The sequence below is a fragment of the Halorubrum sp. B52 genome (assembly GCF_059752555.1).
This window is the reverse complement of record NZ_MWTG01000009.1, coordinates 776,504-831,073: the sequence shown is the minus strand read 5'-3', so window position 1 is coordinate 831,073 and position 54,570 is coordinate 776,504. Positions and strand designations below refer to the sequence as shown.

At 71.1% G+C, this 54,570-nt stretch carries 60 protein-coding genes (2 of these 60 only partly in view); 33 read left to right on the top strand and 27 right to left on the bottom strand.

Annotated elements, in window-relative coordinates; translation table 11 throughout:
• Positions 1 to 852 carry the 3' end of a nitric-oxide reductase large subunit gene (locus B4V04_RS12745; protein WP_498232131.1) on the top strand. 1,440 nt of this gene lie to the left of the window's left edge, so 852 of the gene's 2,292 nt are visible here — the last part of the coding sequence; its start codon lies beyond the left edge, outside the window; its stop codon occupies positions 850 to 852.
• Positions 853 to 898: 46 nt separating this feature from the next.
• Here the strand turns inward: B4V04_RS12745 and B4V04_RS12740 are convergent, their stop codons facing one another.
• Complete coding sequence (locus B4V04_RS12740) at positions 899 to 1,348, bottom strand: DUF7124 domain-containing protein (RefSeq protein ID WP_498232130.1); 450 nt, start codon at positions 1,346 to 1,348, stop codon at positions 899 to 901.
• 83 nt (positions 1,349 to 1,431) lie between these two features.
• Here B4V04_RS12740 and B4V04_RS12735 point away from each other — a divergent pair, with 83 nt between their 5' ends.
• On the top strand, positions 1,432 to 2,259 hold the full coding sequence (locus B4V04_RS12735) for a BtpA/SgcQ family protein (protein WP_498232129.1): 828 nt from the start codon (positions 1,432 to 1,434) through the stop codon (positions 2,257 to 2,259).
• Positions 2,260 to 2,272: 13 nt separating this feature from the next.
• Here B4V04_RS12735 and B4V04_RS12730 read toward each other — a convergent pair whose 3' ends face one another.
• The 5 genes from B4V04_RS12730 to B4V04_RS12710 are packed head-to-tail and all read right to left on the bottom strand — an operon-like array spanning position 2,273 to position 5,043.
• Positions 2,273 to 3,289, bottom strand: coding sequence for a carbohydrate kinase family protein (locus tag B4V04_RS12730; RefSeq protein ID WP_498232128.1), 1,017 nt, complete (start codon positions 3,287 to 3,289; stop codon positions 2,273 to 2,275).
• 27 nt (positions 3,290 to 3,316) lie between these two features.
• Positions 3,317 to 3,829 carry a nucleoside deaminase gene (locus B4V04_RS12725; RefSeq protein WP_498232127.1) on the bottom strand — a complete coding sequence of 171 codons (513 nt, stop codon included), beginning with the start codon at positions 3,827 to 3,829 and terminating at the stop codon, positions 3,317 to 3,319.
• Positions 3,830 to 3,853: 24 nt separating this feature from the next.
• A complete protein-coding gene (locus B4V04_RS12720) occupies positions 3,854 to 4,150 on the bottom strand; it encodes a hypothetical protein (protein WP_498232126.1) in 297 nt (98 codons plus the stop codon).
• 6 nt (positions 4,151 to 4,156) lie between these two features.
• Positions 4,157 to 4,861: a hypothetical protein gene (locus B4V04_RS12715; protein ID WP_498232125.1), complete on the bottom strand. Its 705-nt coding sequence runs from the start codon at positions 4,859 to 4,861 to the stop codon at positions 4,157 to 4,159.
• 2 nt (positions 4,862 to 4,863) lie between these two features.
• Positions 4,864 to 5,043: a hypothetical protein gene (locus B4V04_RS12710; protein ID WP_498232124.1), complete on the bottom strand. Its 180-nt coding sequence runs from the start codon at positions 5,041 to 5,043 to the stop codon at positions 4,864 to 4,866.
• Positions 5,044 to 5,242: 199 nt separating this feature from the next.
• Between B4V04_RS12710 and B4V04_RS12705 the strand changes: the two genes are divergently transcribed.
• From B4V04_RS12705 to B4V04_RS12690, 4 genes are all read left to right on the top strand, one after another.
• Positions 5,243 to 6,187, top strand: coding sequence for a cell division protein CdpA domain-containing protein (locus B4V04_RS12705; RefSeq protein ID WP_498232123.1), 945 nt, complete (start codon positions 5,243 to 5,245; stop codon positions 6,185 to 6,187).
• Positions 6,188 to 6,697: 510 nt separating this feature from the next.
• Complete coding sequence (locus B4V04_RS12700; protein WP_498232122.1) at positions 6,698 to 7,564, top strand: CehA/McbA family metallohydrolase; 867 nt, start codon at positions 6,698 to 6,700, stop codon at positions 7,562 to 7,564.
• A 106-nt stretch (positions 7,565 to 7,670) separates the two neighbouring features.
• Entirely contained in the window at positions 7,671 to 8,933 is a 1,263-nt protein-coding gene (locus B4V04_RS12695; protein ID WP_498232121.1) for a molybdopterin molybdotransferase MoeA, read from the top strand.
• Positions 8,930 to 10,933: a molybdopterin biosynthesis protein gene (locus B4V04_RS12690; protein WP_498232120.1), complete on the top strand. Its 2,004-nt coding sequence runs from the start codon at positions 8,930 to 8,932 to the stop codon at positions 10,931 to 10,933. The genes B4V04_RS12695 and B4V04_RS12690 overlap by 4 nt, the downstream gene beginning before the upstream one ends.
• Here the strand turns inward: B4V04_RS12690 and B4V04_RS12685 are convergent.
• From B4V04_RS12685 to B4V04_RS12675, 3 genes are all read right to left on the bottom strand, one after another.
• Positions 10,903 to 11,364, bottom strand: a complete 462-nt coding sequence (locus B4V04_RS12685) for a PaaI family thioesterase (RefSeq protein ID WP_498232119.1) — start codon at positions 11,362 to 11,364, stop codon at positions 10,903 to 10,905. The genes B4V04_RS12690 and B4V04_RS12685 overlap by 31 nt on opposite strands.
• Before the next feature lie 258 nt (positions 11,365 to 11,622).
• On the bottom strand, positions 11,623 to 12,564 hold the full coding sequence (locus B4V04_RS12680; RefSeq protein ID WP_498232118.1) for a DUF8155 domain-containing protein: 942 nt from the start codon (positions 12,562 to 12,564) through the stop codon (positions 11,623 to 11,625).
• 82 nt (positions 12,565 to 12,646) lie between these two features.
• A complete protein-coding gene (locus B4V04_RS12675; RefSeq protein WP_498232117.1) occupies positions 12,647 to 14,326 on the bottom strand; it encodes a sensor histidine kinase in 1,680 nt (559 codons plus the stop codon).
• 138 nt (positions 14,327 to 14,464) lie between these two features.
• Here B4V04_RS12675 and B4V04_RS12670 point away from each other — a divergent pair, with 138 nt between their 5' ends.
• The 12 genes from B4V04_RS12670 to B4V04_RS12615 all read left to right on the top strand — a co-directional run bounded on the left by B4V04_RS12670 (position 14,465) and on the right by B4V04_RS12615 (position 26,528).
• Positions 14,465 to 15,280 (top strand): lipoate--protein ligase family protein, encoded by an 816-nt coding sequence (locus B4V04_RS12670; protein WP_498232116.1) that lies wholly within the window; start codon positions 14,465 to 14,467, stop codon positions 15,278 to 15,280.
• Positions 15,281 to 15,384: 104 nt separating this feature from the next.
• Positions 15,385 to 15,789, top strand: a complete 405-nt coding sequence (locus tag B4V04_RS12665; protein WP_498232115.1) for a 30S ribosomal protein S6e — start codon at positions 15,385 to 15,387, stop codon at positions 15,787 to 15,789.
• 13 nt (positions 15,790 to 15,802) lie between these two features.
• Positions 15,803 to 16,270 (top strand): DUF7112 family protein, encoded by a 468-nt coding sequence (locus B4V04_RS12660; RefSeq protein ID WP_498232114.1) that lies wholly within the window; start codon positions 15,803 to 15,805, stop codon positions 16,268 to 16,270.
• An 89-nt stretch (positions 16,271 to 16,359) separates the two neighbouring features.
• Positions 16,360 to 17,445, top strand: a complete 1,086-nt coding sequence (ahbB, locus tag B4V04_RS12655) for a siroheme decarboxylase subunit beta (protein ID WP_498232113.1) — start codon at positions 16,360 to 16,362, stop codon at positions 17,443 to 17,445.
• Between the two features lie 31 nt (positions 17,446 to 17,476).
• Complete coding sequence (locus B4V04_RS12650; RefSeq protein WP_498232461.1) at positions 17,477 to 18,154, top strand: precorrin-2 dehydrogenase/sirohydrochlorin ferrochelatase family protein; 678 nt, start codon at positions 17,477 to 17,479, stop codon at positions 18,152 to 18,154.
• Positions 18,151 to 19,491 carry a glutamyl-tRNA reductase gene (gene hemA, locus B4V04_RS12645; protein WP_498232112.1) on the top strand — a complete coding sequence of 447 codons (1,341 nt, stop codon included), beginning with the start codon at positions 18,151 to 18,153 and terminating at the stop codon, positions 19,489 to 19,491. Before B4V04_RS12650 ends, hemA begins: the two co-directional genes overlap by 4 nt.
• Before the next feature lie 251 nt (positions 19,492 to 19,742).
• Entirely contained in the window at positions 19,743 to 20,723 is a 981-nt protein-coding gene (locus tag B4V04_RS12640) for a plastocyanin/azurin family copper-binding protein (RefSeq protein WP_498232111.1), read from the top strand.
• Between the two features lie 126 nt (positions 20,724 to 20,849).
• On the top strand, positions 20,850 to 21,626 hold the full coding sequence (locus tag B4V04_RS12635) for a Nif3-like dinuclear metal center hexameric protein (protein ID WP_498232110.1): 777 nt from the start codon (positions 20,850 to 20,852) through the stop codon (positions 21,624 to 21,626).
• A gap of 77 nt (positions 21,627 to 21,703) precedes the next feature.
• Positions 21,704 to 23,209, top strand: coding sequence for a tRNA guanosine(15) transglycosylase TgtA (tgtA, locus tag B4V04_RS12630; RefSeq protein ID WP_498232109.1), 1,506 nt, complete (start codon positions 21,704 to 21,706; stop codon positions 23,207 to 23,209).
• Between the two features lie 190 nt (positions 23,210 to 23,399).
• Entirely contained in the window at positions 23,400 to 24,317 is a 918-nt protein-coding gene (locus tag B4V04_RS12625; RefSeq protein WP_498232108.1) for a DMT family transporter, read from the top strand.
• Between the two features lie 253 nt (positions 24,318 to 24,570).
• Positions 24,571 to 25,389: a hypothetical protein gene (locus B4V04_RS12620; protein WP_498232107.1), complete on the top strand. Its 819-nt coding sequence runs from the start codon at positions 24,571 to 24,573 to the stop codon at positions 25,387 to 25,389.
• A gap of 326 nt (positions 25,390 to 25,715) precedes the next feature.
• Entirely contained in the window at positions 25,716 to 26,528 is an 813-nt protein-coding gene (locus B4V04_RS12615; protein ID WP_498232106.1) for a twin-arginine translocation signal domain-containing protein, read from the top strand.
• Positions 26,529 to 26,720: 192 nt separating this feature from the next.
• On the opposite strand, the gene B4V04_RS12610 is transcribed toward B4V04_RS12615, so the two are convergent.
• Entirely contained in the window at positions 26,721 to 27,167 is a 447-nt protein-coding gene (locus B4V04_RS12610) for a pyridoxamine 5'-phosphate oxidase family protein (RefSeq protein WP_498232105.1), read from the bottom strand.
• Between the two features lie 80 nt (positions 27,168 to 27,247).
• Here B4V04_RS12610 and arcS point away from each other — a divergent pair, with 80 nt between their 5' ends.
• The 3 genes from arcS (at position 27,248) to B4V04_RS12595 (ending at position 30,086) form a co-directional block, all read left to right on the top strand.
• Positions 27,248 to 29,050 (top strand): archaeosine synthase subunit alpha, encoded by a 1,803-nt coding sequence (gene arcS, locus B4V04_RS12605; protein WP_498232104.1) that lies wholly within the window; start codon positions 27,248 to 27,250, stop codon positions 29,048 to 29,050.
• Between the two features lie 101 nt (positions 29,051 to 29,151).
• Positions 29,152 to 29,847, top strand: a complete 696-nt coding sequence (locus B4V04_RS12600) for a helix-turn-helix domain-containing protein (RefSeq protein ID WP_498232103.1) — start codon at positions 29,152 to 29,154, stop codon at positions 29,845 to 29,847.
• A gap of 74 nt (positions 29,848 to 29,921) precedes the next feature.
• Entirely contained in the window at positions 29,922 to 30,086 is a 165-nt protein-coding gene (locus B4V04_RS12595) for a DUF7838 family putative zinc beta-ribbon protein (protein ID WP_498232102.1), read from the top strand.
• Between the two features lie 148 nt (positions 30,087 to 30,234).
• Here the strand turns inward: B4V04_RS12595 and aceA are convergent, their stop codons facing one another.
• Together aceA and B4V04_RS12585 are read right to left on the bottom strand one after the other, a co-directional pair.
• Positions 30,235 to 31,320, bottom strand: a complete 1,086-nt coding sequence (gene aceA, locus B4V04_RS12590) for an isocitrate lyase (RefSeq protein WP_498232101.1) — start codon at positions 31,318 to 31,320, stop codon at positions 30,235 to 30,237.
• A 109-nt stretch (positions 31,321 to 31,429) separates the two neighbouring features.
• Positions 31,430 to 31,789, bottom strand: coding sequence for a hypothetical protein (locus B4V04_RS12585; RefSeq protein ID WP_498232460.1), 360 nt, complete (start codon positions 31,787 to 31,789; stop codon positions 31,430 to 31,432).
• Positions 31,790 to 32,066: 277 nt separating this feature from the next.
• Between B4V04_RS12585 and thiL the strand changes: the two genes are divergently transcribed.
• On the top strand, positions 32,067 to 32,960 hold the full coding sequence (thiL, locus tag B4V04_RS12580) for a thiamine-phosphate kinase (protein WP_498232100.1): 894 nt from the start codon (positions 32,067 to 32,069) through the stop codon (positions 32,958 to 32,960).
• Between the two features lie 77 nt (positions 32,961 to 33,037).
• Positions 33,038 to 33,595, top strand: a complete 558-nt coding sequence (locus B4V04_RS12575) for a sugar O-acetyltransferase (protein ID WP_498232099.1) — start codon at positions 33,038 to 33,040, stop codon at positions 33,593 to 33,595.
• An 18-nt stretch (positions 33,596 to 33,613) separates the two neighbouring features.
• On the opposite strand, the gene prs is transcribed toward B4V04_RS12575, so the two are convergent.
• Positions 33,614 to 34,468 (bottom strand): ribose-phosphate diphosphokinase, encoded by an 855-nt coding sequence (gene prs, locus B4V04_RS12570; RefSeq protein ID WP_498232098.1) that lies wholly within the window; start codon positions 34,466 to 34,468, stop codon positions 33,614 to 33,616.
• 165 nt (positions 34,469 to 34,633) lie between these two features.
• Here prs and B4V04_RS12565 point away from each other — a divergent pair, with 165 nt between their 5' ends.
• On the top strand, positions 34,634 to 35,284 hold the full coding sequence (locus B4V04_RS12565; RefSeq protein ID WP_498232097.1) for an HVO_0476 family zinc finger protein: 651 nt from the start codon (positions 34,634 to 34,636) through the stop codon (positions 35,282 to 35,284).
• A gap of 145 nt (positions 35,285 to 35,429) precedes the next feature.
• Here the strand turns inward: B4V04_RS12565 and fer are convergent, their stop codons facing one another.
• Positions 35,430 to 35,819 carry a ferredoxin Fer gene (gene fer, locus B4V04_RS12560; RefSeq protein WP_498232096.1) on the bottom strand — a complete coding sequence of 130 codons (390 nt, stop codon included), beginning with the start codon at positions 35,817 to 35,819 and terminating at the stop codon, positions 35,430 to 35,432.
• Between the two features lie 204 nt (positions 35,820 to 36,023).
• On the opposite strand from fer, the gene B4V04_RS12555 reads away from it, so the two are divergent.
• Positions 36,024 to 36,893, top strand: coding sequence for a CheF family chemotaxis protein (locus tag B4V04_RS12555; protein WP_498232095.1), 870 nt, complete (start codon positions 36,024 to 36,026; stop codon positions 36,891 to 36,893).
• Between the two features lie 52 nt (positions 36,894 to 36,945).
• On the top strand, positions 36,946 to 37,839 hold the full coding sequence (locus tag B4V04_RS12550) for a hypothetical protein (RefSeq protein ID WP_498232094.1): 894 nt from the start codon (positions 36,946 to 36,948) through the stop codon (positions 37,837 to 37,839).
• Positions 37,840 to 37,901: 62 nt separating this feature from the next.
• Here the strand turns inward: B4V04_RS12550 and B4V04_RS12545 are convergent, their stop codons facing one another.
• Both B4V04_RS12545 and psmA read right to left on the bottom strand, forming a co-directional pair.
• A complete protein-coding gene (locus tag B4V04_RS12545) occupies positions 37,902 to 38,783 on the bottom strand; it encodes an MOSC domain-containing protein (protein WP_498232093.1) in 882 nt (293 codons plus the stop codon).
• 54 nt (positions 38,784 to 38,837) lie between these two features.
• Positions 38,838 to 39,680 carry an archaeal proteasome endopeptidase complex subunit alpha gene (gene psmA, locus B4V04_RS12540; RefSeq protein ID WP_498232092.1) on the bottom strand — a complete coding sequence of 281 codons (843 nt, stop codon included), beginning with the start codon at positions 39,678 to 39,680 and terminating at the stop codon, positions 38,838 to 38,840.
• A 232-nt stretch (positions 39,681 to 39,912) separates the two neighbouring features.
• Here psmA and B4V04_RS12535 point away from each other — a divergent pair, with 232 nt between their 5' ends.
• From B4V04_RS12535 to B4V04_RS12525, 3 genes are read left to right on the top strand one after another with little or no spacing between them, the layout of a single operon-like run.
• A complete protein-coding gene (locus tag B4V04_RS12535; RefSeq protein ID WP_498232091.1) occupies positions 39,913 to 41,337 on the top strand; it encodes a hypothetical protein in 1,425 nt (474 codons plus the stop codon).
• On the top strand, positions 41,330 to 42,073 hold the full coding sequence (locus tag B4V04_RS12530) for an ABC transporter ATP-binding protein (RefSeq protein WP_498232090.1): 744 nt from the start codon (positions 41,330 to 41,332) through the stop codon (positions 42,071 to 42,073). The genes B4V04_RS12535 and B4V04_RS12530 overlap by 8 nt, the downstream gene beginning before the upstream one ends.
• Positions 42,070 to 43,245 (top strand): ABC transporter permease, encoded by a 1,176-nt coding sequence (locus B4V04_RS12525; protein WP_498232089.1) that lies wholly within the window; start codon positions 42,070 to 42,072, stop codon positions 43,243 to 43,245. The genes B4V04_RS12530 and B4V04_RS12525 overlap by 4 nt, the downstream gene beginning before the upstream one ends.
• A gap of 40 nt (positions 43,246 to 43,285) precedes the next feature.
• Here the strand turns inward: B4V04_RS12525 and B4V04_RS12520 are convergent, their stop codons facing one another.
• The 9 genes from B4V04_RS12520 to B4V04_RS12480 form a co-directional block, all read right to left on the bottom strand.
• A complete protein-coding gene (locus B4V04_RS12520; RefSeq protein WP_498232088.1) occupies positions 43,286 to 43,462 on the bottom strand; it encodes a DUF7501 family protein in 177 nt (58 codons plus the stop codon).
• A 135-nt stretch (positions 43,463 to 43,597) separates the two neighbouring features.
• Positions 43,598 to 44,173 carry a dihydrofolate reductase gene (locus B4V04_RS12515; RefSeq protein ID WP_498232087.1) on the bottom strand — a complete coding sequence of 192 codons (576 nt, stop codon included), beginning with the start codon at positions 44,171 to 44,173 and terminating at the stop codon, positions 43,598 to 43,600.
• Positions 44,173 to 45,201, bottom strand: a complete 1,029-nt coding sequence (gene thyA / locus B4V04_RS12510; protein WP_498232086.1) for a thymidylate synthase — start codon at positions 45,199 to 45,201, stop codon at positions 44,173 to 44,175. Before thyA ends, B4V04_RS12515 begins: the two co-directional genes overlap by 1 nt.
• 524 nt (positions 45,202 to 45,725) lie before the next feature.
• Entirely contained in the window at positions 45,726 to 46,124 is a 399-nt protein-coding gene (locus B4V04_RS12505) for a DUF7975 family protein (protein WP_498232085.1), read from the bottom strand.
• 68 nt (positions 46,125 to 46,192) lie between these two features.
• Positions 46,193 to 47,353, bottom strand: a complete 1,161-nt coding sequence (locus B4V04_RS12500; RefSeq protein WP_498232084.1) for a DUF7118 family protein — start codon at positions 47,351 to 47,353, stop codon at positions 46,193 to 46,195.
• Complete coding sequence (hisI, locus tag B4V04_RS12495) at positions 47,354 to 47,776, bottom strand: phosphoribosyl-AMP cyclohydrolase (protein ID WP_498232082.1); 423 nt, start codon at positions 47,774 to 47,776, stop codon at positions 47,354 to 47,356. It abuts the gene before it with no gap.
• Positions 47,777 to 47,888: 112 nt separating this feature from the next.
• Positions 47,889 to 48,257, bottom strand: coding sequence for a GNAT family N-acetyltransferase (locus B4V04_RS12490; RefSeq protein ID WP_498232459.1), 369 nt, complete (start codon positions 48,255 to 48,257; stop codon positions 47,889 to 47,891).
• Between the two features lie 107 nt (positions 48,258 to 48,364).
• Entirely contained in the window at positions 48,365 to 49,759 is a 1,395-nt protein-coding gene (locus tag B4V04_RS12485; RefSeq protein WP_498232080.1) for a DUF92 domain-containing protein, read from the bottom strand.
• A gap of 253 nt (positions 49,760 to 50,012) precedes the next feature.
• A complete protein-coding gene (locus B4V04_RS12480; RefSeq protein WP_498232078.1) occupies positions 50,013 to 50,792 on the bottom strand; it encodes an HAD-IIA family hydrolase in 780 nt (259 codons plus the stop codon).
• Positions 50,793 to 50,955: 163 nt separating this feature from the next.
• Here B4V04_RS12480 and B4V04_RS12475 point away from each other — a divergent pair, with 163 nt between their 5' ends.
• Positions 50,956 to 51,729 (top strand): GTP cyclohydrolase III, encoded by a 774-nt coding sequence (locus B4V04_RS12475; protein ID WP_498232076.1) that lies wholly within the window; start codon positions 50,956 to 50,958, stop codon positions 51,727 to 51,729.
• Positions 51,730 to 51,867: 138 nt separating this feature from the next.
• On the top strand, positions 51,868 to 52,104 hold the full coding sequence (locus B4V04_RS12470; RefSeq protein WP_498232074.1) for a hypothetical protein: 237 nt from the start codon (positions 51,868 to 51,870) through the stop codon (positions 52,102 to 52,104).
• Positions 52,105 to 52,227: 123 nt separating this feature from the next.
• On the opposite strand, the gene B4V04_RS12465 is transcribed toward B4V04_RS12470, so the two are convergent.
• Positions 52,228 to 52,434 (bottom strand): DUF8149 family protein, encoded by a 207-nt coding sequence (locus B4V04_RS12465; RefSeq protein WP_144797177.1) that lies wholly within the window; start codon positions 52,432 to 52,434, stop codon positions 52,228 to 52,230.
• A gap of 122 nt (positions 52,435 to 52,556) precedes the next feature.
• Here B4V04_RS12465 and B4V04_RS12460 point away from each other — a divergent pair, with 122 nt between their 5' ends.
• Positions 52,557 to 53,372, top strand: coding sequence for an SDR family NAD(P)-dependent oxidoreductase (locus B4V04_RS12460; protein ID WP_498232072.1), 816 nt, complete (start codon positions 52,557 to 52,559; stop codon positions 53,370 to 53,372).
• 39 nt (positions 53,373 to 53,411) lie between these two features.
• On the opposite strand, the gene B4V04_RS12455 is transcribed toward B4V04_RS12460, so the two are convergent.
• A complete protein-coding gene (locus tag B4V04_RS12455; protein ID WP_498232070.1) occupies positions 53,412 to 54,011 on the bottom strand; it encodes a PadR family transcriptional regulator in 600 nt (199 codons plus the stop codon).
• Positions 54,012 to 54,162: 151 nt separating this feature from the next.
• Here B4V04_RS12455 and B4V04_RS12450 point away from each other — a divergent pair, with 151 nt between their 5' ends.
• Positions 54,163 to 54,570, top strand: the beginning of a protein-coding gene (locus tag B4V04_RS12450) for a heme-binding protein (RefSeq protein ID WP_498232068.1). 1,230 nt of this gene lie beyond the right edge of the window; only the first 408 of its 1,638 coding nucleotides appear in the window; it begins with the start codon at positions 54,163 to 54,165; its stop codon lies beyond the right edge, outside the window.

Sequence of the window (54,570 nt, the reverse complement as noted above, 5' to 3'; positions counted from 1 at the left end):
CACATGTGGGTCGAGGGCGCCTTCGAGTTCTTCATCGTCGCCATCATCGGGCTCACCTTGGTGTCGATGAACCTCCTCACCCGACGCAGCGCCGAGAAGGCGGTCATGCTGCAGGCGCTGCTGGTGATGGGCACCGGCGTCATCGGCGTCTCCCACCACTACTGGTGGGTCGGTATGCCCGACTACTGGGTGCCGATCGGGAGCGTCTTCTCGACGCTGGAGCTGCTCCCGCTGATATTCATCCTCTACGAGGCGATCGGCCAGTACCGGGCGATGACCGAGAGCGGCGGGTTCCCCTACAAACTCCCGTTCATGTTCATCGTCGCGAGCGGGGTGTGGAACTTCGTCGGCGCCGGCGTGCTCGGCTTCTTCATCAACCTCCCGCTCGTCAACTACTACGAGCACGGCACCTACCTCACCGTCGGCCACGCCCACGCGGCGATGTTCGGCGCGTTCGGGTTCCTCGCGCTCGGGATGGTCGCGTACATGCTCCAGCTGTCGATCGACCCCGACCGCTGGGACGGCTCGTGGCTCCGCGCCTCGTTCTGGCTCTGGAACGTCGGGCTCGCGCTGATGGTGTTCGTCTCCGTACTCCCGGTCGGATTCCTCCAGCTCGACGTCGCGTTCACGGAGAGCTACGCCGCGGCTCGCAGCCTCGCGTTCTACGAGCGGCCGCTCGTCCAGGCGCTGTTCTGGGCGCGGCTCCCGGGCGACACGCTGCTCATCCTCGGCACCGTCGTCTACGCCGCCGACGTGATCCGGAAACGGTTCGTCCTCCGGCGCTCCGAGGACGACCCGACCGTCGACGACATGGCCGTCGCGGAGGGAATCGTCGGCGGCGACGACGACTGAGCGGGCGACCGCTTACCGCAGTCGGTCGCTTACCGCAGTCGGTCGCTCACCGAAGCCGGTCGTTCACCGCGCGCCGGATGCGGTCGATGAAGCCGGAGTCATCGATGGACCGGGGCTCGATGAGCTCCCAGTCGGCCCGCTCGGCCGCCTCGCGTATCGGGCGGTACTCGAAGCCGACGTGGGTCGCGAGGCGGCGGTCGGACGGAGAGGTGCCGACGAACACGTGCCGGGGCGTGGCGGCCTCGTCGTAGACGTCGCCGAGCGTCCCCCACTTGTCCCAGTTGCGGAGCCCGTAGTCGTTCTCGACGCCGTGCTCGCGGGCGAACCGCTCGACCGCGTCGGCGTCGTTGGCGACGATCCCGACGTACCGGCTCCACCGGCGGGCCTCCGCGAACGCCGCCGCGGGGTCGGCGAGCCGCCGCGCCGCGCCGAGCGAGAGGACGAGCGTCAGCTCGCCGCTCCGGGTCGCGGGGTCGTCGTCGACGTCGAGGCTCATGACCGTTCATCCGGCCCTACGACCGCGGCCGACTAAACCGTGTGGGGAGGCTTATCAGGTTCGCGGGCGTCGCGGGCGGTGACATGGAGTTCGAGGCCACCTTCGGCACGGACGCGCCGGTGATCGGCATGGTACACCTCCCGCCCCTCCCGGGCGCGCCGAAGGCGCCGGCGGACGGCGCCCGCGCGATGCGGGACGCGCTCGACCGCGCCGCGGCCGACGCCCGCGCGCTCGACCGCGGCGGCGTCGACGGGATCATGATCGAGAACTTCGGCGACGCCCCCTTCTACCCCGACGACGCGCCGAAACACGTCGTCGCGGCGGTCACGCGGGCCACGACCGCGGTCGCCGCCGAGACCGACCTCCCGCTCGGGGTCAACGTCCTCCGGAACGACGCCGAGGCGGCCCTCTCCGTCGCGGCCGCGGTCGGCGCGGACTACGTCCGGGTGAACGTCCACACCGGCGCCCGCGTCACGGACCAAGGGATCGTGCAGGGGCGGGCCCACGAGACGCTCCGGCTCCGGGAGGCGCTCGGCGTCGACGTCGGGATATTCGCCGACACCGACGTGAAGCATTCCGCGCCGCTGTCGGCGGAGGGACACACCGCGGAGTCGTTCGCCGACACCGCCGAGCGCGGGCTCGCCGACGCCGTCGTCGCCTCCGGACGGGGGACCGGAGAGGAGACCGACCCGGAGGCGCTGGCGGCGGTCGTCGCCGAGCGCGACGCGCACGGGCTCGACACGCCGGTCCTCGTCGGGAGCGGAGTCACCGCCGAGACGGTCGCCGACGCCCTCTCGGTCGCCGACGGCGTCATCGTCGGCACGGCGCTCAAGGAGGGCGGCGAGACGACCGCCCCGGTCGACCCGGACCGGGTCGCCAAACTCGTTGCGCGGACGGACGAGGCGCGGTAGTCGTCCCGCTCGGTCAATCCTCGTCCGAGAGGAACCGCTCGACCGCCTCGCGGGTCGGGAGCCCGCCCTGGGCGAACCGCTCGGTGCAGTTGATCGCGGCGACCGCGGCCGCGAATCGGACGCCGTCGGCGAGCGCGTCGGACCCCGCGGCCGCGGCACCGCCGCCGTCTCCCGCGACCCACCGGTCGATCAGCCCGGCGACGAAGGCGTCCCCGGCCCCCGTCGCGTCGACCACGTCGACGTCGAAGGCGTCGAACCGCCGCGAGTCCCCGTCGACGACGACGGTCATCCCGTCGGCGCCGTGCGTGAGGACGGCGCGGGGCCAGCCGGACTCGGTGGCGTCGCGATCCCCGTCGGTCGCGTCGGCGCGCGCCCGCTGCGCGGCCGAGGTCCGCCGGACTGCGGCCGCTTCGCCGCCGAAGTAGGCCGCAGCGGCGACGTCGCCGGCGACGAACAGGTCGGCGGCGTGCAGGAGGCGATGGACGGTCTCGGGCTCGGTGCCGCGGCCGACGAGCTCCTCGACCGGACCGGACAGGTCGAAGACGAGCGCGGGCGGGTCCGCGGTCGATCCGAGGAGGTCCAGCACGCCCCGCGAGACCGCGTCGGGCGTGTAGCCGGTGAGGAAGGCGACGTCGGCGGCGGCGATAGCCTCGCGATCGGCGGCCGCGAGCCGGAGCTCGCGGAAGCTCTCGCCCGTCGTGACAATCGCGCGCTCGCCGTCCGGCGCGCTGAGGACGAGGGAGCGGGTCGACGGGTCGTCGCCGACCCTCACGCGCGAGGCGTCCACGCCGGTCTCGGCGAGGTACTCGCGGGCGCGACGGCCGTACTCGTCGTCGCCGACGCGGCTGACGAGGCCGACGTCGCGGCCGAGGCGATCGAGCGCGACGGCGACGTTCGCGCCGACGCCGCCGAACGCGGACGTCACCTCGCTCGCGAACGCGCCGCCGTCCGGCTCGGGGAGGTTGCTGACGGCGTACCACTCGTCGATCGCCGCGGCGCCGACCGCGACGATCGAGGGAGTCTCGCTCATCGGGACGCCGGAGTTCGACCCCGCACGCTACGACTCACCCGCCGACCCGCCGCCGTAGAACGACTCGTGGAGCGCCATCGCGGCCTCAGTCGCGACCGGCCCCTCGACCGTCGTCTCGCCGTCGGCCCGGCGGATCACCTCCTCGCAGGGGATGGTGACGACGTCGCCGGCCAGCTCGTCGAGCGTCGCGCCCGAGACGCCGAAGACGACCCGATCGAGCCCGGCGTAGTGGATTCCCGTCGCGCACATCGGACAGGGCTCCGTGCTGGCGTACATGGTGCAGCGCGCCCGCTCGTCGGGGGCGAGCTCGCGGCCGGCCCGCCGCGCGAGCGTCAGCTCCGGGTGCGCGGCGAGGTCGTCCTCGGTCCGGGTCTCGTTGCGCGCCTCGGCGACGACCTCGCCGTCGACGACGAGGAGCGCCCCGAACGGGGTGTTCCCGCGCTCCACCGCCTCCTCGGCGAGCTCGATCGCCCGGTCGACGAACTCGCGGTCGCTCGTGGCGTCGCGGCCGCTCCCGTCTCTCTCGGTCGGCTCCGTCATACGGGCGTGTTCGACCGCGGGCACCTAATCCTTCCTGCGATCGGGCGGGTCGTCCTCGTCGGTCGGGTCGCTTTCGGCGGTCGAATCCCCGTCTTCGGTCGGACCGTCCGCCCCCCGCGACCGCCGCACGTCGCGGAGCGCGTCGACGGCGTCGTCGGTCGCCGCGGTCCGGGTCTCGGTCGCGGCGTCCGGGTCGAGGCCCGCGGGCTCCCCGTCCGCGTCGCTCTCGTCGTCGGACGCCTCCTCGGCCGGCGGTTCACCTGTCTCGTCGCGGCCGAGACCCCCGCCGATCCACGCGCGCAGTCGGGACAGGAGCCCCATCGGTCGTCAGTAGTTCCGGAACAGCAGCGCGCGCACGTCGTCTTTGGTGCGCGCCGTCTCGACGTCGCCGTCGGGCAGTTCGACCTCGTACCGCGCGTCGCCGTCCGCCTCGCGCCACTTGTCGTCGTGGGTGTCGAGGAGGCTCATCATCGCGTCGAGCTGGCTGGCGCCGGCGTCGTCGCCGCCGTCCTCGGCCGCCGCCCCGTCGTCCGCCGAGTCCGGCGCCTCGCCCTCGTCGGTGGAAGCCGGTTCGGACGCGTCGCCGAGGTCGACGTCGACCCACGAGAACGGGTCCGCCGACAGCGACTCGGCCGCGTCGAGGACCGCGTCGACCAGCTCCGACTTCGTCATGTCGCTGCGGCCGGCCACGTCGAACGCGGCCGCGACCTCGTACAGGTCCATCTCCTCGGCGGCGTCCGGATCGCCGTGTCGGCGCGGGCGCGATTCGAGCCGCTCGCGGGCGCGGTCGCGGTCGAACGGGCGGTCGCCGTTCGAGGTCGTGTCCGCCGCGTCGCCGGGCGCGTCCCCTCCGAGCGCGGCCGGGTCGGCCTCGCGCTGGGGGTCGTCGACGGCGTCGGCCAGATCGAGGAGGTACGCGAGCGTGTCCTCGGTGTCGACGGAGGCGTACGGGCCGGCGTGGGTCGCCGTCAGTTCCTCGCGGAGCGCCTCGATACGGTCGCGGTGGTCGTCGGTGATCTCGATGGTCGGCATTGTCAGTCGTGGTCCTCCTGGAAGCGCGCGAACGCGTCCTCCCAGCTCTCGACGAGCCGCGGCTCGCCCGAGTGGTCGGCCTCGACGCCGGCGTAGCCGCAGTCGTCGCAGGCGACCGCCGTCGCCCCGCCGAGCGCGAACGTGGACAGCGTCGTTCCGCAGCGAGGGCAGTCGAGTGACACGGGCTATCGCCTGAAGGGTGGACCCGTGCCCTCAAAAGCGCACGGGGTAACGCGGTCGGCGTGACGCAGCCGGGGGCACGCGGTCGAGCGTGCGGCCTCCGCGGCGCTCGCAGCGTCCGCGGCGACCGCCACGAGCGCCGCGGCGCGACCGCCGACGCCGCGGGGCAACAATCATTAGAGTCGGCGGCGACGCTCCCGTATGAGCGAGTCGAACGCGGAGAACCGCCTGCTGGAGTACTACCGGCGCTACGTCGGCGACCCCGACCGAACGATCGACGTGTACGCGGGGTTCGGGCTCTTCTTCGCCGGGATCGGACTCGGGCTGGTCGGCGTCGCGATCTTCCTCTACAGCGCGACGCTCCCGCCCGAGGCGCTGTCGACGTACGGGGTGAAGGAGGTCGCCGCCGTCGCCGCCGCGGTCGGGCTGCCGGCCCTCCTGCTCGGCGTCGTCGTCCTGCTGCCGGTCGACCGGCGGATGCTGTACCTCGCCGGCGTCGGCACCGCGATCACGCTCGTCGCGATCGGGCTGTTCGCGTGGGCGTACCCGTACAACTGGAACGTGCCCGACTCGGCCGACTACAGCGCGCAGGTGGTCGCGGTGTACACGGTCGGGCTCGTCGCCGTCATCGCCGCGACCGGCGGCGCCCTGGTCGCCCACCGCGTCGAGCGCGCGACGGGCGTCGCCGCGGCCGGGGCGGCCGGAGGCGGCGCGGGCGGGACCGGCGCGGCCGGTTCGGGAGCCAGCGGGGCCGCCGGCGCGGGCGGCGACGGCGAGGCGGTCACCGACGCCGAGGTCCGGGCCGACATCGAGCGCGAACTGGAGGACGCGGAGCTGACGTGGGGCGGCGTCGAGCGGAGCGAGACGCGCCGGCTGGAGCTGGACACGAGCGCGGTCGACGACGTCGACGTCGACCGCGAGAAGCTCGCCGGCTCGGCGACCGAGACGCGGACGACCTCCGGGACGGTGAACGACGCGGTCTCGGAGCTGAAGGGGCTCCAGGGCGGCGAGAAGAAGACCGCGAGCGGCTCGGGGACCGACGATCAGGCCGCGAAGCTCCGCGAGCTCCGAGAGCAGCAGCGGCGGGAGGCCGAGGCGGACGACGAGGGGTCGGTCGTCGAGAAGATTAAGGGACTGTTCGGCTGAACGCACCGTCTATCGTTGCTTTCGGCGATACCGCGAACATCTCCGAAGCCCCAAGCGATCGTTTATAAATACCAGCTACTGGATCTCCGGAGAACATCTCCAAAGCCCCAGCCGCTCGGCGATACGAGGACGACAACGGGTCGGCAGAGAAATTCTCCAAAGCCCCAGCCGCGAGGGCTCGCGCGGCTCGCTGCGCGCTTCAGTCGCTCGCTACGCTCGCTCCTTGCAGTGCTTGCGTCGCCGTGCTTCGCCCTCGCGACTGCCCCTTTGAGTCCCACCCCGCACAGCAACCGCGCCTCACGCCTCCCCAGCCTCGCGGCTCCCTTCGGTCGCCGCGTCCCTCGCACGCGCTCTCGCCGGCGGCTGCGCCGCCGGCTGTCAGAGGGACCGAAGGTCCCTCACTACTCGCGGCCTACCGGCCGCTCGGAGGCGCGCGCCACCGCACTCGATTTATATGTATCGTCAGACGCCTCTCGCGCATTTAAGTATCTCCCGTCGCCTACTTCGGGTGTGTCCAGCGTCACCGTCAGTATCGACCCCCACGTCCACTCGGACGAGAGCTACGACGGCCACGAGCCGATCGAGCTCATCCTCGAACACGCCGCGGAGATCGGGCTCGACGCGGTCGTGATCACCGACCACGACGTGATCGGGGAGTCGAAGCGGGCGGCCGAACTGGCCCCGGAGTACGGGCTGATCGGGATCCCCGGCGTCGAGGTGTCGACCGCGCACGGCCACCTGCTGGCGGTCGGCGTCGAGCGGATGCCGCCGCGTCGACGCCCCTACGACGAGACGATCGCGTGGATCCACGAGCGCGGCGGGGTCGCGATCGTCCCGCACCCGTTCCAGCGCTCGCGGCACGGCGTCCGGCAGCGGAACATCCCGGTTCCAGAGACGGACGACGAGGGGTCACTCGTCGCCGACGGCGACCCTGTCGACGAGGTCAACGCCGTCGAGGTGTTCAACGCGTGGCTGTTCACCGGCTACCGGAACCGCCGCGCGCGCCGCTTCGCCGCGAAGTACGATTACCCCGGCGTGGCCGCGAGCGACGCGCATCACTTGGAGTACGTCGGGCGCGCCTACACCGAGGTGGAGGTCCCGGACCGCGAGTCGGTCGATGACGTCACCGCGGACGACGTTCTCGACGCGATCCGAGACGGGACGACCACGGTCGACGGCCGCCGGGCCCCGATCCGGATGGCCGCGAAGCACTACGTCGGCGCCGCGGGGCGCAAGTCCGGCTACTACGCCCGGACCGGCGCGGTCCGGAGCGCGACCGCGGCGCGGCGCGGGGTCGTCGAGACGCTCTCGGCCGCCCGCGTCGCGGCGATTCAGGGGACTCACCGCGCGGCGCGGGTCCTCTCGTGGATCACCTGAGGCGCACGCGACCGCGCCGCGGTGACGGCGTACTCGCGGTCTCCCCCGCGTCGCCGCGACCGCCCGGAGAGCGGGGTTTTTGCCCGCGGGCCCGAAACGAACGCCCATGAGCCACGACAGACGCGAGGCCGGCTTCAAGCGGCGGACCCGCGTCGCTGCGGCGCTGGCGACGCTGCTCGACGCCGCCGACCCCCACGGCCGGACCGAGTCGGTGCCGGTCGCCGACGCCGACGGCCGGGTCGTCGCCGAGCCGATCGACGCGCCGGCGCCGGTCCCGAGCTACGACCGGGCGGCGATGGACGGGTACGCGGTCCGCGCCGAGGACACCTTCGGCGCCTCCGACCGCTCGCCGGCGGTGTTGCGCGCGGCGGAGACTGAGACCGAGTCGATCGCGCCCGGCGAGGCCGCGCGGGTCCACACGGGGAGCGCGGTCCCGGAGGGCGCGGACGCGGTCGTGATGATCGAACAGGTCGAGGAAGTCGGCGACGAGGTCGAGGCGTTCGACGCGGTCGCGACCGGCGAGAACGTCGGCGAGGCCGGCGAGGACGTCGCCGACGGCCAGCGCCTCTTCGACGCGGGCCACGTCCTGCGTCCCTCTGACCTCGGACTCCTGAAGTCGGTCGGGCTCGACGCGGTCCCGGTGTACGAGCCGCCGACCGTCGCCGTGGTCCCGACCGGCGAGGAGCTGGTCCAGTCCGATCCGGGCCCGGGCGAGGTGATCGAGACGAACGGGCTGACCGTCTCGCGGCTGGTCGAGCGGTGGGGCGGCGAGGCGCGCTACCGCGACGTCGTCACCGACGACGAGGACGCCCTCGCGGACGCGGTGGCGGCCGACCTCGACGCCGACGTGGTCGTCACCACCGGCGGGTCGTCGGTCGGCGAGCGCGACCTGATCCCCGAGGTCGTCGACGGGATCGGTGAGGTGCTCGTCCACGGCGTCGCGCTGAAGCCGGGCCACCCGGTCTGCCTCGGCGTCGCCGACGGCACGCCGGTCGTCTCCCTCCCCGGCTACCCGGTCGCCTGCATCGTCAACGCCGCGCAGTTCCTCCGGCCGGTCCAGAAACGGGTGGGCGGGACGACCGCCGACCCCTTCCCGACGCGGCGCGCGGTCCTCGACCGGAAGGTGCCGAGCGAACCCGGGACGCGGACGTTCGCGCGGGTATCGCTGTCGGAGCGGGAGGACGGCGAGAGTGAAGACGAATCGAACGACGACGCCGGCCTCCCCGTCGCCACGCCGACCCGCGCGAGCGGCTCCGGCATCTTATCGAGCGTCGCGCTCGCAGACGGCTGGGTCGCGGTGCCGGAACCGCGGGAGGGGTTCGACGCGGGCGAGGTCGTCGACGTCGAGATCTGGGAGGTGACGCCGTGAGCGACCGCAAGGAGTTCCGCGACCTCGCGACGCCCGAGGCGGCCCGCGAGGCGATCGCCTCGCTCGACCTCGCGCCGGAGCCGGAGACGGTCCCGCTGGGGGAGGCCCGCGGGCGCGTCCTCGCGGAGCGGATCGACGCCGCGATCGACGTGCCCGGCTTCGACCGGGCGTCGATGGACGGCTACGCGGTCCGCGCCCGCGACACCTTCGGCGCCGACGAGGCCGACCCCGCCGAACTCGACCTCGTCGGGGCGGTCCACGCGGGCGCCGCGCCCGAGGTGACGGTCGCGCCGGGCACCTGCGCCGAGGTCTCCACGGGTGCCGTGATGCCCGAGGGCGCCGACGCCGTGGTGATGGTCGAGCGCACGGACGAGCTGGACGCGGAGGGGGACGAAGAAGGCAGCGCGGAGGACGGCCCCGATCGGGTCGCAGTCCGGACCGCCGTCGCGCCGGGCGACCACGTGATGAGCGCCGGCGCGGACATCGCGGCCGGCGCCCGCGCGCTCGGTCCCGGGACGCGGCTCACGCCGCGCGAGGTCGGGCTGCTCTCCGCGCTCGGCGTCGACGAGGTGCCGGTCGAGGGGAAGCCCCGGGTCGGGATCGTCTCGACCGGCGACGAGCTGGTGCGCCCGGGCGAGGAGCTCGACCCCTCGCGCGGGGAGATATACGACGTGAACTCAACGACGATCGCGGCCGGCGTCGAGGAGGCCGGCGGCGACCCGGTTCTCTACCCGCACGCCGGCGACGACTACGACGAGATGGAGCGGCTGCTCCGGCGCGCGGCCGACGAGTGCGACCTCGTGCTCTCGTCGGGGTCGACCTCGGCGAGCGCCGTCGACGTCATCTATCGGGTGATCGAGGAACGCGGCGAGCTACTGCTCCACGGGGTCGCGGTCAAGCCCGGCAAGCCGATGCTCGTCGGGCGCCTCGACCGCGGCGGGAGCGAGGCGGCGGGCGGGAGCGAGGCGGCGGGCGGGAGCGACCGCGGCGGCGAGTCCGCGTACGTCGGTCTCCCCGGCTACCCCGTGTCGGCGCTCACTATCTTTCGGACGTTCGTCGCGCCCGCGATCCGCGAGGCGGCCGGTCGGTCGGAGCCCGCGACGGCGACGGTCGAGGGGCGGATGGCCGTCGGCGAGCGATACGGCGAGGGGCGCATGCGGCTGATGCCCGTCGGGCTCCTCGACCTGGACGACGGCGACCTCCCGCTCGTCTACCCGGTCGACAAGGGCTCCGGGGCGACGACGAGCCTCGTCGAGGCCGACGGCGTCGTCGCCGTCGACCCGGACACGGAGTACCTCGACCGGGACGAGCGCGTCGCGGTACAGCTGTTCTCGCCGGACGTGCGCCCCCCGAGCCTGCTCGGCGTCGGCGAGGACGACCCGGCGCTCAACCGCCTGCTCGACCGACTGGAGAACCCGCGGTACCTCCCGGTCGGCTCTCGGGAGGGGCTCCGGCGACTGCGCGACGGCGTCCCGGACGTCGCGGTCGTCGCCGGCCCGACCGACCGCGAGGTCGAGACGGTCGACCTCGGCGGCTGGACCCGGGAGTGGGGGCTCGTCGTCCCCGCCGGCAACCCGGCCGACGTGACGGGGCTCGGATCGGTCGTCGACCGCGACCTGCGGTTCGTCAACCGCCCGACCGACTCCGGGCTGCGGCGGAGCCTCGACGACGCGCTCGACGCGCTCGCCGACGAGCGGGAGACCTCGCGGAGCGCGTTGACCGAGGCCGTCGCGGGCTACGAACTCACCGTGCGCGCGTTCGAGAGCCCGGCGCGGAAGGTGCTCGCCGGCGACGCCGACGTGGGAGTCGGGCTGCGCGAGACGGCGAAGCGGCTCGACTGCGGCTTCGTGTCGCTCGGCGAGCAGTCGGTCGTCGTCCGCGCGGCGCCCGACCGGACCGACCGCGACGCGGTGGCGGAGCTCGCGGCCGCGCTCGACGGTCCCGCCGACCTCCTCGACGGTCTCGCGGGTTACTCGCGGAACAGCCGGAACGACCCCTGACCGACGACGACCTCGGCGGTATCGCCGTTGGTGGCGCTGGTGACGCGCATGTCGCTGACGCCGATCGAGCCGCCGGATCGGACGACCGTCGCCTCGGCGCGGAGGTCCCCGGTCGCCGGCCGGAGGTAGTTCGCGTTGAGGTTCACCGTCGCCACTCCCCCGGAGAGCGGGTCCTCGAAGGCGGTGCGCTGGACGATCCCGCCAGCGGTGTCGACCAGCGTCGCCGCCACGCCGCCGTGGATGGTGTCGCCGTCGCTGTTCGTCAGCTTGTCGTCGAACGGGATCGAGAGCACGACGCGCCCGCGCTCGACGACGTCGACCGACGTGTTCAGCCACGAGAGGTAGCCGTGCTCCTCCTCGATCCGCCGCTCGACGAGCGCGACGGCCTCCGCCGGCAAGGGGTCCAGCTCCGCGACGTCTGTCCGATTCATACCCGCACCTCACGGGGCGTCCGTTTGTAGCCCCCGAAACGGGAAACAACTGGTCCGAGGTTGGCGGCGACGACAGCGGGCAGGGTTCCCGCCGCTTCGAGACCGACCCGACCGCTTATCACCGATACCGAGCCAGCCGTCCCGTGGCCTGACGCCTCGCCCGCGACGGCCGAGACGGGAGTCCGGCGCACCGCCGCGGGAGCCGCCGAACGCGCCGGCTGTTCGCTACGTCCCTACCCGGTCCCGAAGACGGTCCCCTCACCCGACCCCGAGCCGGATCGGGTCGTCGCTCGGGACCACGTCGAGCGACACCGCCTCGCCGACCGCGAACTCCCGGTCCGGGCAGACGACCTTCGCGCCGTACCCCGCGTCCCGCGCCGCGAACAGCGACAGCCCCGCGACCCGCTCGCCGTTCGCGAGCACGTCGATCGGGTCCCACGCGAGTCCGCGGCCCGCCGCGGTCCCCACGCGGGTGCCCCACAGCGTCGCCGCCGTCCCCTCGTCGAGCCGGCCGAAGCGGTCGGCGCGTCCGACCGCGTTACCGCCGTCGTCGGACGCGCTCCCGCCGAACGCACCGCCCCCGGCGTAGTGCGCCAGCCCGCCGTCCAGCGGAATTCCCTCGTCGCTCGCGAGGGCCGCGAACGATTCGCCCGGATCGGGGTGGACCGGCGCGTCGAGGAGGGCGTGCGTCGGCCCGCGTTCGACCACGACGCCCTCCCCGTCCCACGGGATCGGGTCGACCGCGACGTCGACGTCGACCGGGAGCGACCCGCTCGCCCTGAGCGCGCTCGCGCCCGGCGCCCGGAACCCGAGGTGGAGGTGATCGTCGACCCACTGCCCGAAGAACCCGGAGCGCGTCGTCGGTCCGAGGTCGCCGCCGACGGCGACGCGGTCGCCCGGGGACACCTCCGGGACCACGTGAAGAATTCGAGCGGTGATTCCCGGATCGGCGCCGGCCCGCCGGCACCACTCGTCGTCGAGGTCGACGACGATCAGGTGGTCCTCGCTCGCGGCGTACGGCCGGTCCGGACAGCCGACGGTACGCGTCTCGCGGACGACTCCCGAGACGGGCGATATCCCTCGGTCTGCCTCGGGATACAGGTCGACGGCGCTGCCGTCGTCGTGTGCGGGGTACGGCGAGTTGAACCGGGAGAACCGCCGATACCCGTCGAGCGAGTCCGGCGGCAGCGTGACGGCCATCGTCGTTCGCAGGGCGGGGCTCGACCGACAAGTGACCGTCGGCCCCGGTAGCCGGGGTCGGCGATCGGTCCGGGGAGTCGCCTCACCCGTCCGCGGGCTCGATGCCGACGATCACGAAGCGGGCGCCGCCCGACTCGGACTCCTCGACGGAGAGCTTCCAGCCGTGCGCCTCCGCGATGTCGACGACGATCGCGAGCCCGAGGCCCGTCCCGCCCTCCAGCGAGACGCCGCGCTCGGTCACCTCCGAGCGCTGCTCCGGCGGGACGCCTGGACCGTCGTCGGCGACGGCGAGCGCGACGCCGTCCTCGCGGCGGTCGACCTCGACCCGCACCGCGACGTCGTCGCCGGCGTGTTCATTCGCGTTGCGGAACAGGTTCGAGAGCAGCTGTTCGAGGCGGTCGCCGTCGGCGAACACCGTCGCGTCCGGCCCCTCGACGGAGAGCGTCGCGTCCGCGGTCTCGAGCCGCGACCAGACCCGACGGACGGTCGCGTCGAGGGAAACCCGGTCTACGGAGTCGACCGAGCGTCCCGCGGTCGCAAGCGAGAGGAGGCCCTCGATCAGGTCGTCCATGCGCTCGTGGGCGTTCGCCGCCCGGTCCAGCGCGTCGTCGTTCTCCCCGTCGTCGTGGCGCGCGAGTTCGACCGCGGCGGTCGCCGCGGCGAGCGGGTTCCGGAGGTCGTGGGAGACGACGCCGGCGAAGTCCTCCAGGCGTTCGTTCTGCCGCTCCAGCTCCGCCTCGCGGCGCTCCAGCTCCGTCTGTCGGCGCTCCCGCTCCGTCACGTCCCGGAGCAGGAACACGTGACCGCGGTCCGTCCCGCGGGGGTCCGTTATCGGGTCCTCCTGGATGTCGAACTGCCGCCCGCCGATGGCGATCGGGTGTTCGACGCCGACCTCCAGCCGCGGGAACACCGCCGAGAGCGACGAGCCGACCGCGTCCGGCGGGAGCAGCTCCTCGGCGGCCGGGTTGAGGTCGCGGATGCGACCGTCGGAGCCGGCCACGATCACCGGGTCCTGCATCACCTCGACGGCGGTGTCGCGGGCCACGACCGCGGCGTCGAGCGTCCCGAGCCAGAACACCGTTCCGTACAGGAAGACGCCGTGAACGACGAGCGCCGACGGGAACCACGTGAGGTTCGCGTAACTCCCCAAGTCGACCACGGTGGCGATCCCGGCGAGGAACGGGAACAGCGTTCCGAGGAGTATCACGAACGTCTGGAGCCGGTACCGGTTCCCGGTCCGCTGGTAGAGGTCCACGACGACGAGGACGCCGACGACGCAGAGCCCGTACGCGTAGAGGACGAACCCGACGTCGGCGAGGCCCAGATCGTACGAGAGCAGGGAGAACGGTCCCTCGACGACCGCGGCGAGCGAGCGCCGGGAGAGGCCGTGCGTGGCGCTCGACCACGCGAGCAGCACCCAGACGAAGGGGGGCGTCGCCAGCGCGACGATCCGGTGTTCCGTCCGCCACCGGTCGTGGCCGGCGAACGCGAGCGTGAACGCCGTCCAGATGCCGGGGACCGCGGCGACGAGCGGCGTCGCGAGGTTGAGCGTGACGACCATGACCAGCTCGCTCGGGCTGGCGACCCTGACCGCGTACAGCAGCGAGATTCCGCCGCCGCAGAGCAGGTAGAGGGCGACCTCGGTCCCGCCCGGCTGGTCGCGGTCCCGCCACGCGACGCCGCCGAGCCACAGGCCGATGATCCCGGCGAGCAGGCAGGCAGCGAGGTAGGCTCGCACCGGCAGCGCGCCGAGATCGCTCATCGATACGTGACCCAGTCCGAGCGCCGGCAAAACGTTTGTGTCATACGCCCGGGCGGCCGCCCTCGGCGGACTATGGCTACGGACAGAAGCCGCCTCCCGGCCGAAACCGGCTTGTTCGCCGCCGACCTGCGGACCGGTATGCGCGTGCTCAGGGGGACCGCCGGCGACCCGGACACGGATCGGGAGCTGACGGCGTCGCTCCTCGCGGAAGCGGGTACCGGGGAACCCGGGCTCCGCGTGTGGACCCCGGCGCGGCAGGTCGCCTTCGGTCGCCGAGACGCACGCACCGACGGGTTCGATCGGGCCGAGCGGATCGCCGCGAACCGCGGGTTCCGCCCGGTCGAGCGCGACGTCGGCGGCCGGGCCGTCGCGTACGCCGGCGACACGATCGCGTTCGCGCACGCGGTCCCGCTGGGCGGCGGGGACGCAACAGGAGAGTCGCTGGGCGGCGGGGACGCAACAGGAGAGTCGCTGGACGGCGGGGACGCAACAGGAGAGTCGCTGGACGGCGGGGACGCGACGAGTAGGTCGCGGGGATCGATAACGGAGCGGTACGACCGCGCCGTCGAGACGGTGATCGGGGGGCTCCGCGGGCTCGGCGCCGACGTGGTCGCCGGCGAGCCGCCGGCGTCGTTCTGCCCTGGCGACCACTCCGTGCGCGTCGCCGGCGGCGGGAAGGTGTCGGGGACCGCCCAGCGCGTCCGGGCGGACGCGGCGCTGGTCGCCGGGTGCGTCGTCGTTGAGCCGGCGGACGCGAGGGAGATCGCCGCCGTCAGCGACGCCGTCTACGACGCCCTCGGCGTGCCGTTCGATCCCGAGGCGGTCGGGAGCGTCGCGGCGGCCGGCGGTCCCGACGACCCGGAACGCGTCGCTCGGGCGCTGGAGGACGCGTTCGTCGACGGCCCGTGGGGCGACGGGTCGCGGCGAGTCGAGCGGATCGACGCCGAGCGGTGACTCCGTTTCCGAGTCGAATCCACCCGCCGAACCGGGTTCGAAGGCCGATCGGTCCGGATCGCGGTTTCGACGTGCTTTTTATTCGCGGGGGTCTCGGTTCGCCCATGGCCGAATTCAAAGTCGTCATCGCCGACCCCGAGAGCGGCGAGACGTTCCAGCGAGAGGTCGACGGACAGGACGCAAACCGGTTCCTCGGTCGCGAGATCGGTGACGAGATCGGCGGCGACGCCGTCGGCCTCTCCGAGCACACGATCGAGATCACCGGCGGCTCCGACGAGACCGGTCGACCGATGCGCGAGGACGTCTCGGGCACCCGCCTGAAGGAGCTCCTCTTAGAGGGCGGCGTGGGCTTCAAGCCGTCCCGCGAGGGCGAGCGCAAGCGGATCACCGTCCGCGGCCGCGAGATCGACGACGACGTCGCGCAGATCAACGTCTCGGTGATCGAGGGCGACGACGTCGCCGCCGCGCTCGGCGAGGGCGACGCCGAGGCCGACGCCGACGAGGAGTAAGCCCCCGCTTTCGATGCCCCGCGTTCCCTCCGACGACGAGGGCGTCGCTTCGATTCGCGTCTCGCTCGCCCGGAGCGGCGGCACTCGCCGCCCTTGCGTGCGGATCCCCGACGACGACGAGCTCGGCGGCCGCGTCGAGTCCGGAAGCTGCGAGTCGCTGTCGATGACCGCCGGCGACGTGATCCGAGTCGCGATCGACCGCGAGGAGTACCACGCGCCGGTGACGGCCGACAGCGCCGGACGGCTGATCCGCGGCGCGTTCGACAACCGTCGGCTCGCGCGGGACGCGGGCGAGGGGGAGAACCGCCTGGTCGCGTGGCTCGACGCGAACGACCGGGGGCCGGACGACAGCGTCGTCCTCGACGTCGTCGTGCCGGGGGAGCTGTACGGGCTCCGGATCCCCGGCGAGCGCGTCGTGTACGAGGCGACGCGCGGCCCGCCGTCGTCGCTCTCGGACATCGCGCGCGACCTCGACGGTTGAGTCGGCGTCGGGGGCGTGGGATCGAGGGCGCGTCGAGCCCCCGCCCGCGGGTCGGATCGCTTATTCTCGCTCGGACCCGATCCGGAGGCATGAGAGAGGTCGACGCGGATCTGACGGCGCTCGACCGCGGGATCATCAACGCCTTCCAAGGCGGGTTCCCGGTGACCGAGCGGCCCTTCGAACCGGCCGCGGCGGCGCTGCGCGAGCGCGGCGTCGACGTGACCGGGGCCGAGCTGTGCGATCGCGTCCGCGAGCTCGACGCGGAGGGCATCCTCTCGCGGTTCGGCGCGCTCGTCAACGCCGAGGAGATCGGCGGGGCGGCGTCGCTCGTCGCGATGCACGCGCCCGAGGACCGCTACGACGAGATCGCGGAGACCGTCAACGAGTTCACCGCGGTCGCGCACAACTACGAGCGCGAGCACCCGCACCTCAACATGTGGTTCGTGGTGAGCGTCGCCGACCACCCGGACCCCGACAAGGACGGGAGCGACCGGGTCGAGGAGGTGCTCGCCGAGATCGAGGCGGCGACGGGCCAGGAGACGTACAACCTGCCGAAGCTCCGGGAATTCCACGTCGGCGCGAAGTTCCTCGTCGACGGCCCGGTCTCCGACGGCGACGTCGACCTGTCGGAACTCGGCCCCGCGGTCGAGCCGAGCGACGGGGGGGAGCTCACGCCCGACGAGCGCGACCTCGTCGTCGAGATCCAGGGCGGGCTCCCGATCACGGAGACGCCGTACGCCGACGTGGCGGCCGCGATCGACGCGGACGTCGACTGGGTGATCGAGACGGTGAAGCGGTTCGAGGCGGAGGGGAAGGTGCGCCGCGTCGGCGTCATCCCGAACCACTACGCGCTCGGCTACACGGAGAACGGGATGACGGTCTGGGACGTGCCCGAGGACGCCCTCGACGAGGTCGGGCCGGCCGTCGCCTCGCTCGACTTCGTCACCCACTGCTACGAGCGCCCGCGACACGCGGGCGTCTGGGAGTACAACTTCTTCGCGATGACGCACGGACGGACGGAGGCGGAGAGCGAGCGCCGCATCGCGGAGGTGAAAGAGCTGATGGACGAGCACTGGGACGTCGGCGCCGACGACTGGGACACGCTGTTCTCGACGCGAATCTTGAAGAAGACGGGGATCCGGATCGCCGACCGCGCCGACAGCAACACGGCGTGACCCGCCGAATCGGAGTCCCGAGGTGCCGGTCGTGATCCCGCTGTATCACGACTTCGCCGGGGAGTCGGTGCTCGTGTTCGGCGGGGGGAGCGTCGGCGCGCGAAAGGCGTCGCGGTTCGCCGGCGAGGCCCGCGTCGTCGTCGCGAGCCCGGCGTTCGACGACCGGCTCGTCGACCTCGCGGGGAAGGGAGATCGGAGCGTGGAGCTCGTCCGGGCCGCCCCGGACGCCGACGCGGTTCGTGAGTGGATCGACCGGCTCGAACCGGCCCTCGTGGTCGCCGCGACCGACGACGCCGCGGTCAACGCCGCTGCCGAGGCCGCCGCGCTCGACGCCGGTCTGCTCGTCAACCGGACGGACGTGTCGGCCGCGGACAGCGGGGACGGCCGCGACGCCCGGAGCGTCGTCGTGCCGGCGACGGTCGAGGACGACCCGGTCCGGGTCGCGCTGTCGACGGGGGGCGCGAGCCCGGCGCTCGCGAAGGCGCTCCGCGAGCGCGTCGAGGCCGAGATCGACGGCGCGGGCGCGATGGCGGAGCTCTCCGGCGAGCTCCGCGCGGAGCTCAGAGAGCGCGGGATCGAGCCCGAGACGCGCCGGGAGGCGATCCGTCGAGTCGTGCGATCCGAGGGGGTTTGGAAGGGTTTACAAAAGGGGAGATCCAACGGTCGCCAAGAGGCGTACTCCGTGATCGAGGAGGTACTCAAGGGATGAAGGAGACGGGAGCAATCGCCGGCGTGAGCGTCGCTCACTCCCGCGCGACGGTCGACGAGATCGAGTCGGCCGGCGGCGACGGCGTCCGCGCGACCGTCTCGGACCTGCTCGCGCGCGACGGCGTCGAGGAGGCGTTCGCCCTCCAGACGTGCAACCGCTCGGAGGCGTTCGTCGTCACCGACCGGACCGTCGACGGGGCCGACGCGCTGGCGTCGTTCGCCCCCGAGGTCCGCGGCGGCGCGGTCCGCCGCCTCGACCACGAGGAGAGCTTAGAGCACCTGATGCGCGTCGCCGCCGGGCTGGAGTCGCTCGTGCTCGGGGAAGACCAGATCATCGGCCAGCTGCGGGAGGCGTACGAGGAGTCGAAGTCCGCGGGCGGCATCGGCCCCGTCCTGAAGGACGCGGTGACGAAGGCGCTCCACGTCGGGGAGCGCGCGCGCAACGAGACGTCGATCAACGAGGGCGTCGTCTCGCTCGGCTCGGCCGCGGTCAGGCTGGCCGCGACCGAGATCGACCTCACCGACGGCTCGGCGGTCGTCGTCGGCGCCGGCGAGATGGGGACGCTCGCGGCCCGGACGCTCGACGACACGGCCGTCTCCGAGATCGTCGTCGCGAACCGGACGGTTCCGAACGCGGAGTTCGTCGCCGGCGAGGTCGACACGCCCGCCGAGGCCGTGTCGCTCGCGGACCTCCCGGCGGTCGTCCCCGACGCCGACCTCGTGATCTCGGCGACCGGGAGCCCGGATCCGGTGATCGAGCCGGAACACGTCGCGGACGCGGGGCGGCTCGTCTGCATCGACATCGCGCAGCCCCGCGACGTCGACCCGTCGGTCTCCGACCGCGACGGCCTCACGCTGTACGACATCGACGCGTTAGAGGACGTGACGCGGCGGACCCGCGAGAGCCGCGAGGCCGAGGCGCGCGAGGTCGAGGCGATCATCGACGAGGAGCTCGACCGGATCCTGCGGGCGTACAAGCGCAAGCGCGCGGACGACGCCATTTCCGCGATGTACGCGGGCGCCGACCGCGTGAAGGCCCGGGAGGTCGACCGCGCGCTCTCGAAGCTGGAGTCGCAGGGCGGGCTGACGGACGAGCAGCGCGAGACCGTCGGCGACATGGCGGACGCGCTGGTCGGCCAGTTGCTCGCGGCCCCCACCAGCTCGCTGCGCGACGCCGCCGGCGAGGACGACTGGGAGACGATCCGGACCGCCCTCCGGCTGTTCGACCCCGAGTTCGACGCGCCGCCCGAGGTCCCGGGCGGAGAGTCGCCGGGCGAGGGAGGCGCGCCCGAGCTCGACGGCCCGCCGGAGTCGGTCGCCGAGGAGCTGGACGATTAGGTCGTTTCGGGCGGGGAACGGTTGTTCCGAAGCGCTGTGACCTGTTCGGGTTTGTTGAAATGAGTCCGTACTGACGAGAACCGCGTGCTGAATACGCGATTCGTGTATCTGTTTTGACTTCTACGGTCGCCTGGACTGTTCCATGGTAACACTTAACATACATGCTGCCGAAGCTCTGGACGAACGTTCTGCGACGGTGAGGGGGAACGGAGACGGGTGGCGGGAGAACGTTCAGTGGCGGGTGATACGCCATGTCAGAAGGGACACCGAACGCCAACCACGACTACGAGCTCGAGAACAGAATCGCGCGGCGACCCGTACTGAAAGCCGCTGCTGCGTCCGCGGCCCTCGGCGTCGGAACTGGATCTGTGTCGGCGCAGTCTGACGATGGTAGTGGTGGCCCGGGCACGGGCGACGGCGCTTCGAATCCGAATTACATCGACCCGATCTTCGGGAAGCCCGTTGCCGAGGGCAATCCCTGTGCCGGCGACGCATCCGAAGAGTGTTTCGAGGAGTTCCGGCCGCCGGTCCGTCCCGACCACGAGATCGAGATGCACATCGACATTCCGGGGCCGCTCTTCGCAGTCGCAGAGCAGGGGGGACTCTCGGCGGAGACGACCGAGTCAATCAATTCCGAAGCCGCCGACGGAGAAATCATCGACAAAAACCTGCATAATCCAGATGTAACTGTCATCACCGTGAGGGAGGAAACGTTTACTGTCGTCGATATTGCCGGACTGGTCAGCGACACTCTCGGCTTCCACTACCACCCGGCGGGCCTCCACGTCGAACCCGGTGACGTCGTCCTCTACAGCGCGGAATCGCCCGATCACTTGGTCGCAGCGTACCACGAGGGTCATGGCCGACAGAACCGCGTTCCCGAAGGCGTCGGACCGATCTCCTCGCCGATGCCGCCCGTCGGCGGGTACTGGCTCTATCAGTTCGAAACTGAGGGGGTCTACGACCTCTACTGTTCGCCCCATCAGACGTTCGGGATGGTCCATCGGATCGTCGTCCACGACGGCGATGGAGACGTTCCGGAACTGGACGTACAGCAGACGGGCCGTCCACCGATAGCGGAGAACGCGATCCCGAGCATCCTCGGTGGCCTCGATCCGAACATTCCGAGTTCCGCCGAAGTCCTGGAATCCGACGCGTTGGAACCGACAAATATCGTGAACGAGGGTCCGATCCCGTGGGCGGACGTGGTCGCGGAACACCGGAGCGAGTGAGCCTGCTTCGCTCCGGTTTCCGAATCAATAGCCCGCCGTGTCGTTCGCCACACGTTCAGTTCCACCGGCCGGTGTCGGTTCCGACGGTCCGCCCTCTTTTATCACGCTCCGACCGTATCCGTCGCCATGAAACTCTCCGAGTACGCGGAGCGGCTCGACGACGAGCTCGACGCGGCGGCGTACGCCGACGTCGACGCCAGCGCGAACGGGCTACAGGTGGGACCGGGCGACGCCGAGGTCGAGCGCGTCGCGTTCGCGGTCGACGCCGCGCTCGCGACGATCGAGGCCGCCGCCGAGGCGGGCGCCGACGTTCTCGTCGTCCACCACGGGATCTCGTGGGGCGGGATCGATCGCGTCACCGGGCAGACCTACGACCGGATCGAGGCGCTGGTCGAGAACGACCTCGCCCTGTACGTCTCGCATCTCCCGCTGGACGGCCATCCGGACCTCGGCAACGCGGCCGGCGTCGCGAGTGCAATCGGGCTCGGCGACCGCGAGCCGTTCGGCGAGATCGGACCGGTCACGATCGGGACGGTCGGGGGGCTCGACGCCCCTCGGTCCGCGGCTTCGATCCGCGAGACGCTCGACGGGTTCGAGGGGCAACCCGACGCCGAGGACCGTCCGACGCGGGTGCTCGAGTTCGGCCCCGACGAGATCGAGCGCGTCGCCGTCGTCACCGGGTCGGGCGTCGACTGGCTCGACGAGGCGGTCGGCGCGGGCGCCGACGCCCTGATCACGGGCGAGGGGAAGGGACAGGTCTACCACGACGCCCGGGAGGCCGGGATCACGGTGTTCCTCGGGGGCCACTACGCGACCGAGACGTTCGGGGTCCGGTCCCTCGAGTCGCTGTCGGCGGAGTGGGGGTTGGAGACGGAGTACGTGAGCCACCCGACGGGGCTCTGAGAGCGACCCGACTCTCCCCCGAACGCCCCGTCGCCCCCGAACGCAACCCTTACCGCTCGCGTCCGCCCACTCCGGGTATGCGCGATCACTTCGAGGTCCGGGACCACGACGCCGCCGGGCGGATCGGCCGGCTGGAGGTCCCCCGCGCCGGGGTCACGGTCGAGACGCCGGCGCTTTTGCCGGTCGTCAACCCCAACGTGCTCACCGTCGAGCCCTCGCGGCTCCGCGAGGAGTTCGGCGCCGAGATGCTGATCACCAACTCCTACATCATCCGGAGCACGGACCGGATCCGGGACCGGGTCGTCGAGGAGGGCCTGCACGACTACCTCGGCTTCGACGGCGCGATCATGACCGACTCCGGCTCCTTCCAGCTCGCCGAGTACGGCGACATCGACGTCACCACCGAGGAGATCATCGAGTTCCAGCGGCGGATCGGGAGCGACGTGGCGACCCCCGTCGACGTCCCCACCCCGCCCGACGTCGACCGCGAGCGCGCCGAAAGGGAGCTGGAGACGACGGAGCGCGCCCTCGCCGACGCGGAGGCGGCGGAGACGGGCGAGATGCTCGTCAACGCCCCCGTGCAGGGGTCGACGTTCCCGGACCTCCGAGAGGCCGCTGGACGGCACGCGACGACCACCGACCTCGACGTGTTCCCGGTCGGCGCGATGGTTCCCCTCCTCAACTCCTACCGCTACGCCGACGTCGTCGAGGCGGTGCGCGCCGCGAAGCGCGGGCTCGACCCGGACGCGCCCGTCCACCTGTTCGGCGCGGGCCACCCGATGATGCTCGCGTTAGCGGTCGCCGCCGGCTGCGACCTGTTCGACTCGGCCGCCTACGCGCTGATGGCGCGCGACGGGCGCTACCTGACGGTGTCGGGGACGGAACACCTCGCGGAGATGGAGTACTTCCCCTGCTCGTGTCCGGTCTGCGCCGAGCACACGCCGGCGGGGCTCCGGGACATGGACGGGAGCGACGGGGACGCCGACGCGTCCGCCGAGCGGCTGCTGGCCGAGCACAACCTCCACGTCACCTTCGAGGAGCTCCGCCGCGTGAAGGCCGCGATCCGGTCGGGGAACCTCCTCGGACTGGTCGATCGCCGGGCCCGCGGCCACCCCGCGATGCTCGACGGCTACCGGGCGCTGCTGGACCACGCCGACGAGCTGGAGCGCACCGACCCGGTGTCGAAGGACGCGTTCTTCTACACCTCCCACGAGTCGGCCCGGCGCCCCGAGATCCGCCGGCACCGCGACCGGCTCGCCCGGCTGGAGGTCCCGGACCGCCTGCTGCTCACGGAGTCGAACGCGCCCTCCACGCACGACTACGACGCCGTGTGGCGCGTGAAACCGCCGTTCGGTCCCTTCCCGCGGGCGCTCTCGGAGACGTACCCGCTCACGGCGGAGGTCCCCGAGCGGCTCGACGACGCGGCGCGGGTCGCCGCCGCAGAGGGCGTCGCCGCGCTCGCGGAGGCGAACCCCGAGACCGCGATCACGCTCGGCCACGACGGGTGGCCCGAGGCGGCGCTCGACGCCGTCCCCGATCGCGTCGAGACGGAGGATCTCCGGACGCTCGGGCGGTCCGGGTAACGGGGGTTGTTGAACCCTCAATCAGTGACAGATTTCCGTGGCTGTGCTGAATACAGGGCGCGAGTCGGGCAGAAGACACTTGCCAGACGAACCCCGGGACTGAACAATTAGCGGGCATCGTGACGGCCCGTATCGTGTTGGGCGTTCTCACCACGCAAAAGCTATTCTGTGCGGTCGCCTGCGTCGGCACGTGAAGCGCTACGAGAACGCCCTCGGGTTCCTCGCGCTCGCCGCTCTTTGGGGCGCCTCCTATCCCGCAATACGCGCCGCGAAAGCGGGCGTCGAGCCGCTGCTGATGGCCGCACTCCGGTTCGACGCCATCGGCGTCGTCGTCCTCGGGTACGCACTCGCCCGCAGCCGACAGGTCCGCCCCACCAGCGCCGACGCCACGACTATCCTGATCGGTGGTGTCGGCATGATCGCTGTCCACAACGGCCTCCTCTTCGTCGGCCAGACCATGGTCTCTGGGGCCGTCGGCGCGGTCGTCCTCGCCACCGTCCCCATCTGGAGTGTCGCGTTCGCCGTCGTCGCCCTTGACACCGCCCGCCCGACGCCCACGCGCGTCCTCGGTATCCTCCTCGGCCTCGTCGGCACCAGCATCCTCGTCGTACCCGGCCCCACAGACATACAGCCGCCCGACCCACTCGGTGTCACACTCATGACCGCGAGCGCGGTCGTGTTCGCGCTCGCCGCCGTCGCCCTCCGCCGCGAAACCCCCACGCTCGGCGTCGCCGCCCGCCAGGGCTGGATGATGCTCGTCGGCGGCACCGTCCTCCACGCCGCCAGCCTCGCCCGCGGCGAACCCCAGACCGTCGCCCTCACCCCGGACGTACTCATCGCGTTCGGGTTCCTCGTGCTCGCCGCCGGCGTCGTCGGCTACCTCCTCTACTACACACTCCTAGACCGCCTCGGTCCCGTCGAGGTCAACCTCTTCGGGTACGTCGCCCCCGTGTTCGCCGCCATAATCGGATGGTTCTTCCTCGACGAACGCCTCGCCGCGACCACCATCGTCGGCTTCCTCGTCATCGCCGTCGGCTTCGCGCTCGTCAAACGCGACGCCATTCGCGACGCACTCATCGACGAGGCCGCACCAGCGACCGGCGACTAACTGGCTCGACCAGTATCCGCCGTCCTCGCGGCGGTCGTTTGCTACTCGGTTGGCTTTGTTGAAACCCCCCAACGGCGACACCTCCTCCATTCGCGCGGAATACAGAGCGCGAGTCGGTCAAGACGACTCGCTTGAATCGCTCAGTACAGTGGACTCAAGAAGCGCACGGTGTCAGTTATCAGGCATCCAGTATCGGGGACGCACGGAACATGTTTGAACAAGACACTTACCAGTTGCCGAGTTTTTCCTGTTAGTGACCTCTCATACCCGCCGTGCAGTACTGGCAACTCTCACTAGTGTAGGCCTTGCTGGCTGTACGACCTCTGGTGACTCGGAACCACCAAGTGAAGACGAACTACCGGATCAGTGCCCCACATCTCTTGATCTTGGTGTGGAGTGGCCACGAGACATTTACACACGCTCTGTGGGAGGGTTCGTTACAGGATACGAATCCGTGGGAGAGTTTGTCACAGCCTATGAGGAAGCGTATCAGGTTGAAAAACACGCCGATACACAGTTCCATTCCCCGAGTATCTTCGTAGAGCTAGATCAAACACCGGATAAGGTCGCTGATGGATTTCACGTGACGGTCACATATGGTGGGTCAGTAAGTATTGAAGATTATATACTTTTGGAGGCAATCGAAGTTGATTCTGATGGCATCCCAAAATATGAACAGAGAATACAGATAGATGAGAGCGCGGTACCTGATGATCCTGAGTATATCCCAATTTCTGAGATTGAAGACCAAGAACTCCAAGAAGTATTAACATCAGCCGCAGATTCGGCCTATAGAAAACATCGTACCTCTCCTACGACTCGATACGAAGAGTTGATTGAAAACAATTCACCTAATGCTTCACTCAATAATCGGTATCCGCCAGGAATCTACTTCGATGTCAATGGGACACCTGTCCTGCTTATTATAACAGAGAGAGGTGCTGCGGCGAAAGACTTTGGAAAATCGGACCCTGTCCAATATTATGTCACGGAGTACGTTATCCGGCGAACTGACGAGGAATACAAATCACCTCAAGATGGAACAGTGGTTGAGTGTCGCCCCCCAGAGTAAATGCGGATGCCGATTTTTTCTTGAACTGGTCAATACGCAAGCACGTTCTATCGGTTGGTTCAGGATTTAGATGGAGAAAATAACGTAGTTCCATTGCTGACTGCATACTCTGTATCGGTCAGTTCGCCATTGACAGGTGTCGGGAGGATTGTTGATACCATGCTGAATAGATCGCGCGTATCTTGCCCGAGTCGGCCCGGTGGATTGGGCCGTGTCTGTAGCCGTGTATATCTCTCGTCTATTGAACAATAGTCAGTGGTTGCAGCGATTCCAACAGGTGATATTATGCTGACCACTCACGCTACCTACAATTTGGAGGGCTAGTAATGGATCACAACCCAACGAACGACGACCTGTTTGAGCATGATACGACGGTGGCCACCACCAAATCAAGTTCGGACGTATCACGCAGAACACTGCTGAAAGCCGGCACGGTTGCAGCAGGGACTCTCGCCATCAGTGGCTGCGCGAGCACCGGCGAGGCCCAACCAGATCCCCCTGAAGACGACACATCCGAGCCGACCAAGGGTGTAGACGATATCAGGGTACCGCAGCTTCATCTCGACACCTTGGAGACCGAGGTCAAGGGCGAGACGCTGCAGGCGGTTTCCTACGAAGACTGGCGGTCGGGTAGTACTACTTACGTCGGGCAGGTCGGCGGTATTCGGGGCCCCGATTTATTCGTCGGCATATCACGACCGGGAGACGACGCCGAGCAGTTCGAGTCCGAGAAGGACGCGGAGTTAGTTGTGTATCTGTGTAACGGTGAGATCGGTGCCGCCCCCACGATCAGAATCTACCAGACCGGTGACTACGACACCGGTGGGATAACACTAACCGAAGATAATGGACCGTCTACGGACGAAAATATTGAGATCAAACTGGCATTGGTTGACGACACGTTCCTCGGGACCCTGGCCCTGGCGGATGGAGAGCCATTCCCCTTCAGCGCCCACGAGGCGACCGGTGATGCCGGACTGTACAAAGCCGAAACTGAAGATGGAGACCTCGTTGCCCACTGGGTTGTGTTTCCCGACGGCCGCGAACGTGGGGGTTTGGATGGTAAAGGAAACGATGTTATAACTGGGGGTACAACTATCAACAAATACTGTGTCTTTAATTATTGTATGTACTATTAGATTTCGGGTTCGTGGCCGTACAACTTAGCTCGACAACTCGATTGAATTACGGTGATAATTAGACCGGCTCGTCCACCGGTATTGCTTTCGTCTATAAATACCGCTGTGCTGATTACATCCTCTGTATTCAGCAACCACTTCCCGTCACGTTCTGAGAATTTCAACGGGGCCCGGAAAAACGGCCGCGCGATACTATCTCTCCCCCGACCCCATCCGCTCCGAGTAGTCCCACGCGTGGAGCCGCTCGGGCTCGATCCGGATCCGGACCTCCTCGCGCTCGGGGCGGAGGAGCCGGTCGCCGGTCGGGTTGTCGACCCCGCCGAGGTACCGCTCCAGCAGGGCGCAGAGCAGCTCCTTCTCCCCGTCCGGCGACACGGTCGCCCGGCCGCGGCCCCGCACCCCTTTATACGGCGGGTCGTTCGTCGACACCTCGAAGGAGACGCGGTCGTCGTGGGCGAGGAAGTCGACGAGGTCGGCGTCGGCGCTCGTCGCGCAGTGGACGGCGCCGTCCCACGAGAACCACAGCGAGACGATCCACGGGTCGTCCCTGGGAGTTCGACAGCCGATCCGAACCGGCACGCGCGCGTCGGTCAGGAACTCGTCGACGCGGTCGCGGTCCCACGGGCCGGACAGCTCCATGCGATCCCATCGGTCGGGTCCGGCGTAACGGTTGCGGCGCGGAACACAAGAGAATTGACCGTCCCCGCGCGAGGGGACGTATGACCGACCACTTCGAGGTCCACGAGCGCGACGGCGCCGCCCGACTCGGGGAGTTGCGGCTCGCCGAGCCGGTGACGACGCCGGCGCTCGCGGACCCGTTCCTCGAGGACGCGGGCAGCCTCTGGGCCGGCGACCGAGCGGTCCCCGACGGCAACGACGACGCGCTCACGGTCCTGCCGCACCGCTCGTTCCCCGCGGGGACCCGCGAGGAGGTCCGCGAGTCGTTCGCGGTCGATCACCCCGACGTCGACTACCCGTCCGCGGCCGTCGTCGACAGCGCGGGCGCCCGCGACGTCGACGCCGACGCGTACCTGCTCTCGGACGCGTCCGGGTTCGTCGGCCACGGCGAGGCGTTCCGCGACGCGATCGTGGCGGCGAAGGCGTCGCTGCCGGCCGACACCGCGCTGTTCCTCTCCGGGGTCGCCACGCCGCTGAACGTCGCCGTCCTCGCGTACGCCGGCGTCGACCTCGTGGACGCGACGCTCGCCCGGACGAAGGGGACGGAAGGAAAGTACCTCACCGCCGACGCCGAGCACTTCCTCGAGGACCTCGACGAGCTGCCGTGCGCCTGTCCCGCCTGCGCGACGCCCCGCGAGGAGTTCACCCGCGCCGACTGCGCCGAGCACAACGTGAACGCGCTCCGCGCCGAGCTCCGACGGGTCCGCGAGCGGATCCGGGCGGGTCGCCTCCGGGACTACGTCGAGGGGCAGGCCCGTCACGAGCAGTGGCTCACGGCCGCGTTCCGCGAGTTCGACGACCAGTGGGGGTACCTCGAGGAGCGGACGCCGCTGATGCGCGACGCCGAGGTGACGGCGGCGACCGCGGAGACGCTGGACCGCGTCGAGATCCGGCGGTTCGCCGACCGCGTGACGAGCCGGTATCAGAATCGTTTCGCCGACCAGCCGCTCGTGTTGGTGCCCTGCTCGGCCACCAAGCCGTACAGCGACTCCCAGAGCCACGGGCAGTTCCACGACGCGATCCAGTGGCGCGGCCACACCGTCTCGATGACGTCGCCGATCGGCGTGGTGCCGCAAGAGCTGGAGACGACGTACCCGGCGCAGCACTACGACGCGGTCGTCACCGGCGACTGGAGCGAGGACGAGATCGGGTTCGTCGCCGAGGTGCTCCGGCGGTACCTGACGCGGAACGACTACTCGCGGGTGATCGCGCACGTCCCCGAGGACGGCTACCGCGAGATCTGCGAACGCGTCGCGGACGACCCCGCGGTCGACGTCCCCTTCGAGTACACCTGCGTCGGCCACCCGACGAGCGACGAGTCGCTCGGGGAGCTCAACGCCGCGTTACAGGGCGAGCCCGCCTACAGCAAGCGCGAGCGCGAGCACAACACGGTCCGGGCCCTCGCCGACTACCTGCTCGGCGACGGCGCCGGCGACGACCTGTTCGGCGGGCCGGGCGAGGCCTCAATTCGAACCACCGGGCGCTATCCCAAGCTCCAGGTGTGGGGCGACGACCCCGACGCCGGCCGCGAGGGCGAGCCGGGCGAGCAGCTCGCGACGATGGTTCCCCAGTACGGCACCCTCTCTTTCACCCTCGCCGGCGCGCGCCGCTGGGCCGAGAGCGACGCCCCCACCAAGCGCGTCGGGATCGACCCGTTCGTCCCGCACGGCTCCGTCCTGGCGCCCGGCGTCGTGGACGCGGACGACGACATCCGCGTCGGCGACGAGGTCGTCATCGAGGGGCCGAAGGCGTTCGCGGTCGGCCGCGCCGAGATGTCCGGCCCGGAGATGGTCGACTCGACGCGCGGCGTCGCCAGCGAGGTCCGGCACGTCGACGAGAAGTGAGCGGACCGCCGTTACACCTCGCCTCCCGAATCTATCGGGGCGTGTGACTGTGCGGTCGCGGCCCCGAAGAGTGAAACCGGTCAAGAGCGAACGGTCACGTCATGGCGTCCCAGAACTCCCCTCGGCCGGACGAGCGGGTGACGTACGTCGAATTCTCCCTTACGAGCTCCGACCACCCGTTCGTCGCGGTGTCAGAGACTGACGGCGCGGAGGCGCTGCTGAAGGAGTTCATCCCGCGGGGAGCGGGGAGCTACGCCGAGTTCTTTTCGGTCGGCGGCGCCGAGCCCGAGACCGTCCTCGCGCACGCCGACGACCATCCGTCCGTGGAGGCGCGTCTCGTCGAGCGGTTCGAGGACGAGGTGCTGTTCGAGTTCGTCGTGGACGACGGGTGTCCCGCGGTCTTTCTCGGCGAGTCGGGCGCGCTCCCCTGCACCGTCGAGAGCCGAGGCGGGACCGGGACCGTCGGGGCGGAGGTCCCGCCGTCCGAGGACGTCGCGACGGTCATCGACGGGTTCCTCGACGCCTATCCGGACGCCGAGCTGACGGTCAAACGAACGCAGCCCCACGGGACGCCGATCTTCGGGCAGGGGTGTCTCCGCGCGGCGCTCGAAGCGGACATGACCGATCGCCAGCGGGACGTCCTCCGAGCGGCGCACGACTCCGGGTACTACGACTGGCCGCGAGCGATCACCGCCGAGGAGCTCGCCGAGCGGTTCGACATCTGCCCGGCGACGTTCCACCAGCACCTCCGGGCCGCCGAACAGAAGCTCGTCGCGCTGTCCCTCAGACGGACCTGACGAGCGGCGTCGTGCGAGACGACGACGACCGCCGAATCAGTAGCTTCAAAACCGCGCCGGACGGATCCGCGCACATGGCGCTCGAAAAGGACGTGGACTGTCCCTCGTGCGGGGAGACCCAGTCGTTCTACCGGACCGCGGCGATGACCCTCCACCTCGGCGAGAAGACGAAGTGGCGCTGTCCCGAGTGCGGCTACGGCTACGTCGAGATCAACGGGATCGACACGCTCCCGTCCTGATCCACGAGCGGGAGTCTGAACCTGCGGTCTCACGCACCCTCTCGTTCTCTCGCACCGCGACCGACCACCGGCGATAAAAAAAAGCGAGACGACCGGCCGATTCCGGTCTCGTTCCGTGACCGATTACGGTCCGCGACCGGTTCCGCGATCAGTCGTCGCTTTCGGCGGCGGGCGGCTCCTCGGTTTCTCCCTCGGCCTCTCCGTCCTCCGCGGCCGTGATCGGGTCGTTCTCCTCCTCGGTGAAGCCCGCGGACTCCTCCTGGCGGGCCGACGCCTCGGGGTCGAAGCGCGCCTCGACGTCCTGGTACCGGGGGACGAAGGAGAGCTCGTGGTGGCTCTCCGTCTCGTGGCCGAGGTAGCGGTCCTCGAGGTCGAACTGCGCCCGCTCGTCGTTCTCGGCGATGTTCTGCATGTCCTCGTACACCGCGTGGGCGCCCGAGTGGAGCCCGTAGAGGGTGATGAAGATGTACTGGTAGCCGAGGTCGCCGAGCTCCTCGAAGGTGAGCGGGTCCTCCTGCTCGCTCCACGCGAACGACGAGGAGTAGTTGAACGCGAGGTCGAGGTCGGGGTGGGTCTCGTGGATCGTCTCGGCGTACTCGACCGCGTCCTCGCGGGACGGGTCGGGCATCTCCGGCCAGACCATGTCGACGCCGGCGTCGGCGTAGATCCGGCCGCGCTCGAGGTGCTCCTCCCAGTCGCCGTTGGCGGAGCCGTACGCGTCGGTGCGGGCGATGATCACCGTGTCCTCGCTCTGCCTCGCGTCGACGGCCGCCTCGAAGCGCGACCGCGCCTGCTCGCGGGAGGCGATCTGCTTGCCGGCGATGTGGCCGCAGCGCTTGGGCGAGGTCTGGTCCTCGATGTGGACGGCGGCGACGCCGGCCTTCTCGTACTCGCGGACCGCCCGGCGGACGTTGTGGACGCCGCCGTAGCCGGTGTCGCAGTCGGCGACCACCGGGAGGTTCGTCGCCTCGACCATCCGCTTGGCGTTCTCGACCATCTCGGTCATCGTGACCATCTCCAGGTCGGGGAAGCCGAACTGGCCGAGGACGGTCGAGTAGCCGCTCATGTAGGCGGCGTCGACGCCCGCCATCTCCGCGAGGCGGGCGTCGAGCGCGTGGTAGATCCCGGGCGCGAACGTGTACTCCTGCTCCGCGAACAGCTCGCGGAGCCGGCGGCCGGCCGGGTTGTCGATATCTCTCTCGAAGACGTCGTCGTCGAGTTCGTTGGGATGCATGGGTGTCACTCCGCGGTGTCGCCGTCGGTGAACTGATAGGTCGCGCGTCGCGTGAACGTCGTCGGGTCCGGTCGCGGTCCGCGTCCGGTTCCCGCCATGGGAACGGCGCTCATCGCGACCCCCCGTCGGTCCGCGGGCGGCGGGTCGGACGCAGGTCCGGGACCAGCGGCGCGTCACGCTCCGCGTCGGTCGGGGGCGGGCTCGGGCGGCGGGAGGACCGTCGCGTCGGATCGGTGGTCGTCGTGGTCCGTTCGGTCGTCGACGTCCGCGTCCGCGGAACGATCGGCGCGCCCGCCTCCTCGGTGATCGGCGTGCGGCCGGGGATCGGGGGAGAAGTGTCGGCGGTCGGCGTCCGGCTGGTTTCGGTCGTCGATCGATCGGTCTCGGTCGTCGACCGGTCGCCGGTTGTCGTCTGCTGGTCTGTCGTTCGGGTCGTCTCGGGCGTCGTGGTGTCGTCAGGTGTCGTCATCGGGTCGTGTGGGTGGTTGCGGTGGTCGTCTGGTGATCGGTCGGTCGGCGCGTCGCGCTGCCGCGTGTCCGGATACGGGTACTGACATTGCACTCGGTTCGTTCGGAGGGATGGTAATAAACATAATGATCGATAATGATAATATTCGTTAATCTGTTTTACGCCTTAAAATGATGCGTGGTACCACGGGACATGGTGGCCGATCGGGGCGCCGAGCGCGCGGATCGCGAGCGCCGGACCGATCCATACTAACCGGGTCCGGTGCGTTGTCTCGCCCGTGAACGAGCGCGACGCGCTTCGCCGGCTGGCCGCCGATCTGCCGCACGCGGGCGACGACGCCGCCGTCGTCGGCGACACCGTCATCACGACCGACATGCTCCACGAGCGCACGGACTTCCCGCCCGGGACGACGCGCTACACCGCCGGGTGGCGCGCGGTCGGCGCGTCGCTCTCGGACGTGGCGGCGATGGGAGCGAGCGCGACCGCCGCGGTCGCCGTCTACGCCGACAGCGACTTCGATCCCGACCAGCTGGACCGGTTCGTCGCCGGCGCGGTCGACGTCTGCGAGGCGGTCGACGCCGAGTACGTCGGCGGCGACCTCGACGGCCACGAGGAGTTCACGACCGCCTCGACCGCCATCGGTGAGGTCACGGACGCCGGTCCGGTGACGCGGGCGGGCGCGAGCCCCGGCGACGCGCTCTGCGTCACCGGCGAGTGGGGGCGGTCGGCGGCCGCGCTCCGGCTCTTCGACCGCGGCGACGAGGGCTCAGTCGAGCGCGCCAACACCCTGTTCCGGTTCGCGCCCCGCGTCGCCGACGGGGTCGCGCTCGCCGGGCGCGCGACCGCGATGATGGACTCCTCGGACGGGCTCGCTCGGTCGCTCCACCAGCTCGCGGAGGCGAGCGAGGTCGGCTTCGCGCTCGATCGCGACCGGCTCCCCGTCCACCCCGCGGTCGAGGATGTCGCGGAGAACCGGACCGACCGGTTCGAGCTGGCGGCGCACTTCGGCGAGGACTTCGAGCTCGTCTGCGCGGTCCCCGAAGACGACCTCGACGACGCCCGCGAGGCCTGCCCCGGCGGGCTCGTGCGCGTCGGGAGCGTCGTGGACGCGACGGACGGGGTGACCGCCGACGGCGACCCCCTCACGGACCGCGGCTACACGCACGGGTGAGGGAGGCGGGCGGCCGACGGGGCGGGCCGGGCGCGCGAACCGCCGGCGTATTATAAACGGCGCCCCGTCACCCGACCATGCCGACCGAGACGGAGCGGATGCTGGCGGGAGAGCCGTACGACCCGAGCGACACCGAGCTCGTCGCCGACCGCGAGCGCGCCCGCGACCTCGCCCGCCGGTACAACGCGACGAGCGAGGCCGAGCGGGACCGGCGCGAGCGGCTCCTCCGCGAGCTGTTCGACGCGGTCGGCGAGGGCCCGACCGTCCAGCCGCCGTTCCGCTGCGACTACGGCTACAACGTCGCCGTCGGCGACGGCTTCTTCGCGAACTACGGCTGCGTCTTCCTCGACTCGAACCCGGTCACGTTCGGCGACCGCTGCCTGCTCGGCCCGGGCGTTCACGTCTACACCCCGACGCATCCGATCGACCCCGAGGAGCGCGCGACCGGCCGCGAGTCCGCGGAGCCGGTGACGGTCGGCGACGACGTCTGGATCGGCGGGCGCGCCGTGCTCAACCCCGGCGTGACCGTGGGCGACGGCGCGGTGATCGCCTCGGGCGCGGTCGTCGCGGAAGACGTTCCGGCGCGGACCGTGGTCGGCGGAAACCCGGCGCGGGTGATCCGGGAGATCGAGTAAGAGCGGAGGAGGGAGGCCCTACGCCAGCGCGTCCGCGAGGACGGGGGCGACGCTGACGACGCTGCAGCCGCGCTCGATGGTGTCGCTGCCGACGATGCGGTCGACGCCGGCGCCGCGCAGCTTCGTCACCGCGTTGGCGGCGAGCATGGGGTGGACGCAGGCCGCGAGCACCGTCGCCGCGCCGCGGTCGTTCAGCACGGCGACCGACTCGCTCATCGTCGATCCGGTGGCGACGATGTCGTCGACGACGACCACGTCCCGCCCCCCGACCGCGGCGTCCGACGGCGACACCGCGACGGCGCCCGTCTCGCGGTCGCGGTGCTTCTCGAAGTAGTCCGTCTCGCCGGCGCCGTACGCGTCCCGGACCGTCTCGGCGATACCGACCGCGCCCTCGTCCGGCGCGAGGAACAGCGGCTCCGAGAGGCCGGCCGGCAGGGGGTCGGCGAGGACGCCCGCCGCGTCGACCGTCTCGACGGGGACGTCGTAGAAGTCGGCGACGCCCGGCTCGTGGGGGTTGACGAGGACGACGCGGTCGGTCCCGGTGGAGATCGCCCGCGCCATCGCCCGCGCGGAGACGGGCTCCCCGTCGCCGAACGACCGGTCCTGTCGGGCGTACCCCATGTACGGGAGGACGGTCGTCACGCGCTCGGCGCCGGCCTCGCGGACGGCGTCCTGGAGCTGGAGCAGTTCGACCCACGCCCGGTCGGAGTCGGTCGTCGCGACGACCGTCGCCTCGTCGCCGGCGAAGTCCGGTACCGCCGCGAGCGTCTCGCCGTCCGGGAACCGGTCGTACGTCGGCGTCGCCAGCGGCCGGCCCGTCTCCTCGGCGAGCGCGGCCGCGAGCAGCTGTGAGCTGGATCCGGGAACGATCATGGGCGTCCGTTCCCCGGACACCGGTAAACCAGTTTCCTTACTCCGGCGGGGAGCGGCCGCCGAGAGCGGCGGTCACCGAACCGCCGTCGCGAGCCCCACGCGAGCGTGTGACGCACCGCGGCCACAGGGGCGGATATTTACGCGAGCGGCGGATACGACGCCGTAATGACCGAAACAGGAGACCGAGTCGGTCTCGCCTGCCCGTCGTGCTCGCCGGGCGAGGAGACCGTCCACGAAGTGCTGCGTCCCGGTGGGCAGGCGACCGTCCGCTGTACCGACTGCGACCACACGTACAAGACCGAGATCCCGGAGGAGGAGACCGTCGAGCTGAAGATCGTCGTCTCGCAGGACGGCGAGTCGTTCACGACACGGATGGACGTCCCCGCGGACACCTACGTCGCGACCGGCGAGGAGTTCGTCGTCGACACCCCCGACGCGCTGATGCAGGTTCGGGTGACCGGGATCGAGGTCGGCCCGGAGCGGCGCGTCGAGGAGGCCGACGTCGAGGACGTCGAGACGCTGTGGACCCGCGCTGTCGACAACGTCTCCGTGCCGGTGACGCTCCATCCGAAGGACGGGAACGCCGACGAGACACGCTCGATCCGCGTGAACGTCCCCGGCGACTACGAGTTCACCGTCGGCGAGACGGTGGAGTTCGGCGACGAGGAGTTCGTCGTCGAGGGCGTCCAGATCCGCGAGGACGCCCCCGAGTACCGCCACGAGAAGCTGGACCACGACGGCGACTTCGCCTACGCGAAGGACTGCAAACGGGTGTACGGCCGCGACGAGAGCCTGACGGCGTGGTCGGCCTGGTAGGGCGGTCGGCCTGATAAGACGGTCGACGCGATCTCCGCAGCGGCGGCTCTTCGGAGCGGTTCGTTCGAAAAAACGGTGGCACCGATGGGGGTGACCCACATCGAACACCGTCTGTGAGTGCGACCGCGGCGTGGTCGGTGCGGCGTTAGATGACGCGGTTCTGCAGGTAGTCGAGGTGTTTCGCGTTGTAGACGATCTTGACCTCGTCGGTCGCCGGGCTCCCGATGCAGGTGAGACGGACGTTCTTGTCTTCGACCTCCTCGTCGGAGAGGATCTGCTGCATGTCCATCTCGATGTCGCCCTCCTTCACGATGGAGGCGCAGTTCGCGCAGGCGCCGGCGCGGCACGAGAAGGGCCAGTCGTAGCCCTGTGCCTCGGCGGATTCGAGGATGTACTCGCCTTGGTTCACTTCGAGGGTGCCGTAGTCCTCGGCGTCGAGGTCGGCGTCGGCGGCCTCCTCGAAGAGGTTGTCGTCGTCCATCGACCAGCCGTGGTCGTCGAGCACTTCGTAGTTGAGGTATTCTACTGTGGGCATCACCCCACGATTTAACGCCCTCCTCATTAGGCTTTGCTGTTCCCCACGTCTCGGCGTCCGATCGATCGACCGATCGAAGCCGATCGAGGGGTGAACGATAGCCGAACACGTTCGCTCGCGAGGCGCGCAGAGCCTGACAACTCGTTATCACGACTGATACGTCGTGGGTAACAGTAAATAGCGAACGGCGCCTACGGCTGTCCGATGGGAGAGTCCGTCGTCGCCGACTTCGTCGGTCGCGTCCACGCCCCGGACGTCGAGAGCGACGAGCCGGTGACGGGGCGCGTGCTTCTGAGCGGACGCCGGCTGGTGCTCGCGACCGACGACGGGAAGACGACCGTCCCGCTCGCCGGCGTCTTCGACGTGGTCGTCGGCACGGTCCCCGGCGACCTCCGGTCGTTTTTCAGCGACAGCGTCACCCTCGCGTACGAGCGGCGGAGCGAGCGGCACACGGTCCTCGTCGAGGGCGAGCCGGAGGACATGGACCGGTTCACCCGCCTGCTGTTCAAGGCCCTGTTGCGCGACGTGACGGTCACCGTCCGCCACCCCGCGAAGGTGGGCGGGCGCGTCACGGACGCGTCGGACCGCGCGGCGTCGGTCGCGCTCTCTCCCGGCGCGATCCGCTTCGTCGACTGCCCCGACCCGTTCGAGGTCGACCTCTCCGCCGTGATCGACTACGAGCGGACCGACCGGACGCTCGCTGGGACCCAGCGGCCCGCGCTCGTGTTCCGTCACGTGGTCGACTCCAGGACCGTCACGTCGATCGCGACCGTTCCGAACGAGCGCACGCTGAACGTGCTCGGCCGGTACCTCAAGCTGGAGTACGACGACGCGATGGAGGAGATCGAGTCGTTCGACCCGACCGAGGAGCAGCTGGAGATCCTCGTGTCGATCTACTCGGCCGGCGGCGAGGCGGACATCGCCGACGTCGTCACGGGCGACGTCACGCAGACGTCGATGATCCTCGACACGCTCCGCGAGGAGGGACTCGTCGTCGACGGCGAGTCGGGCGCGGCGCTCACGCGCAAGGGGCAGATGATCGTCACCTCGTACCTGGAGTCGGTGAACGCGTAGCGGGTCCGATCCCGGGGGAAGTTTCATGCTGATGCGGACGTAGGTAATTCACATGCCAGACGACCGCCACGGGCGTTCGACGCGGCTCGACGCCGCGGCCCGCGAGCGGGGGCTCGACGCGCCGGCGGGCGACCGTCGCGACGGAGGGCCGCCCGACGACGCGGGACCGCGGACCGCGCGGGTGCCGGAGCCGCACGTCCACGACACCTTCTCGGTCGACGGGATCGACACGAAGCGACGCGAGGGGCTGCTGGAGGCCGTTCTCCTCGACCGCGACGGCGTCAGCGCCGCCTCGGCGACGAAGCGGAACGGGACGGTCGGGATCCACCACGACCCCGACGTCTCCCGCGAGGAGCTCAGAGCGGAGCTCGAGGCCTGCGGGCTCGTGGTCGCACCGGGCGACGCGGCGTTCGAGGTGCGGCGCGCCGCGCAGTTCGACTCCGCCCGCGTCGCCGTCGCCGTCCTCTTCGGGCTGATGGTGGCGACCCCCTACATCGCCGTCCTCTACCCCACGCGGGTCGAGTGGCTGTTCTACGACCCGGTAACGGTGCAGTACCTCCAGTCGATCCTCGACTCGAACGTGGCGACGCACTTCTTCGTCAACCTCGGCTCGCTGTCGGGGATCGCGTTCCTCGTCGCCTGCGGCCCGATCATCAAGCGGTCGCTCGCCGCGGCGGCCGCGGGCGAGGTGACGAACGAGAGCGTCTTCGTGGCGGGCGTCGTCGCCCTCTTCGGCTACAGCACGCTCGCCGCCTTCACGGCGTTCGAGGGCGCCGTCCACTACGACCTCGTCGCGTACGCGGTCGTCGGCGTCACTCTCTGGAACCACTTCGGCGTCGGCGAGACGACGCCCGACACCGCGGGCGTCGCGGATCCGACCGCCGACGGGAGCGGGACCGCCGACACCGACGAGGAGCCGATCGCGATGACCGACGGCGGCCGGTAGTCGCCGGCAGTCGCACCGCGCGTTACCTTTTCGATAGGCTCGCCAGTTCGGACGCGCAGCGCTCAGTACGGTTCCCCGTCGAGCGGCTCGACGCCCGCGATCGTCACCCTATCCCCGACCGAGAGGGTCGACCCCCACTGGGCCTCCGGAACGACGGTGTTCACCATGAGCCGGAAGTCGTGGTCGAAGCGATCGCTCTCGGTCCAGTCGGGGAGCGTCTCCCGCCGCTTTCGAACGAACCGCTCGCGGAACCCGTCGATCGCCTCGCCCGTGTCCGGGTTTCGAGACGGAACGACGCAGCGCTGACAGGGGTTGACGCCGAGTATTTCGGCGTCGCCGACCGCGAACCGCACGGCCTCCCCGCGGTCGGCGAACAGCCGATCCTCCCAGAACGCGGGACAGTCGTCGACGACGACGCTGGGGCGGAGCCGCCGGCGCATCTCCGTCGCGTCCGCGACCGCTTCGAACCAGCCGGCGACGGTCTCGAGGGTCGCGCGCGAGACCACCGTCGGGCCGTGAGCCGTCCGGTCGTCGGGGAGCCCGCCGTCGGGCTCGCACACTAGGTCGACGGCGTAGCCGAGGTAGTCGCCGACCCACGCTTCCAGCGCGTCGCCGTCGTCGGGGAGCGCGAAGGTCCGCTCGCCCGCGGCGGTCCCCGTCTCGGGCCGCGCCGGCCGCGAGAGGGTCACCGCGGTCGGGGTCGCGTCGGTCGGACCCGCCAGCTCGTAGCTCGCGCGGAGCCCGTGGACCGCGGGCTCGCGCTTCCCGTTGACGTAGCCCCCGCTCCCGCCGACGGAGGCCTCGTGGGGGTCGACGCCGGCCTCCACGAGCGCGTACGTGCGGTCGCCGCGGAGGGCGCCCGCGGCCCCGAGTTCGGCGCGGTCGAGGGCGACGCCGTCGTTCGACTTCAGCGGGTAGGCGACGAGTTCCGCGATGCGTGCCATGCGCCGCGTTCGACGGCCCGAGAGAAAAGCGATCGGCTGAGCGCGACGGCGGCGCTACTCCTCGTCGCTCGCGTCGGCGTCGTCCGCGCCGTCAGCGTCGGTCCCGTCGTCCGCGCCGTCAGCGTCGGTCCCGTCGTCTGCGCCGTCGGCGTCGGTCCCGTCGTCCGCCTCCTCGCCACCGAGCCCGGCCGCCTCGAACGCGTCGGCGACCTCGTCGGCGGGGACGGTCCGGTAGCCGTCTGCCTCGGTGATCGTCGCGACGGCGACGTCGTCGGGCTCGAACTCGTCCTCGTGGGCCGCGAGCGCGGCGAGGCCGAGCTCGACGCCGGCGGTCAGCGAGAGGTCGTCGCTCCACTCCTCCTCGAGGTGGCCCTGGATGTCCTGTCGGCCGCCGCCGATGACGGTCGCCTTCCACTCGTTCGGCGTGCCGGAGGGGTCAGCGGCGAACAGGCGCGGCTCGCCGTCGTCGATGCCGCCGATGAGGAGCGCGGCGCCGTACGGGCGCGTGCCGCCGCGCTGGGTGTTCTCCTGGATATGGTCGGTGACGAACTTCGTCAGCGTCTCGACGCCGACGGGCTCGCCGTAGCGCAGGCGGTTCCCCTGCGACTGGCGGCGCGCGAGGTCGATCAGCTGTCGCGCGTCGGCGACGTGACCGGCGCTCGCGGTGCCGAGGTGGTCGTCGAGCTTGTGGAGCTTCTCGATGCTCTCCGCCTCCATCAGCGTCGAGGAGGCGCGGGACATCGCGACGAACACGACGCCCTCCGCGGTGCGGATCCCGACGCTCGGCGCGCCGCGCGAGACCGCCTCGCGGGCGTACTCGACCTGGTAGATGCGCCCGTCGGGCGAGAACAGCGACGTGCCGCGGTCGTACGCCTGCTGGTCGTTGCCGCCCATCATCGCCGATCACCCGCTCTCGCGGTGTCGCCTTGGCTCATTACCCCTTCTTACGTCGGACGGTTGAAAAAGGGTCCGTAACCGGTACGCCGCCGCCGCGACCCGGCTCCCTTTACCCGCTCGCGGCCGGCGGGAGCGACGGGTCGCCGCCGCGACCCCCGCCTACGACGGATATATGCCGATCGCTCCCCTAACAGGGTCGACATTGACACCCACACGAACGACAGCCGCCCTGATGGCCCTCCTCGCGCTGCTCGCGGCCGTCGGCGGGGCCGCGGCGGTGCCCGACGCGCGGATCGCCATCGACGGGGTCGAGGCGAGCACGAGCGAACCCGTCGTCGGCGAGCGAACCGCCCTGAACGTGACCCTCTCGAACTCCGGCGGGAGCCCCGCCGCCGCCGATGTGCGGAGCGTCGGGGTCGTCGACGCGGGCGCGGGCGACGACGCGGAGCCGCTGGACGAGGCGACCGCGGTCGGCGCGCTCTCGGCCGGCGACTCGCTCACCGTCGAGCTGTGGACGCGGTTCGACGAGCCCGGCGAGCGCCGGCTCACCGTCGAGGTCGTCGCCGAGGAGGAGGCGACCGGCGACGAGGAGGCGGGCGAGGGCGGGACGGTCACCGTGACGCGCGACGTGGTCCTCGACGTCCAGCCGGCCGAGGTGACGCTCGATCTCCGGACGCGCGGGCTCGCCCCGGAGGACCTCCGGAGCGACGACGAGAGCGAGGGCTCCGGCGGCATCGGCGTGAGCGGCATCGAGGGGATCTTCGGCGGCGGTGGCGGCGGACTCGATACGGGAGAAGACGCCGAGGAGGCCGTGCAGTCGGCCGATTCTCCCGTGGCGGTGACCGTGGTCAACACGGGCACGACGACCGCCGACCGCGTGAGCCTGACCGCGGTCGGGGAGCCGGTCGCGGGCGGTGAGGGGAGCGGGGACGGAACAGACGGGAGCGACGCGGACGGCGGAGCCGGCGAGGCCGACGGCGAGGGGTTCGAGGCCGGACCGTACGTCGTCGAGGACGTCGCGCCCGGCGAGGAGCGCCGCGTCGTCGTCGACCTCGGCCCGCTGGACCGGCGCTCGGCGGTGACGTTCACGGCGGCGTTCCGGTCGGGACTCGACGCGCAGGAGGGCGCCGGCGCGGAGCGCACCGCGACGTCGACGCTCCGGTACCCGGCGCACGAGGGGGCCCCGACAGTCACCGACGCGGTCGTCGAGACGACGGAGGACGGCGCGGTCGCCGTCGACGCCAACCTCGGCAACGCGGGCGGCGGCGAGCTGGAGGGCGTCGTCGTCTCGGTCGGGGAGGCGCCGGGCGTCGAGCCCACGCCCGCCGGCCGCGAGTACTTCGTCGGCGCGGTCGGCGCCGGCGACTTCGTCGCCTTCGACCTGCGAGCGACCGCGAACGCGTCGGTCGCCGACGAGGTGCCGATCCGGATCGCGTACACCGAGCGCGGCGTGCGGTACGTCGAGACCGAGACGGTGGCGCTCCCCGACGCGGACGGGAGCGGCGGCGGGTCGGGTACCGTCGGGACGCTGGGATCGGTCGGACCCCTCGGGTCCGCGGGCGCGTTCGGTCCCGTCGGTGCGCTCGGGGCGGTCGGCCTCGTGGGCGTCGCCGGGATCGCCGTCGCGGGCGTCCTCGTTCGCCGCCGCGATGTATAGCGTCGAACTCCGCGGCGTGACGAAGCGGTATCCCGGCGGGGGCGCGGAGCCCGTGGTCGCGCTCGACGACGTCGACTTCGCGGTCGAGCCGGGCGAGTTCGTCGCGGTCGTCGGCCCGAGCGGCTCCGGGAAGTCGACGCTGCTGAACGTGCTCGGCCTGCTCGACGACCCCACCGAGGGCGAGCGGCTCCTCGACGGGACGGACGTGACGAGCCTCTCGGTCGCCGAGCGCACGGCGGCGCGCAAGGAGTCGATCGGCTTCGTCTTCCAGGACTTCCACCTGCTACCGACGCTGACGGCGGTCGAGAACGTCGCGCTGCCGACCGCGTTCGACCCCGGCGACGCGAGCGACCGCGCCGCCGACCTGCTCACCCGGTTCGGGCTCGGCGACCGGCTGGACCACGAGCCCGCGGAGCTGTCGGGCGGGCAGAAGCAGCGGGTGGCGATCGCCCGGTCGCTGATCAACGAGCCGTCGGTGCTCCTCGCGGACGAGCCGACCGGGAACCTCGACACGGAGACCGGCGAGTCGATCCTCGCCGAGTTCGAGCGCGTGAAGGAGGAGGGCGTGGCGGTCGTCGCCGTGACGCACGACCCGCTCGTCGAGGGGTACGCCGACCGGGTCGTCGAGCTCACCGACGGCGTGCTCGCGGGCGGAACCTCGGGTGACGAGAGCGACGGGGGCGACGAGGAGTCGGCCCCCGGGAACCGAACCGTCGCACCGCCGGAGGAACGATGAGCGGGCCGGAGCCGGCGACGCGGTCGGGTCTCGGCGGGTGGTTCCGCGGCTGGCGCCCCGCGGTCGCGATGGCGGCGCGGAACCTGCGCCGGAACCGGGTGCGGACCGCGCTCGCGGTGCTCGGCGTCTGCATCGGCGTGCTCGCGGTCGCGGCGCTCGGGATCTTCGGCAACGTGCTGGCGCTCGGCGCCGACGACGCCATCGGCGACATCGGCACGCAGGTGGTGGTCTCGCCGAACGCCGACGCCGGGATCGACTCGCTCTCCGAGGCCGACGTGGCCGACGTCCGGCGCGCCGTGGGCGAGCCGGCGGTCGTCCCGCTGTACTCGGACAGCGCGGTCGTCGCCGGCCCGAGCGGGCGGGAGTTCGCGACCGTCTACGGGGTCGAGGAGCCGGCGCTCGCGTTCGAGGCCGCCGAGGGGCGCCTCCCGGAGCGCCACCGGCGGGGCGCGATCGTCGGCGCGGACGTCGCCGAGGAGCTGGGCGTCGGCGCGGGCGACGCGGTCGAGATCGCCGGGTCGCAGGTGAGGGTCGTCGCGGTGCTCGCCGAGAGCCAGACGTTCAGCCCGGTGGCGCCCGACGACGCCGTCTTCCTCCCCGAGTCCGCCTTCTCGGCGGACGGGTACGCGCAGGCGCTCGTCGTCGCCGAGTCGGGAGAGGCCGCGCGGGCCGCGGCCGACGACATCCGCGCGGAGGTGAACGCCCGCGAGGAGCGGGTCGACCTCTTCGAGCTCGCCGCCATCGTCGACGAGGTGAACGAGTTCTTCGGCCTGCTCAGCACGTTTCTCCTCGGTCTGGGCGCCATCTCGCTCGTCGTCGCCGGCGTCTCGATCCTCAACGTGATGCTGATGAGCACCGTCGAGCGCAGACAGGAGATCGGCGTGATGCGCGCGGTCGGCGTGACGCGGCGCGACGTGTTGCGCGTGCTGCTCGCGGAGGCCGGCCTCATCGGCGCGGCCGGCGCCGCCGCGGGGACGCTCCTCACCGTCCTGCTCGTCGCGGGACTGGTCGCCGCGACGCCCGAGGTCGACGCCGCGCTCGCGCTCGACCCGACGAACGGCTACTACCTCCTCCTCGCGCTCGGCTTCGGCGTCGGCGTGGGGCTCGTGAGCGGCGCCTACCCGGCCTGGAAGGCGGCGAACGAGCGCCCCGTGGAGGCGCTGCGGAGCTGAGCGGCCGCGACCTCCCGACGGCGGCGCGCGGTCGGGGTCGTCACCCCGCCCAGCCCCCGCGCATGTCGTCGGTCACGCGGTCGCGCCAGGTCTCGAAGGCGTCCCGACACTCCGGGCTCTCGTCGATGTGCCGCACGAATCCCGCGCCGGGGGACGCCAACTCCGCCTCGCAGAACGGGCACCGCTTCGGTTCGATCGTCGACTCAGATAATGCCATGACAACACATACCAATCTAGACGCTCAAAAGTGTTGTTCCGCGTGGAAAATTTTGCGAACTGTGCCGGTTTGACGCATCTTCACCCGGTTATACTACCTGAACGTTCAAGCGAGAGAGAAAGAACGATCCGGGCGTCAGTCGGTCGTACGCTCGTAGGTGACGAACGCGAGGTCGCCGTCGGCGTCGGTCTCGGCGTCCGAGACGACCTCGCGGTCGACTTCCCGCCACGCGTCGGCGTCCCAGTCCGGGAAGCGCGTGTCGCCGTCGGGACGCCCGGGGACCTCCGTCAACACCATCCGGTCGGCGCGGTCGAGGAACTGCTCGTACACCGCCGCGCCGCCGATCACGTACGCCTCGTCGACGCCGCGGTCGGCGGCGTCGGCGGCGGCGAGCACGACCGCTCCGTTGACGTCGTTCGCGACGACCGCCCCCTCCGGGAGGTCGAGGTCGCGCGTCGTCAACACGACGCTGGTGCGGTCGGGGAGCGGACCGCCGATCCCGTCGGCGATGCTCTCGTACGTCTTCCGGCCGACGATCACGGGGTGGCCGGTCGTGAGCCGCTTGAAGTGCGCGAGGTCCGCCGGGTAGTGCCACGGCATTCCGCCTGCGTCCCCGATGACGCCGTTCTCGGCGACCGCGGCGACGACGACGAGGTCGACGTCGGCGCCCGGGAGACCGTCTTCGGTGCTCCGGGAGGCGTCGCCGGTCATCACTCCGCGACCGCGAACGAGAGCCCGTCCGCGGAGTCGTAGTCGACGAGTTCGACGTCCTCGTAGGTCAGCTCGTCGAGGGGGACGTCGGCGATCTCGATCCGGGGGCGCTCGCGCGGCTCCCGCGAGAGCTGTTCGAGCAGGCCGGGGACGTGGTCGTACCCCTCCTCGCCGTCCGCCTCGTCGGGCGCGGTCCGCTCGACCCAGCTCTTCACGTCGAGGTAGTCGGCCTTGCTCTCGACGTTCCCGAGCCGCTCCTGCACGTACGGGAGGTTGTTCGCGTACCACTTCCCGCGCTCGCCGCGGCCGCAGTAGACGTGCGCGTCGACGACGGTGTGGCCGAACTCGCCGACCTCGAACCCGCTCCGCTGGGCGAGCGCGTTCGCGAGCAGCGCGTACGCGGCGATGTTGAACGGCACGCCGAGCGCGATGTCGCCCGACCGCTGCGTGAGGTGGAGGTTCAGGCGCCCGTCCTGAACGTTGACGACGAACGAGTAGTGGCACGGCGGGAGCGTCGAGGTTGCGGCGTTGGCGGGGTGCCACGCGTTGACGACCATGCGGCGCGACCGGGGGTTCTCTTCCAGCGTGTCGAGCACGTACTGAATCTGGTCGAACGTCCGGCGCTCGGTTCCGTCGGGGTCCTCCTCGACGGTCACCCAGCGGTGGGCGTCCTCCGGCCACGTCTCGCCGGGGAGCGCGGCGTTGTCCTCCGGGACCGGGAACCGGCGCCAGAACCGGCCGTAGGCGGTGTCGAGCCGGCCCTCCTCGTCGGCCCACGCGTCCCAGATCTTCGTCTCCTCGCGGAGGTTCCGGACGTGCTCCTCGCCGGAGAGGTACCACAGCACCTCGTGGATGAGCGAGTTCCAGCGGTAGCCGTCCATCTTCTTGGTGGTGAGGAGCGGGAACCCCTCCGCGAGGTCGACGGTGTACTGCCCGCTGAACGACGCGATCGTGTCGACGCCGGTCCGGTTCGGCTTGTACGTGCCCGTCGACAGGGTGTCGTCGACGAGATCGAGGTACTGTTGCATGATGGTCGGCGTCGCCCCCGTCCGGCAAGCGCGGGGAGCGACGAGTCTGTCGGGTCAAATGCGCGGGGGGAAACTAAGTGTGTCGTGACGAATCGCGGCGAGTCGCCGAGACGCACGTTGTCATCGAACTACGGTTTATAAACGATCGAAGCGGTGGCGCGCCTCCGAGCGGCCGCCCTCGGCGGCCGCGAGGAGCCCGCGAGGGAGGCGGCCGGCCGGAGCGAAGCGGAGGCCAGCCGACGAGGTTGGGGAGGTGTGAGGCTGCGGTCGTAGTGCGGGCGGGGTGGGACTCAAAGGGGCAGCCGTGAGGACGAAGCACGACGACGCAAGCACCACAGACCGCGAACGGAGTGAGCGGTCGAGGAGCGCAGCGAGTCGCGCGAGTCCTCACGGCTGGGGCTTTGGAGGCGTTCTCCGCCGAACCGGTATCAATCATTTATAAGCGAACGGCTGCGACTTTGGAGGTGTTCACCGCAGAGCCGTCAATCAGTTATAAACGGCCGACACCAACACCGCAATTCAAGTTATATAGCCGTCACCCAGGCCCGGTAGTCGTCGTCGAGCCCGTACACCTCGCGGAACGCGCGCTCGACGAACCCCGCCACGCGGTTCGCGTCCGACCGCGCGGTGACGACCGCGTTCGTCCCCTCGGCCTCCTCCGGGCTGACGAGCTCGTCGATCCGGAACTCGGGGAACTCGCCGAGGAGCGCTTTCAGTCGCTCTAACTCGTCGTCCGTGCAGTCCAAGACGAGCTCCGTGCCGGCGAGCTGGATCCACGGCGGCACCTCGCCGCCCTCGGTGACGTCGCTGTCGGGGTCGACGTCGACGGTCATCACGTCGCTCGACCGGGCGCGGTGGGCGGTCGCCGCGTCCGCGAACAGCTTCAGCCGCTCGTCCTCGGTGGCGGCGTCGAATCGGGTCATGTCACCACGTCGGCGCCGGCGGCTCTTGAAAGGGTGCGCTTCGCCGAGAGAAGTGAGTTAAAAGGCTGTTACCGTTCCGTCTCCGCGAGCACGTCCTCGACGATTTCGAGCGTGCGCTCGGCCTCGCGCACCCGATCGTCGACGGCGCCGGTCCGCACGAGCTCCAGTTCCGGCTCGTCGAGCGCGTCGCGCACCTCGGCGGCGCGGCGGAGCCGCTCGTACTCCCCGTCGCGCGCGAGGTCCCGGACCGCCCGCAGCGTCGCGACCGTCTCGTCGGCGGCGACCCGCGAGACCAGCGGGATCAGCTCGTCGATCTCGTAGGCGAGCTCGTCGCCGGCGGCGGGCGGCCAGTCGAGCGTCAGCGGCTCGCCGTCGAGCCGCTCGATGTACGTGCGGTGGACCGCGACCGCCGTCCGGAGTGCGCCGGGGTCGTCGACGTAGTGCTCCAGCTTGGAGTTCGAGTAGTCAGCGTACTCCAGCAGGGTCGGGAGCGGCTCCTCGCCGGCCTCGTACTCCGCGACGTAGTCGGACAGGTCGGTCGGCGGCACGTCGACGTCGACGAACGGGGTGGCGTCCGCGCGGTCGAGGAAGGCGAAGACGTCGCGGGCCGACGCGGACTTGAAGAAGTCGTCGAACGACTCCCGGACCGCCTCGTTGTACGTCTCGACCGGCTCGCGGAGGCGGTCGACGTCCGCGTCGAGGTCGGCGTCGGCCATGTCCGCGACCTCGCGCAGCTCGTCGAGCCGGGCGGCGAGACGCTTCTTCGCTTCCCGGGCGTCCTTGCGGGCGATCCGGTAGTCGTCGACCGCCTCGTCGCGGTCGGAGAGCAGGTCGAGGTACTCCTCGGCGGGTTCGAGCGCCTCGCGGGCCGCCTCGAAGTCCGACTCGGAGAGCCGCTTCTTGTCGACCGCCTCGTCGGCGGCCGCGAAGGCGTCGGAAGCGAGGGCGTCGTCGTCGACGTCGACCGCGTTTGCGAACTCGCCCTCGAACCGGACGTACGCCTCGAAGTCCCCGCTGCCGACCGCGTCCTCCTCGTACTGGTCGAGCACGCGGTGAGCCCGTCGGTACGTGTCCGCCGCGGCCTCGACGCGCTCCCGGCCGAGGTCGGCGATCCGGCCTTCGAGCCGCCGGAGCTCGTCGTAGCGCTCGCGGAGCGTCGCGGCCGCCTCGCCCGCCTCGGCGACCGGGTCGGCGTCGCTCGCCTCGGTCGCCGCCCCCGCGCCGCCCATTCAGTACACCTCGTCCGGGTCGAAGACGCGCTCTCCCACGTGTTCGCCGTCGATCGTTCGGTGGAAACAGGAGCGGTGGCCCGTGTGACACGCCCCGACGTTCTGGTCGACGAGGTACAGCAGGGTGTCGGCGTCGCAGTCGACTCGCACCTCGCGGACCGCCTGCGTGTGGCCGGAGGAGCCGCCCTTGTGCCACAGCTCGTCGCGCGACCGGGAGTGGTAGTGCGCCTCGCCCGTCTCGCGGGTGCGGTCGAGCGCCTCCGGCGAGACGTACGCGAGCATCAGCACCTCGCCCGAGTCGGCGTCCTGGGCGATCGCGGGGACGAGCCCGTCCTCGCCGAAGTCCACGTCGATCGCCTCGGCGGCGTCCCCGCTCGCTCCGGAGTCCCCTCCCGCGCTCCCGTCCGCGTCGGCGTCGCTCATGTCTCGCTCGAAGCGCGGGGCTCGAATAGTCCTTTTGTCTGTTCTCGCTCCGGAGGTCGGTGGGAGCGTCGGCCGACCCGGGAGACGCCGGCCGCTCCCGGGGGCACTCCTCCTACTCCCGGCGCAACACGAGCGCATCGCCGTCGGCGTACGCGTCGGGGCGTCGGTCGACGACGTCGAAGCCGAGCCCGTCGTACAGCGCGAGCGCCCCGTCGTTGTCGGGGTGCGCCTGCAGCGTTACGGGGCCGTCGGCGTCGGCGATGACGGCCGAGAGGAGGCCGCTGGCGCGTCCCTCGCGTCGGTGGTCCGGATCGACGACGAGCTCGGCGACGTGGACGCCGGGCCGGTTCGGGGCGTCGACCGGTAGCAGGTAGCCGACGGGCCGGCCGTCGGCGGCGCTCACGAGCGCCGAGCCGACCGCGAGCCCGTACTCCAAGAGGTCCGGGTTCGGCCGCCGGAGGAACGCCTGAAGCTCGCGGATCCGGTCGGCGTCGGGCGGGCGGGCGGCGCGAACGCGCGGGTCGGGGGAGGCGACGTCCCCGTCGGACGATTCGGCGTTCCCGTTCTCGCCGTCGCGAGCGGGAGAGGTCACAGCGCCGTCACCCCGAGCGCGACCGCGACCGCCGCCCCGGCCAGCGTCGCGAGGAAGTTCACGGTCTGGTTGCCGATCCGGTCGCCCTCGACCAGCGCGCCGAGGAGGCTGTCGACGGTCATGCCCGCGACGCCGGCGGCGACGACGACCCCGACGCCGACGGCGAGATCGCCGACGGGCATCCCGACCGCGGCGAGGCCGCCGACGAGGAGCGCCCCCGCGAGGCCGGCGATCTCGCCCTGCCACGTGATCGCGCCGTCGGTGCCGGGCTCGACCCGCTTGAGGGTCGTGACGAGCCGCGGCCCGTCGTACAGCCCGCCGATCTCCGAGGAGAGCGTGTCGGCCATCGCGGTGGCGGTCGCTCCCGCGAACGCGAACGCGAAGGGGGCCGGGGGGAGGGCGACGTGGGCGGTCGCGGCGTAGCCGACGAGCGCGACGAGCGCGACCGCGGAGTTCGCCAGCACGTTGCCGGTGCCGCGGGCGCCCTCGTTCTCCTGGGCGACGCCGCGGGCGGCCTTCTCGTCGAACCGGTACTTCGAGGCGAGGCCGCCGACGGCGTAGAAGGACATCAGCGTGAGGAACCAGCCGACGCCGCCGAGCACGACGGCGAGCAGCGCGGAGAGCACCCCGGTCAGCATGCCGGGGACCGAGGCGGTACCGAGCGCGAAGGAGACGTAGCCGAGCGCGGCGGTCACGCCGAGCCCGAACGCGAGGAGGGGGACGGTGACGGTCGGGTCGAGCGCGAGGAACCCCCAGACCGCGAACGCGACGAGGATCACCGTGATGTGCGCGTCGCGGGCGAACACCAGCGACCGCACGAGCGCGGCGGTCAGCGCCGCCACGGACGCGAGGAAGACGAGGTCGGGGAGCGCGGTCGTCAGCGACGACGACGCTCCCGCGAGGTCGACGCTCGGAACGGCGGCGGCCCCGCCGAGGGAGAAGCCGCCGTCGACGCCGAGGGCCGCCGTCTGGAGTCGAACCGCGACCTGTCCGGCGAGGGCCGCGAACGCGCCGACGCCGACGTAGCCGGCGACGAGCGGGAACTCGTCGCTCGTCGCCCGGCCGACGAGCTCTCGGCCCAGCCGTCCCCCGCCGACGGCGAGCGCCGCCGCGGCGAACGCCTCGTACGGGAGGGGGGCGCGGGGGAGCGAGGCGAACAGCGCGAGGCCGGCGGCGGCGACCGAGAAGGCGACGAGCCCGTAGAGCCGCTCCTCCTCCCGGTCGCCCGGCAGCGCGAGCGTCTCGAACCACTCGCCGTCGCGGATCCCGAAGAAGGCGAGGCCGGCGACGGCGAGGAAGGGAACGACGGCGGCGTCGCCGAGGGTCGGCGCGAGGGCTGCGAGCGCGGCCACGGCGGCGAAGGTACTCGCGCGTCGGAGCCTCCGTATCACGGGTTCGGCTACCCGGGACGAGCACTTAACGGTCCCGACACCGGCCGGCGACCGCGGCGTCGGTCAGTACCGGTACTCGTTGAACTGGACCGCGTGTCCCTCGATCACGCGGACGGGACGCTCCGGGTCCTCGTCGTCGTCCCCGGTCGCCTCCTCGTGCGTGTCAACGCCACTCATACGAGGCAAAAAGCGACTGGTCGGTATAAGCGTTATCCACGGAGCGGAAGTACTGGGGGGAGCGAGACGGACGCGGTCAGTCGAGGACCCGGTCGATGTCGCCGAGGTCGTCGAGCACGTGGTCGGGGGCGACGTCGGCCGCGGCGAGCCGGTCATCGTCGGTCACGCCGGACCTGACGAGCACGGTGGTCATCCCCGCGCGCTCGCCGAGCGCGATGTCGGTGTTCAGGCGGTCGCCGACGACGAGGCACTCCTCGGGCGGGTAGGGGAGCCGCTCGCGGACCATCTCGATCGCGGTGTCCGAGGGCTTGCCGAGGACGACGTCGGGCTCGCGCTCGGCGACGCCGGCGATGGCGTTGATCACGGCGCCGGAGCCGGGCACGTCGCGCTCGGGGGCCGGGATGACCACGTCGGGGTCGGTGCCGATGAAGGGGACGCCGCGCTCCAGCGTCCACAGCGCGGTACAGAGGTCCTCGTAGTCGAACCCGCGGGAGATCGAGGCGACGAGCGCGTCGGCGGCGTCGACGTCGTCGGTCGTCGAGAGCCCCGCCTCCGCGAACTGGTCGAGCAGGCCGGGGTCGCCGATACACAGCAGGTCGTCATCGGCGTGGCGCTTCGCGAGGTATCGCGTCGTCACCGTCCCGGCCGTGAACACGCTGTCGACGTCGACGTCGTACCCCGCGGCGCCGAGCCGGTCGACGTACGCCGGCGGCGCCTTCGTCGGGTTGTTCGAGACGAACAGCGTCTCGATCCCGGCCTCTCGGAGCCGGCGGTAGCCGGCCGGGGCGCCCGGGATCGGATCGTCGCCTCGCACGACCGTGCCGTCCACGTCGAGGACGGCGCCGCTGAATGCCATGTCCCTCGTCGGGGCGCCACGGCCCTAGTGGTTGCGGGGCCGTGGCGGTTGCGGGGCCGGTTCGGCGGTTCGTCGGAGAAGCCGAGGCTCCCAGATACGATACCGGTTCCAGCTTCGGGATAACGGAAGGGTAAAGCGGCGCGACTCCTAATCGGAGTCCACTGTGACGACGACCCAGGTGACCCTCGTCCAGATCGACAACTACGGGCCGTGGACGACGACACCGGAGCCGCGCCGGGAGATGGATCTCCAGACGCTCCAGTCGCGGCTGTTCGCCGACATCGCCCAGTTCGTCGGCCACCGCGACGCGTACGTCTTCTTCACGCGCTTCGACAACATGATCGCGGTGACGAACGGCGTGGACGGCGCGGCCCACGCGGCTCTCCAGGAGTCGATCGGGAACCGGTACCCGGTGAGCATCAGCCTCGGCACCGCGGTCGCCGAGCGACCGGTCGACGCGCTGGAGGCCGCGAACCGGCAGCTCCAGCTCGAAGGGAGCGCCCAGGACAAGGCCCGGACCGAGGTGCTCGCCGGCGAGTACCTCACGGAGACGACGGGGTCGGACCTCCAGGTCGCGCACTTCGACGTCGTCAACGCGACCGGGAAGTACACCGACCGGCTCAACGAGTTCGACACGTTCATCAACATCGAACGGGCGTACGCCTCCCTCATGCGCTACCTCCGGGAGCGGCACGGCGCGCTCTCCTTCTTCGTCGGGGGCGACAACATCATCGCCGTCTGTCCGGACCTCCCCGAGCGCGCGTTCGCCGACGCGGTCGCGCACGTCGAAGACGACGTGGAAGTTGAGCTGCAGGTCGGCGTCGGCCGGGGCGCCTCCGCCCACGAGGCGGGGTTCGCCGCCAAACACGCACTGGAGGACTGCCGCCACGACGGGACGAGCGTCGAGCTGTTCGGCGCTCCCGCCGCCGGCGACTGAGTCCGGATTCCGGCCCGCAACGACCGAGTCAGGATCCCGGACCGCAACGACCGGATCGAAGCCCGCTACGGCCCCGTTATCGATATTGATAACCACGGCTCCACCTTTATATACGCCGACCGGGAAGCCTCGCTCAACATGTCTGATGAGATAGTGTTCGTCTGCACGGCGGACGGCTGCGACGAGGGGCCGTGGGAGGGATCCCACGACGCGATGGCCCACTGCGCCGAACACCCCGACCACGGCTACACCGGACGGCCGCGGCGCGAGGTCGACGCCGACACCGTCATCCCGGCGACGGCGACGCGGAAGCGCGACAACCGGAACCTCCAGCACAAGGGCCACCCGAAGGGCGCGCTCGCGCGGAACGACTGAGCGGCTCCGGGAGCGGCGAACCACTGGCGTCCGTGACCGTGACCGACAATCGACCGCCCGCGGTCGACCGGTGGCGGTCGGCGGCCGCTCTTCTCCGGCGGGTCGTCCCCTCTCGCTCGCCGCCTACGCCTCGTCGAACAGTCCGAGGTCCTCGGCGACGAGGTCGGCGAGGCGGTCTTTCAGCGCCGGATCGACCTCCGCCACCTCCTCGCCGTCGTGTTTCCCGTCGTTGTGTTTCGCGAGCGTGTCGGCCACGTCGGAGAGCGGGACGCTGGTCTCCGTCTCGCACTCGGTGCACACGATCGGGACCGACGGTTCGTCGGATGACATACGTCGGGTAGTCGCGGGTCGGTGGTATATGCCTTCGGGAGCGCGGTCCGGGCCGCCCGCCGCGGGCTCCGGAACCGGCGCGAATCGCCAGCGTCACGGCCCCGCGGTCGCTATCGGTCCCCATGCGCGTCCTCGTGACCGGGGCGGCCGGCGGGATCGGCGGCGGCGTCGCGCGAACGCTCGCGGCGGCCGGCCACGACGTGATCGGGCTCGACCGCGACGCGGACGGGCTGGCGGCCCTCCCCGAGGCCGCGGAGACGCACGCCTTGGATCTGCGCGACGGCGACGCGGTCGAGGCGCTCCTCGCGGACCGCGAACTCGACCGCGTCGTCTCCTGCGTCGGCGGGTACGAGATCGCGGCGGTGGAGGACACCACCGTCGACTCGTTCCGCCGCCAGCTCGACGCGAACCTGACCGCGGTCCACACCGTCGTCCGGGCCGCCCTCCCGTCGATCCGGGGGCGCGGCGGCCGGATCGTCCTGGTCGGATCGATGGTCGGGGCGACCGCTCTGCCGTACCACGGCGCCTACAGCGCCGCGAAGTCCGGGTTGCGCGGGTACGCCGACGCTCTCCGGCGCGAGGTCGAGCCCCGCGGCGCGACGGTCGCCTTCGTCGAGCCCGGGCCGGTCCCGACCGGGTTCAACGAACGCGCCGCCGCGGGGGTCACCGAGCGGAACGCGGACGCGAACTCCCGGGGACCCTACGCCGACGCCTACCGAGCGTTTGAGGGGTACTCGCCCGCCGCCACCGACGTCGAGACGGTGGTCGAGCGCGTCGTCGTCGCGGCCACGACCGACAGTCCGCGCGCCGTCTACCGGGTGAGCCGCCGCGCGCGGTGGCTCCCGCGGCTGGCGGCGGTGCTCCCCGACCGGCTGTACGACCGCTTGGTCCGAGCCGGGTTGCCGGGGGGAATACTCGGGCGGCTCATCGATCGGTAGCGGGGATGACGGTCCCGGTCCGCCCGCTCCCGCGACGCCTCAGTCGGTGCGACCGGTGGCGTCGCCGTCGGGTGGAGCGTCGTCGCCGTCGGGTGGAGCGTCGCCGCCGTCGGGAGCCGCGTCGCTCTCGGCGGTTCCTCCCTCCGCGTAGAACGCCTCCGGCGCGGCGTCGATCCGCTCGAACTCGCCGAAGTCGCGCTCGTGGTGGCGGATCGTCTGCTCGACGATCCACGCGCTGTAGCGCTCTGAGTACGCCCAGTCGCCGTCGGCGTCGTCGACCTCGAACCGGTCGTCGGTCGCGAGCGCGGCGTACAGGTGATAGAAGCCGAGGACGACGTCGCCGAACTCCTTCGCCTCCGCGCCGATCTCGCGGCGCTTCTCGGCCAGTTCCTCGCGGCCCGCGTCGGTGAGGGCGAAGTACTTCCGGTCGGGCTCGTCGGCGCGCTCGACGCGCTCGGCGACGCCCTCCTCCTCGAACTTGTAGAGGATCGGGTAGACGGAGCCGTACGAGGGCTCCCAGTGGCCGCCGCTGATCGCGGTGATCTCGCCTAACAGCTCGTATCCGTAGCGCGGGCGCTCGTCGAGCAGCTCCAACACGAGGTACGAGATCAGCCCCTTCGGCGGCCCGCTCTTGCGCATCGTCGACACGTTTCCGGGATCGTCGTGAAAGCGTTTCGGTCGCGACAACCGGGAGCGCGGCGGCGAGGCGGCGCGTCGCCGGACCGCCCGGCTCCGGACCGTCGCGGCCGCGACCCGCAAGCCCCTAAGTAGCGGGGCCCCAAGCCGAGGTATGGTCGAGGCACCACAGACCGAGGAGGGGTGGTTCGCGCTGCACGACTTCCGGTCTATCGACTGGGACGCGTGGCGCGACGCCCCCGAGCGGGAGCGACGACGGGCGATCGAGGAGGGGAAGGCCTTCCTGAAACACCGCGAGCTCGTCGCCGACGCCGACGAGGGCGACTCCGGCCTGTTCTCGGTGCTCGGACACAAGGCCGACCTCCTGTTCGTCCACTTCCGGCCGACGCTCGACGACCTCTCGTCGATCGAGCGCCGGTTCGAGGACACCGCGCTCGCGAACTTCACCGAGCGGACGACCTCGTACGTCTCGGTCACCGAGGTCTCCGGCTACGTCTCCGACGCGTACTTCGAGGAGGGGCCGGAGGCGGTCGACGCCGGTCTCCGCCGGTACATCGAGGGG

Excerpts from the sequence above, each read along its gene's own strand:
- B4V04_RS12740 (WP_498232130.1), bottom strand. The coding sequence starts at position 1,348 with ATGAGCCTCGACGTCGACGACGACCCCGCGACCCGGAGCGGCGAGCTG.
- B4V04_RS12735 (WP_498232129.1), top strand. The coding sequence starts at position 1,432 with ATGGAGTTCGAGGCCACCTTCGGCACGGACGCGCCGGTGATCGGCATG.
- B4V04_RS12730 (WP_498232128.1), bottom strand. The coding sequence starts at position 3,289 with ATGAGCGAGACTCCCTCGATCGTCGCGGTCGGCGCCGCGGCGATCGAC.
- B4V04_RS12725 (WP_498232127.1), bottom strand. The coding sequence starts at position 3,829 with ATGACGGAGCCGACCGAGAGAGACGGGAGCGGCCGCGACGCCACGAGC.
- B4V04_RS12720 (WP_498232126.1), bottom strand. The coding sequence starts at position 4,150 with ATGGGGCTCCTGTCCCGACTGCGCGCGTGGATCGGCGGGGGTCTCGGC.
- B4V04_RS12715 (WP_498232125.1), bottom strand. The coding sequence starts at position 4,861 with ATGCCGACCATCGAGATCACCGACGACCACCGCGACCGTATCGAGGCG.
- B4V04_RS12705 (WP_498232123.1), top strand. The coding sequence starts at position 5,243 with ATGAGCGAGTCGAACGCGGAGAACCGCCTGCTGGAGTACTACCGGCGC.
- B4V04_RS12695 (WP_498232121.1), top strand. The coding sequence starts at position 7,671 with ATGAGCCACGACAGACGCGAGGCCGGCTTCAAGCGGCGGACCCGCGTC.
- B4V04_RS12685 (WP_498232119.1), bottom strand. The coding sequence starts at position 11,364 with ATGAATCGGACAGACGTCGCGGAGCTGGACCCCTTGCCGGCGGAGGCC.
- B4V04_RS12680 (WP_498232118.1), bottom strand. The coding sequence starts at position 12,564 with ATGGCCGTCACGCTGCCGCCGGACTCGCTCGACGGGTATCGGCGGTTC.
- B4V04_RS12675 (WP_498232117.1), bottom strand. The coding sequence starts at position 14,326 with ATGAGCGATCTCGGCGCGCTGCCGGTGCGAGCCTACCTCGCTGCCTGC.
- B4V04_RS12670 (WP_498232116.1), top strand. The coding sequence starts at position 14,465 with ATGCGCGTGCTCAGGGGGACCGCCGGCGACCCGGACACGGATCGGGAG.
- B4V04_RS12665 (WP_498232115.1), top strand. The coding sequence starts at position 15,385 with ATGGCCGAATTCAAAGTCGTCATCGCCGACCCCGAGAGCGGCGAGACG.
- B4V04_RS12660 (WP_498232114.1), top strand. The coding sequence starts at position 15,803 with ATGCCCCGCGTTCCCTCCGACGACGAGGGCGTCGCTTCGATTCGCGTC.
- ahbB (WP_498232113.1), top strand. The coding sequence starts at position 16,360 with ATGAGAGAGGTCGACGCGGATCTGACGGCGCTCGACCGCGGGATCATC.
- hemA (WP_498232112.1), top strand. The coding sequence starts at position 18,151 with ATGAAGGAGACGGGAGCAATCGCCGGCGTGAGCGTCGCTCACTCCCGC.
- B4V04_RS12640 (WP_498232111.1), top strand. The coding sequence starts at position 19,743 with ATGTCAGAAGGGACACCGAACGCCAACCACGACTACGAGCTCGAGAAC.
- B4V04_RS12635 (WP_498232110.1), top strand. The coding sequence starts at position 20,850 with ATGAAACTCTCCGAGTACGCGGAGCGGCTCGACGACGAGCTCGACGCG.
- tgtA (WP_498232109.1), top strand. The coding sequence starts at position 21,704 with ATGCGCGATCACTTCGAGGTCCGGGACCACGACGCCGCCGGGCGGATC.
- B4V04_RS12615 (WP_498232106.1), top strand. The coding sequence starts at position 25,716 with ATGGATCACAACCCAACGAACGACGACCTGTTTGAGCATGATACGACG.
- B4V04_RS12610 (WP_498232105.1), bottom strand. The coding sequence starts at position 27,167 with ATGGAGCTGTCCGGCCCGTGGGACCGCGACCGCGTCGACGAGTTCCTG.
- arcS (WP_498232104.1), top strand. The coding sequence starts at position 27,248 with ATGACCGACCACTTCGAGGTCCACGAGCGCGACGGCGCCGCCCGACTC.
- B4V04_RS12600 (WP_498232103.1), top strand. The coding sequence starts at position 29,152 with ATGGCGTCCCAGAACTCCCCTCGGCCGGACGAGCGGGTGACGTACGTC.
- B4V04_RS12595 (WP_498232102.1), top strand. The coding sequence starts at position 29,922 with ATGGCGCTCGAAAAGGACGTGGACTGTCCCTCGTGCGGGGAGACCCAG.
- aceA (WP_498232101.1), bottom strand. The coding sequence starts at position 31,320 with ATGCATCCCAACGAACTCGACGACGACGTCTTCGAGAGAGATATCGAC.
- B4V04_RS12585 (WP_498232460.1), bottom strand. The coding sequence starts at position 31,789 with ATGACGACACCTGACGACACCACGACGCCCGAGACGACCCGAACGACA.
- B4V04_RS12575 (WP_498232099.1), top strand. The coding sequence starts at position 33,038 with ATGCCGACCGAGACGGAGCGGATGCTGGCGGGAGAGCCGTACGACCCG.
- prs (WP_498232098.1), bottom strand. The coding sequence starts at position 34,468 with ATGATCGTTCCCGGATCCAGCTCACAGCTGCTCGCGGCCGCGCTCGCC.
- B4V04_RS12565 (WP_498232097.1), top strand. The coding sequence starts at position 34,634 with ATGACCGAAACAGGAGACCGAGTCGGTCTCGCCTGCCCGTCGTGCTCG.
- fer (WP_498232096.1), bottom strand. The coding sequence starts at position 35,819 with ATGCCCACAGTAGAATACCTCAACTACGAAGTGCTCGACGACCACGGC.
- B4V04_RS12555 (WP_498232095.1), top strand. The coding sequence starts at position 36,024 with ATGGGAGAGTCCGTCGTCGCCGACTTCGTCGGTCGCGTCCACGCCCCG.
- B4V04_RS12550 (WP_498232094.1), top strand. The coding sequence starts at position 36,946 with ATGCCAGACGACCGCCACGGGCGTTCGACGCGGCTCGACGCCGCGGCC.
- B4V04_RS12545 (WP_498232093.1), bottom strand. The coding sequence starts at position 38,783 with ATGGCACGCATCGCGGAACTCGTCGCCTACCCGCTGAAGTCGAACGAC.
- psmA (WP_498232092.1), bottom strand. The coding sequence starts at position 39,680 with ATGATGGGCGGCAACGACCAGCAGGCGTACGACCGCGGCACGTCGCTG.
- B4V04_RS12535 (WP_498232091.1), top strand. The coding sequence starts at position 39,913 with ATGGCCCTCCTCGCGCTGCTCGCGGCCGTCGGCGGGGCCGCGGCGGTG.
- B4V04_RS12530 (WP_498232090.1), top strand. The coding sequence starts at position 41,330 with ATGTATAGCGTCGAACTCCGCGGCGTGACGAAGCGGTATCCCGGCGGG.
- B4V04_RS12525 (WP_498232089.1), top strand. The coding sequence starts at position 42,070 with ATGAGCGGGCCGGAGCCGGCGACGCGGTCGGGTCTCGGCGGGTGGTTC.
- B4V04_RS12520 (WP_498232088.1), bottom strand. The coding sequence starts at position 43,462 with ATGGCATTATCTGAGTCGACGATCGAACCGAAGCGGTGCCCGTTCTGC.
- B4V04_RS12515 (WP_498232087.1), bottom strand. The coding sequence starts at position 44,173 with ATGACCGGCGACGCCTCCCGGAGCACCGAAGACGGTCTCCCGGGCGCC.
- thyA (WP_498232086.1), bottom strand. The coding sequence starts at position 45,201 with ATGCAACAGTACCTCGATCTCGTCGACGACACCCTGTCGACGGGCACG.
- B4V04_RS12505 (WP_498232085.1), bottom strand. The coding sequence starts at position 46,124 with ATGACCCGATTCGACGCCGCCACCGAGGACGAGCGGCTGAAGCTGTTC.
- B4V04_RS12500 (WP_498232084.1), bottom strand. The coding sequence starts at position 47,353 with ATGGGCGGCGCGGGGGCGGCGACCGAGGCGAGCGACGCCGACCCGGTC.
- hisI (WP_498232082.1), bottom strand. The coding sequence starts at position 47,776 with ATGAGCGACGCCGACGCGGACGGGAGCGCGGGAGGGGACTCCGGAGCG.
- B4V04_RS12480 (WP_498232078.1), bottom strand. The coding sequence starts at position 50,792 with ATGGCATTCAGCGGCGCCGTCCTCGACGTGGACGGCACGGTCGTGCGA.
- B4V04_RS12470 (WP_498232074.1), top strand. The coding sequence starts at position 51,868 with ATGTCTGATGAGATAGTGTTCGTCTGCACGGCGGACGGCTGCGACGAG.
- B4V04_RS12465 (WP_144797177.1), bottom strand. The coding sequence starts at position 52,434 with ATGTCATCCGACGAACCGTCGGTCCCGATCGTGTGCACCGAGTGCGAG.
- B4V04_RS12460 (WP_498232072.1), top strand. The coding sequence starts at position 52,557 with ATGCGCGTCCTCGTGACCGGGGCGGCCGGCGGGATCGGCGGCGGCGTC.
- B4V04_RS12455 (WP_498232070.1), bottom strand. The coding sequence starts at position 54,011 with ATGCGCAAGAGCGGGCCGCCGAAGGGGCTGATCTCGTACCTCGTGTTG.